This window comes from Phycicoccus ginsengisoli (assembly GCF_054779295.1).
Genome location: NZ_BAAGYN010000013.1, coordinates 1 through 57,160, shown reverse-complemented (window position 1 = coordinate 57,160; position 57,160 = coordinate 1). Strand labels below are relative to the sequence as shown.

General features: G+C 74.1%; 51 protein-coding genes (1 of these 51 cut by a window edge). 33 read left to right on the top strand and 18 right to left on the bottom strand.

Annotated features, from left to right (window positions below):
• Positions 1–230 carry the 3' end of an aggregation-promoting factor C-terminal-like domain-containing protein gene (locus ACYVDO_RS18265; RefSeq protein ID WP_460938551.1) on the top strand. The gene continues 520 nt to the left of window position 1, outside the view, so 230 of the gene's 750 nt are visible here — the last part of the coding sequence; its start codon lies off the left edge, out of view; its stop codon occupies positions 228–230.
• Positions 231–254: 24 nt separating this feature from the next.
• On the opposite strand, the gene ACYVDO_RS18260 is transcribed toward ACYVDO_RS18265, so the two are convergent.
• The 3 genes from ACYVDO_RS18260 to coaA form a co-directional block, all read right to left on the bottom strand.
• Positions 255–1,703 (bottom strand): class II fumarate hydratase, encoded by a 1,449-nt coding sequence (locus ACYVDO_RS18260; protein ID WP_460938549.1) that lies wholly within the window; start codon positions 1,701–1,703, stop codon positions 255–257.
• A gap of 44 nt (positions 1,704–1,747) precedes the next feature.
• Complete coding sequence (locus ACYVDO_RS18255) at positions 1,748–3,448, bottom strand: APC family permease (protein WP_460938546.1); 1,701 nt, start codon at positions 3,446–3,448, stop codon at positions 1,748–1,750.
• A gap of 87 nt (positions 3,449–3,535) precedes the next feature.
• A complete protein-coding gene (gene coaA / locus ACYVDO_RS18250) occupies positions 3,536–4,507 on the bottom strand; it encodes a type I pantothenate kinase (protein ID WP_460938544.1) in 972 nt (323 codons plus the stop codon).
• 57 nt (positions 4,508–4,564) lie between these two features.
• On the opposite strand from coaA, the gene glmS reads away from it, so the two are divergent.
• The 3 genes from glmS to ACYVDO_RS18235 all read left to right on the top strand — a co-directional run bounded on the left by glmS (position 4,565) and on the right by ACYVDO_RS18235 (position 8,296).
• Complete coding sequence (gene glmS, locus ACYVDO_RS18245) at positions 4,565–6,424, top strand: glutamine--fructose-6-phosphate transaminase (isomerizing) (protein ID WP_460938542.1); 1,860 nt, start codon at positions 4,565–4,567, stop codon at positions 6,422–6,424.
• 61 nt (positions 6,425–6,485) lie between these two features.
• Positions 6,486–6,836 (top strand): holo-ACP synthase, encoded by a 351-nt coding sequence (locus tag ACYVDO_RS18240; RefSeq protein ID WP_460938540.1) that lies wholly within the window; start codon positions 6,486–6,488, stop codon positions 6,834–6,836.
• A gap of 2 nt (positions 6,837–6,838) precedes the next feature.
• Positions 6,839–8,296, top strand: a complete 1,458-nt coding sequence (locus ACYVDO_RS18235) for a bifunctional ADP-dependent NAD(P)H-hydrate dehydratase/NAD(P)H-hydrate epimerase (protein WP_460938538.1) — start codon at positions 6,839–6,841, stop codon at positions 8,294–8,296.
• A 56-nt stretch (positions 8,297–8,352) separates the two neighbouring features.
• Here the strand turns inward: ACYVDO_RS18235 and ACYVDO_RS18230 are convergent, their stop codons facing one another.
• Positions 8,353–9,567 (bottom strand): MFS transporter, encoded by a 1,215-nt coding sequence (locus tag ACYVDO_RS18230; protein WP_460938536.1) that lies wholly within the window; start codon positions 9,565–9,567, stop codon positions 8,353–8,355.
• Between the two features lie 59 nt (positions 9,568–9,626).
• Here ACYVDO_RS18230 and alr point away from each other — a divergent pair, with 59 nt between their 5' ends.
• Genes alr through tsaD form a run of 6 tightly spaced genes read left to right on the top strand, consistent with a single transcriptional unit; the run spans position 9,627 to position 14,663 of the window.
• Positions 9,627–10,808 carry an alanine racemase gene (gene alr / locus ACYVDO_RS18225; RefSeq protein WP_460938534.1) on the top strand — a complete coding sequence of 394 codons (1,182 nt, stop codon included), beginning with the start codon at positions 9,627–9,629 and terminating at the stop codon, positions 10,806–10,808.
• Positions 10,805–11,995, top strand: a complete 1,191-nt coding sequence (locus ACYVDO_RS18220; protein ID WP_460938532.1) for an alpha/beta fold hydrolase — start codon at positions 10,805–10,807, stop codon at positions 11,993–11,995. The genes alr and ACYVDO_RS18220 overlap by 4 nt, the downstream gene beginning before the upstream one ends.
• Before the next feature lie 40 nt (positions 11,996–12,035).
• Entirely contained in the window at positions 12,036–12,500 is a 465-nt protein-coding gene (gene tsaE, locus ACYVDO_RS18215; protein WP_460938617.1) for a tRNA (adenosine(37)-N6)-threonylcarbamoyltransferase complex ATPase subunit type 1 TsaE, read from the top strand.
• Positions 12,500–13,159 carry a tRNA (adenosine(37)-N6)-threonylcarbamoyltransferase complex dimerization subunit type 1 TsaB gene (tsaB, locus tag ACYVDO_RS18210; RefSeq protein WP_460938530.1) on the top strand — a complete coding sequence of 220 codons (660 nt, stop codon included), beginning with the start codon at positions 12,500–12,502 and terminating at the stop codon, positions 13,157–13,159. The genes tsaE and tsaB overlap by 1 nt, the downstream gene beginning before the upstream one ends.
• Positions 13,156–13,611: a ribosomal protein S18-alanine N-acetyltransferase gene (rimI, locus tag ACYVDO_RS18205; protein ID WP_460938528.1), complete on the top strand. Its 456-nt coding sequence runs from the start codon at positions 13,156–13,158 to the stop codon at positions 13,609–13,611. Before tsaB ends, rimI begins: the two co-directional genes overlap by 4 nt.
• Entirely contained in the window at positions 13,608–14,663 is a 1,056-nt protein-coding gene (gene tsaD / locus ACYVDO_RS18200) for a tRNA (adenosine(37)-N6)-threonylcarbamoyltransferase complex transferase subunit TsaD (protein ID WP_460938526.1), read from the top strand. Before rimI ends, tsaD begins: the two co-directional genes overlap by 4 nt.
• 6 nt (positions 14,664–14,669) lie before the next feature.
• Here tsaD and ACYVDO_RS18195 read toward each other — a convergent pair whose 3' ends face one another.
• From ACYVDO_RS18195 to ACYVDO_RS18175, 5 genes are read right to left on the bottom strand one after another with little or no spacing between them, the layout of a single operon-like run.
• Complete coding sequence (locus ACYVDO_RS18195) at positions 14,670–15,623, bottom strand: glycosyltransferase family 2 protein (protein ID WP_460938524.1); 954 nt, start codon at positions 15,621–15,623, stop codon at positions 14,670–14,672.
• Positions 15,620–17,221 (bottom strand): hypothetical protein, encoded by a 1,602-nt coding sequence (locus ACYVDO_RS18190; protein ID WP_460938522.1) that lies wholly within the window; start codon positions 17,219–17,221, stop codon positions 15,620–15,622. The genes ACYVDO_RS18195 and ACYVDO_RS18190 overlap by 4 nt, the downstream gene beginning before the upstream one ends.
• A gap of 56 nt (positions 17,222–17,277) precedes the next feature.
• Positions 17,278–18,540 (bottom strand): glycoside hydrolase family 3 N-terminal domain-containing protein, encoded by a 1,263-nt coding sequence (locus tag ACYVDO_RS18185; protein ID WP_460938520.1) that lies wholly within the window; start codon positions 18,538–18,540, stop codon positions 17,278–17,280.
• A gap of 43 nt (positions 18,541–18,583) precedes the next feature.
• Positions 18,584–18,961 (bottom strand): GntR family transcriptional regulator, encoded by a 378-nt coding sequence (locus tag ACYVDO_RS18180; RefSeq protein WP_460938518.1) that lies wholly within the window; start codon positions 18,959–18,961, stop codon positions 18,584–18,586.
• Positions 18,958–19,815 (bottom strand): hypothetical protein, encoded by an 858-nt coding sequence (locus ACYVDO_RS18175; protein ID WP_460938516.1) that lies wholly within the window; start codon positions 19,813–19,815, stop codon positions 18,958–18,960. Before ACYVDO_RS18175 ends, ACYVDO_RS18180 begins: the two co-directional genes overlap by 4 nt.
• A 65-nt stretch (positions 19,816–19,880) precedes the next feature.
• Between ACYVDO_RS18175 and ACYVDO_RS18170 the strand changes: the two genes are divergently transcribed.
• The 3 genes from ACYVDO_RS18170 to ACYVDO_RS18160 are packed head-to-tail and all read left to right on the top strand — an operon-like array spanning position 19,881 to position 22,280.
• A complete protein-coding gene (locus tag ACYVDO_RS18170; RefSeq protein ID WP_460938514.1) occupies positions 19,881–20,441 on the top strand; it encodes a hypothetical protein in 561 nt (186 codons plus the stop codon).
• Between the two features lie 31 nt (positions 20,442–20,472).
• Positions 20,473–21,456 carry a nucleoside hydrolase gene (locus ACYVDO_RS18165; protein WP_460938512.1) on the top strand — a complete coding sequence of 328 codons (984 nt, stop codon included), beginning with the start codon at positions 20,473–20,475 and terminating at the stop codon, positions 21,454–21,456.
• Positions 21,456–22,280, top strand: coding sequence for a PfkB family carbohydrate kinase (locus tag ACYVDO_RS18160; RefSeq protein ID WP_460938510.1), 825 nt, complete (start codon positions 21,456–21,458; stop codon positions 22,278–22,280). The genes ACYVDO_RS18165 and ACYVDO_RS18160 overlap by 1 nt, the downstream gene beginning before the upstream one ends.
• Before the next feature lie 8 nt (positions 22,281–22,288).
• On the opposite strand, the gene ACYVDO_RS18155 is transcribed toward ACYVDO_RS18160, so the two are convergent.
• The 3 genes from ACYVDO_RS18155 to ACYVDO_RS18145 form a co-directional block, all read right to left on the bottom strand.
• Complete coding sequence (locus tag ACYVDO_RS18155) at positions 22,289–22,999, bottom strand: hypothetical protein (RefSeq protein ID WP_460938507.1); 711 nt, start codon at positions 22,997–22,999, stop codon at positions 22,289–22,291.
• A gap of 192 nt (positions 23,000–23,191) precedes the next feature.
• Complete coding sequence (locus ACYVDO_RS18150; RefSeq protein ID WP_460938505.1) at positions 23,192–24,421, bottom strand: class I SAM-dependent methyltransferase; 1,230 nt, start codon at positions 24,419–24,421, stop codon at positions 23,192–23,194.
• A 37-nt stretch (positions 24,422–24,458) separates the two neighbouring features.
• Positions 24,459–25,304 (bottom strand): GNAT family N-acetyltransferase, encoded by an 846-nt coding sequence (locus ACYVDO_RS18145; RefSeq protein WP_460938503.1) that lies wholly within the window; start codon positions 25,302–25,304, stop codon positions 24,459–24,461.
• Between the two features lie 259 nt (positions 25,305–25,563).
• Here ACYVDO_RS18145 and groES point away from each other — a divergent pair, with 259 nt between their 5' ends.
• From groES to ACYVDO_RS18115, 6 genes are all read left to right on the top strand, one after another.
• A complete protein-coding gene (groES, locus tag ACYVDO_RS18140) occupies positions 25,564–25,857 on the top strand; it encodes a co-chaperone GroES (RefSeq protein WP_316006241.1) in 294 nt (97 codons plus the stop codon).
• 140 nt (positions 25,858–25,997) lie between these two features.
• On the top strand, positions 25,998–27,614 hold the full coding sequence (groL, locus tag ACYVDO_RS18135) for a chaperonin GroEL (protein ID WP_460938500.1): 1,617 nt from the start codon (positions 25,998–26,000) through the stop codon (positions 27,612–27,614).
• A 133-nt stretch (positions 27,615–27,747) separates the two neighbouring features.
• A complete protein-coding gene (locus ACYVDO_RS18130) occupies positions 27,748–28,281 on the top strand; it encodes a PadR family transcriptional regulator (protein WP_460938498.1) in 534 nt (177 codons plus the stop codon).
• Positions 28,278–29,102, top strand: a complete 825-nt coding sequence (locus ACYVDO_RS18125) for an ABC transporter ATP-binding protein (RefSeq protein ID WP_460938496.1) — start codon at positions 28,278–28,280, stop codon at positions 29,100–29,102. The genes ACYVDO_RS18130 and ACYVDO_RS18125 overlap by 4 nt, the downstream gene beginning before the upstream one ends.
• On the top strand, positions 29,099–30,544 hold the full coding sequence (locus ACYVDO_RS18120) for an FtsX-like permease family protein (protein WP_460938494.1): 1,446 nt from the start codon (positions 29,099–29,101) through the stop codon (positions 30,542–30,544). The genes ACYVDO_RS18125 and ACYVDO_RS18120 overlap by 4 nt, the downstream gene beginning before the upstream one ends.
• 88 nt (positions 30,545–30,632) lie before the next feature.
• The gene (locus tag ACYVDO_RS18115; RefSeq protein WP_460938492.1) at positions 30,633–32,276 is read left to right on the top strand and encodes a SigE family RNA polymerase sigma factor; all 1,644 of its coding nucleotides are present in this window, start codon (positions 30,633–30,635) and stop codon (positions 32,274–32,276) included.
• On the opposite strand, the gene ACYVDO_RS18110 is transcribed toward ACYVDO_RS18115, so the two are convergent.
• The gene (locus ACYVDO_RS18110; RefSeq protein ID WP_460938490.1) at positions 32,273–32,494 is read right to left on the bottom strand and encodes an RNA-binding S4 domain-containing protein; all 222 of its coding nucleotides are present in this window, start codon (positions 32,492–32,494) and stop codon (positions 32,273–32,275) included. The genes ACYVDO_RS18115 and ACYVDO_RS18110 overlap by 4 nt on opposite strands.
• Before the next feature lie 19 nt (positions 32,495–32,513).
• Complete coding sequence (locus tag ACYVDO_RS18105; protein ID WP_460938488.1) at positions 32,514–32,807, bottom strand: WhiB family transcriptional regulator; 294 nt, start codon at positions 32,805–32,807, stop codon at positions 32,514–32,516.
• A 181-nt stretch (positions 32,808–32,988) separates the two neighbouring features.
• Here ACYVDO_RS18105 and guaB point away from each other — a divergent pair, with 181 nt between their 5' ends.
• The 5 genes from guaB (at position 32,989) to ACYVDO_RS18080 (ending at position 42,512) form a co-directional block, all read left to right on the top strand.
• Entirely contained in the window at positions 32,989–34,569 is a 1,581-nt protein-coding gene (gene guaB / locus ACYVDO_RS18100; protein WP_460938486.1) for an IMP dehydrogenase, read from the top strand.
• A gap of 329 nt (positions 34,570–34,898) precedes the next feature.
• Complete coding sequence (locus tag ACYVDO_RS18095) at positions 34,899–36,020, top strand: GuaB3 family IMP dehydrogenase-related protein (protein ID WP_460938484.1); 1,122 nt, start codon at positions 34,899–34,901, stop codon at positions 36,018–36,020.
• A 294-nt stretch (positions 36,021–36,314) separates the two neighbouring features.
• A complete protein-coding gene (locus tag ACYVDO_RS18090) occupies positions 36,315–39,035 on the top strand; it encodes a penicillin acylase family protein (RefSeq protein ID WP_460938482.1) in 2,721 nt (906 codons plus the stop codon).
• An 88-nt stretch (positions 39,036–39,123) separates the two neighbouring features.
• Positions 39,124–40,716 (top strand): succinic semialdehyde dehydrogenase, encoded by a 1,593-nt coding sequence (locus tag ACYVDO_RS18085; RefSeq protein WP_460938480.1) that lies wholly within the window; start codon positions 39,124–39,126, stop codon positions 40,714–40,716.
• Between the two features lie 77 nt (positions 40,717–40,793).
• Positions 40,794–42,512: a GMC oxidoreductase gene (locus ACYVDO_RS18080; protein WP_460938615.1), complete on the top strand. Its 1,719-nt coding sequence runs from the start codon at positions 40,794–40,796 to the stop codon at positions 42,510–42,512.
• 378 nt (positions 42,513–42,890) lie between these two features.
• Here ACYVDO_RS18080 and ACYVDO_RS18075 read toward each other — a convergent pair whose 3' ends face one another.
• From ACYVDO_RS18075 to ACYVDO_RS18065, 3 genes are all read right to left on the bottom strand, one after another.
• Positions 42,891–43,481 (bottom strand): hypothetical protein, encoded by a 591-nt coding sequence (locus ACYVDO_RS18075; protein ID WP_460938478.1) that lies wholly within the window; start codon positions 43,479–43,481, stop codon positions 42,891–42,893.
• A 521-nt stretch (positions 43,482–44,002) separates the two neighbouring features.
• On the bottom strand, positions 44,003–45,787 hold the full coding sequence (locus tag ACYVDO_RS18070; protein WP_460938476.1) for an ABC transporter ATP-binding protein: 1,785 nt from the start codon (positions 45,785–45,787) through the stop codon (positions 44,003–44,005).
• Positions 45,784–47,607: an ABC transporter transmembrane domain-containing protein gene (locus tag ACYVDO_RS18065; RefSeq protein WP_460938474.1), complete on the bottom strand. Its 1,824-nt coding sequence runs from the start codon at positions 47,605–47,607 to the stop codon at positions 45,784–45,786. Before ACYVDO_RS18065 ends, ACYVDO_RS18070 begins: the two co-directional genes overlap by 4 nt.
• 126 nt (positions 47,608–47,733) lie before the next feature.
• Here ACYVDO_RS18065 and ACYVDO_RS18060 point away from each other — a divergent pair, with 126 nt between their 5' ends.
• The 5 genes from ACYVDO_RS18060 to ACYVDO_RS18040 all read left to right on the top strand — a co-directional run bounded on the left by ACYVDO_RS18060 (position 47,734) and on the right by ACYVDO_RS18040 (position 51,684).
• The gene (locus ACYVDO_RS18060) at positions 47,734–48,483 is read left to right on the top strand and encodes an SURF1 family protein (protein WP_460938472.1); all 750 of its coding nucleotides are present in this window, start codon (positions 47,734–47,736) and stop codon (positions 48,481–48,483) included.
• Positions 48,470–48,814 (top strand): DUF3817 domain-containing protein, encoded by a 345-nt coding sequence (locus tag ACYVDO_RS18055; protein ID WP_460938470.1) that lies wholly within the window; start codon positions 48,470–48,472, stop codon positions 48,812–48,814. Before ACYVDO_RS18060 ends, ACYVDO_RS18055 begins: the two co-directional genes overlap by 14 nt.
• 71 nt (positions 48,815–48,885) lie before the next feature.
• Entirely contained in the window at positions 48,886–50,472 is a 1,587-nt protein-coding gene (guaA, locus tag ACYVDO_RS18050; RefSeq protein ID WP_460938613.1) for a glutamine-hydrolyzing GMP synthase, read from the top strand.
• Positions 50,473–50,477: 5 nt separating this feature from the next.
• Positions 50,478–51,203 carry a lysophospholipid acyltransferase family protein gene (locus ACYVDO_RS18045; RefSeq protein WP_460938468.1) on the top strand — a complete coding sequence of 242 codons (726 nt, stop codon included), beginning with the start codon at positions 50,478–50,480 and terminating at the stop codon, positions 51,201–51,203.
• A 112-nt stretch (positions 51,204–51,315) separates the two neighbouring features.
• A complete protein-coding gene (locus ACYVDO_RS18040) occupies positions 51,316–51,684 on the top strand; it encodes a hypothetical protein (RefSeq protein WP_460938466.1) in 369 nt (122 codons plus the stop codon).
• A 145-nt stretch (positions 51,685–51,829) separates the two neighbouring features.
• Here ACYVDO_RS18040 and ACYVDO_RS18035 read toward each other — a convergent pair whose 3' ends face one another.
• On the bottom strand, positions 51,830–53,059 hold the full coding sequence (locus ACYVDO_RS18035; RefSeq protein ID WP_460938464.1) for an AGE family epimerase/isomerase: 1,230 nt from the start codon (positions 53,057–53,059) through the stop codon (positions 51,830–51,832).
• A gap of 94 nt (positions 53,060–53,153) precedes the next feature.
• Here ACYVDO_RS18035 and ACYVDO_RS18030 point away from each other — a divergent pair, with 94 nt between their 5' ends.
• The 4 genes from ACYVDO_RS18030 to ACYVDO_RS18015 form a co-directional block, all read left to right on the top strand.
• On the top strand, positions 53,154–54,464 hold the full coding sequence (locus ACYVDO_RS18030) for a MurT ligase domain-containing protein (RefSeq protein WP_460938462.1): 1,311 nt from the start codon (positions 53,154–53,156) through the stop codon (positions 54,462–54,464).
• On the top strand, positions 54,461–55,336 hold the full coding sequence (locus ACYVDO_RS18025) for a type 1 glutamine amidotransferase (RefSeq protein ID WP_460938460.1): 876 nt from the start codon (positions 54,461–54,463) through the stop codon (positions 55,334–55,336). The genes ACYVDO_RS18030 and ACYVDO_RS18025 overlap by 4 nt, the downstream gene beginning before the upstream one ends.
• Positions 55,333–56,295: an aminoglycoside phosphotransferase gene (locus tag ACYVDO_RS18020; RefSeq protein ID WP_460938458.1), complete on the top strand. Its 963-nt coding sequence runs from the start codon at positions 55,333–55,335 to the stop codon at positions 56,293–56,295. The genes ACYVDO_RS18025 and ACYVDO_RS18020 overlap by 4 nt, the downstream gene beginning before the upstream one ends.
• A 109-nt stretch (positions 56,296–56,404) precedes the next feature.
• On the top strand, positions 56,405–57,160 hold a 756-nt coding region (locus ACYVDO_RS18015), incomplete at its 3' end, for a DUF222 domain-containing protein (RefSeq protein ID WP_460938456.1).

The following is a 57,160-nucleotide window of genomic DNA, read 5'->3' as shown; positions in this document are numbered from 1 at the left end:
ACCTGTGGATGGGCGAGTCGGGGTGGCGCTGGACCGCGGAGAACTCGTCCTCGGGCGCCTACGGCATCCCGCAGTCGCTGCCGGGCTCGAAGATGGCCACGGTCGCCGACGACTGGCGAACCAACCCGGTCACCCAGATCAAGTGGGGGCTGCAGTACATCAGGTCGTCGTACGGCACCCCGTGCGGCGCGTGGGGCGCGTGGCAGAGCCGCAGCCCGCACTGGTACTGAGGCGCGACCCGCAGGAGCGGGTGACTACCCCCGCGGCCCACCGTCGTGCGGCCGCGCCATCCTGAGCACGTCCAGCGCCTCGTCGAGCTGCGCCTCGGTGAGCTCGCCCCGCTCGACGTGGCCCCGCTCGAGGACGACGTCCCGGATCGGCCGGCGCTCGGCGATCGACTGCTTGGCCACGGCGGCGGCGGCCTCGTAGCCGATCCACCGGTTCAGCGGGGTGACGATCGACGGGGAGCCCTCGGCCAGCTCGCGCGCGCGCTCGCGGTCGGCGGTGATGCCGTCGACGCAGCGGTCCGCGAGCAGCCTCGTGCTCGCCGTGAGCAGGGTCGCCGACTCCAGCACGGTGCGGGCGAGGAGCGGCAGCATGACGTTGAGCTCGAAGGCGCCGGACGCCCCGGCGATCGTGGCTGTCGTGTCGTGGCCGATCACCTGGGCGCACACCATGAGCGTCGCCTCCGGGATCACCGGGTTGACCTTGCCGGGCATGATGCTCGAGCCAGGCTGGAGGTCCGGCAGGTGGATCTCGCCGAGGCCGCTGCGCGGACCCGAGGACATCCACCGCAGGTCGTTGCAGATCTTGGTCAGGCTGACCGCGACCACCCGCATGGCCCCGCTGAGCTCCACCACGGCGTCCTGGGCCGACTGGGCCTCGAAGTGGTCGGCCGCCTCGCGGAACGCCACGCCGGTCTCCGCCGTGAGGCGTCCGATCACCGCCGCGGCGAAGCCCGGCTCAGCGTTGAGGCCCGTGCCCGCGGCCGTGCCGCCCAGGGGGAGCTCCGCGGTCGCCTGCGCGCCGACCAGCACGCGCTCCGCGCCCAGCTCGACCTGGCGCGCATAGCCCCCGAACTCCTGGCCGAGGGTGACGGGCACGGCGTCCATGAGGTGGGTGCGTCCCGCCTTGACGACGTCGGCGAACTCCGCCTCCTTGCGCCGCAGGGCCGCCGCGAGGTGGAGCAGCGCGGGCGCGAGGTCCCGGGTGGCGGCCAGGGTCGCGGCCACCCGCAGCGCGCTGGGGAAGGTGTCGTTGCTGGACTGGCCGGCGTTGACGTGGTCGTTGGGGTGGACCTCCAGGCCGCTGGCCTGGTGGGCGAGCCGCGCCACGACCTCGTTGACGTTCATGTTGGTGGAGGTGCCCGAACCGGTCTGGAACACGTCGACGGGGAACTGGTCGTCGTGCTCGCCGGCCGCCACCTCCCGTGCGGCGGCGGCGATGGCCCCGGCGCGGGTCTCGTCGAGGACACCGAGGTCGGCGTTCACCTCTGCGGCTGCCGCCTTGATCCGGGCCAGGGCGTGCACGACCCCGGCCGGGACCGGTTGCCCGGAGATGGGGAAGTTGTCCACCGCACGGGCCGTCTGCGCGCCCCACAGGGCGTCCGCGGGGACCTCGACCTCCCCCATGGAGTCGTGCTCGGTGCGGGTGCGGGGCGGGTCGGCAGGGGTGGACCGGTCGCGGTCGGGAGCAGGCGGCATACCCCCATCATCGGCGCCCGTCGGACCCGGCGCACGGGCGCCGCTCAGGCGGTGCGGGCCTCTGCCCGGTCGGTCTCGCCCTCGACCTCGGCCTCGGCCCGGTTCGCCTCCACGTGCTCGGAGGCGTGTTCGGGGCTGAGCCGGTTGGCGTAGGCGATGACGTACACGCCCACGGACAGGGCGAGGACGAGGACGATCGAGAGGCCGAAGCCGATGAGGCCGAGGTTGCCGGCACCCTTGTCCTTCTCCGGGAAGTCGCCCAGGTAGGACAGGAGGGCGAGCCCGACGAGCCAGGGCAGGAGCCAGGCCGCGCCCGCCCGCAGGTCCAGCCGGGGCGCGCGGACCTGGCCGGTCACGGTGAAGACCGCCAGCAGGACGAACCCGATGAGCACCGACACGAAGAGCTTCCAGTTCACCAGCCAGCCGGACCAGTAGATGATGAGGTTCGAGGCGAAGAAGGCCAGCAGGGGGATGGTGTGCGAGCCGGGCAGCCGGAACGGCCGCGGCGCGTCGGGGAGCTGCTTGCGCAGGGCCGCGAGCACGAGCGGCCCGGAGCCGAAGGACAGCACCGTCGCAGAGGTGATGAAGCCGACGAGCTGCTGCCAGCTGGGGAACGGCAGGAACACGATGAGGCCCACCACGAACGTCACGACGAGGCTGACGAGCGGCACGCCGCGCGGGGTGGTCCGCGCGAGGGCGGCGGGCGCGTTGCCGTTGCGGGCCATGGCGTAGGAGATCCGCGACGTGATGGTCGTGTAGATCAGACCGGTGTCGCCGGGGGAGGCGACGGCGTCGATGTAGAGCAGGACCGCGAGCCAGCCCAGGCCCAGCAGGCTCGCCAGCGAGGCCAGCGGACCGAAGTCGCCGCCGTACGACAGCTTCGCCCAGCTCCCCGAGTGGGCCAGGGTGCCCGGGTCCAGGCTGCCGATGAACGCCACCTGCAGGGCGATGTAGATGACCGCGGTGAGCAGGACCGAGCCGATGACCGCGATGGGGACGTTGCGCTTCGGGTTGTCGGTCTCGCCGGCGAGCTCGATCCCCTGGCGGAAACCCAGGTAGGAGAACACGATCCCCGACGTGGCGATGGCGGTGAAGATGCCGTGCTGGCCCTGGGGGGCGAAGCCGTAGTCCGTGAAGTTGCCGCCGTGGAACGCGGTGAGGAGGAACGCCACGATGACCAGGACGATGATCCCCAGCTTCCACCAGACCAGGACGTTGTTGACGCGGGCGAACCACCGGATGCCGAAGTAGTTGATGACGACGAAGACCGCCATGAGGACGACGGCGGTGCCGTAGCCGAGGGCGGTCAGCGTGTGGACGGTCTCCCCGTGGACCGTGTTCTCCCGGGTGAACGCCGCGTACTTGGTGCCGTACTGCAGCGCCGCCTCCACCTCGATCGGCGCGGTGGTGGCCACGGCGACCCACATGATCCAGCCCGTCGTGTAGCTGGCGAACGACCCGAAGGACAGGTGCGGGTAGCGCACGACGCCGCCGGAGAGGGGGAACATGGTGCCGAGCTCGGCGTACACGAGGGCGATGAGCAGGATCATCAGGCCGCCGAGCGCCCACGAGATCACCGCGGCCGGCCCGGCCTGCTGTGCGGCGTTCAGGGCGCCGAAGAGCCAGCCCGAGCCGATGATCGAGCCGACGCTCGCGAAGAGCAGACCCACGATGCCGATGTGCCGGCGCAGCCGCGGTTCCTCGGAGGTCGTCGTCGCCGCTGCCGAACCGGTGTCCGTCGCCATGGTGTGCCCCTGCCTCGCCTCGCCGAGTCCTGAATGTTCCGGTCTGTGACGGTACGACCGGATCGGCTGCTCGGCGAGTCGGGGAGCTCAGAGCTTGCGCAGGCGGACCCGGCGCACGCCGTGGTCGCGGCCCTTGGCCAGCACCAGGGTTGCGCGGCTGCGGGTGGGCAGCACGTTCTCGCGCAGGTTGACCTCGTTGATGTCGGTCCAGATGCGCAGGGCCGTGGTGCGCGCCTGCGCGTCGGACAGCGCGGCATACCGGTGGAAGTAGGAGTCCGGGTCCGCGAAGGCGGTCTCGCGCAGCCGCAGGAACCGCTCGACGTACCACTCCCGGATGTCCTCGAGCCGGGCGTCGACGTAGACCGAGAAGTCGAAGAAGTCGCTCACGGCCAGCCCCGTGCGGCCGTCCTCGTGCACCCGTGGCGCCTGGAGCACGTTGAGCCCCTCCACGATGAGGACGTCGGGCTGGCGGACGACGATCTCCTCGTCCGGGACGATGTCGTACGTCAGGTGCGAGTAGACGGGGGCGGTGACCTCGGCGCGCCCCGACTTCACCTCGGCGACGAAGCGCAGCAGCGCCCGGCGGTCGTAGGACTCGGGGAAACCCTTGCGCTGCAGCAGGTTGCGGCGTTCGAGCTCGGCGTTGGGGTAGAGGAACCCGTCCGTGGTGACCAGCTCCACCTCCGGGGTGCCGGGCCACCGCGAGAGCAGCTCCTTGAGCAGGCGGGCCGTCGTGGACTTCCCCACGGCCACCGAGCCGGCCACCCCGATGACGAACGGGGTCTTGGCCGGCTGCTCGCCCAGGAAGTCCGACGTGATCCGGTGCAGCCCCGCCGTCGCGCCGACGTAGAAGTTGAGCAGCCGCGACAGGGGCAGGTAGACCTCCTCGACCTCGACCAGGTCGATCCGGTCGCCGAGCCCCCGCACGCGGGCGACGTCGGCCGCCGCCAGGCTGAGCGGCTGGTTCTCGCGCAGCCGCGCCCACGCCTGGCGGTCGAGCTCCACGTAGGGGGAGGGGAGGGTGCCGGCGCCGCCGGAGGGGTGGGTCACGCGCGCCATTGTGGCCCACGACAGGCGTTGCGTGCGGCAGCCCGGTCGGCCGTTACGCTGCTTCCCATGTGCGGAATCGTGGGATACGTCGGGCCGAACGCCGACGGCAAGGCGCTCGACGTCGTCATGGAGGGGCTCGCCCGGCTGGAGTACCGCGGCTACGACTCGGCGGGTGTCGCGCTCGTGACCGAAGGGGGCGTCGCCACCGAGAAGCGGGCCGGCAAGCTCGTGAACCTCCGGGGTGCCCTCGACGCCGACGCACTGCCCGGCGCGACCACCGGCATCGGCCACACCCGGTGGGCCACGCACGGCGGCCCGACCGACCAGAACGCCCACCCGCACCGCGGCGGCGCCGACGGCAAGCTCGCCCTCATCCACAACGGCATCATCGAGAACTTCCACTCCCTCAAGGGCGAGCTGCAGCGCGACGGGGTCCTGTTCGACAGCGAGACCGACACCGAGGTGGCGGCCCACCTCGTCGCGCGCGAGTACGCGCAGACCGGCAACCTCACCGAGGCGATGCGCGGGGTCGTCAACCGGCTCGAGGGGGCTTTCACCCTGCTCGCCGTGCATGCCGACAGCCCCGGCGTCGTCGTCGGCGCGCGCCGCAACAGCCCGCTCGTCGTGGGCCTCGGCGAGGGCGAGAACTTCCTCGGCTCGGACGTCGCCGCGTTCATCGGTCACACCCGCAACGCCCTCGAGCTCGGCCAGGACCAGATCGTCACGATCACCCCGGACTCCTACGAGGTGACCGGCTTCGACGGCACCCCGGCCGACGGCAAGCACTACGAGGTCACCTGGGACGCCGCGGCCGCCGAGAAGGGCGGCTTCGCGACGTTCATGGAGAAGGAGATCAACGATCAGCCGCACGCCGTGGGCGACACCCTGCTGGGGCGCACCGACTCCGACGGCCGGCTCGTGCTCGACGACATGTCCATCACCGAGCAGCAGCTCAGCGAGGTCGACCGGATCATCATCGTCGCCTGCGGCACCGCCGCCTACGCCGGCATGGTGGCCAAGTACGCGATCGAGCACTGGACCCGCATCCCCGTCGAGGTCTCGCTGGCGCACGAGTTCCGCTACAGCGACCCGATCGCCAGCGAGCGCACGCTCGTCGTCTCGATCAGCCAGTCCGGCGAGACGATGGACACCCTCATGGCGGTCAAGCACGCCCGCGAGCTGGGGGCGCTCACCCTGAGCATCTGCAACACCCACGGCTCGACCATCCCGCGCGAGTCCGACGCCGTCCTCTACACCCACGCCGGCCCGGAGATCGCCGTCGCGTCGACCAAGGCGTTCCTCGCCCAGATCACCGCCTGCTACATCCTCGGGCTCTACCTCGCCCAGCTGCGTGGCGGCACCTTCGCCGACGACGCGCAGGCGGTGATGAAGGAGCTGCACGAGGTCCCCGCCAAGCTCGAGGAGCTGCTCGGCCGGATGGACCGGGTCAAGGAGATCGCCCGGTTCATGGCCGACACCCGCTCGGTCCTGTTCCTCGGCCGCAACGTCGGCTACCCCGTGGCGATGGAGGGCGCGCTCAAGCTCAAGGAGCTCGCCTACATCCACGCCGAGGGCTTCGCGGCCGGCGAGCTCAAGCACGGCCCCATCGCGCTCATCGAGGCCGGCCAGCCGGTCTTCATCGTCGTCCCCGGCCCCGGAACGCCGCACGACCTGCACAAGAAGGTCGTCTCGAACATCCAGGAGATCCGGGCCCGGGGCGCGCGCACCCTGGTGATCGCCGAGGAGGGCGACGAGGACGTGGTGCCGTTCGCCGACGAGGTGATCCGGGTGCCCCAGACCTCCCCGCTGCTCGCTCCGCTGCTGACCGTGGTGCCGCTGCAGGTCTTCGCGCTGCACCTGTCGACCGCCAAGGGCCTCGACGTCGACCAGCCCCGCAACCTCGCCAAGAGCGTCACCGTCGAGTGAGCGCCGTGGGCGGCGTGTCGACGCACAGGGCGGCAGGGACTCGCGTGGGGCGGTCCCCCCGGTGATCGTCGGGGTCGGGATCGACGTCGTCGACGTGGAGCGCTTCGGGGCGACCCTGGAACGCACGCCGGCCCTGCGGGACCGCCTCTTCACCGACGAGGAGTGCGCGCTGCCGCTCAACTCCCTCGCCGCCCGGTTCGCCGCCAAGGAGGCCCTCGCCAAGGCGCTCGGCGCCCCCGTCGGCCTGGAGTGGCACGACGCCACCGTGCGCCGCGGCGACGACGGCCGCCCCCACCTCGTGGTGAGCGGCACCGTGGAGGCGCGCGCCGACGCCCTGGGGGTGCACGCGCTGCACGTCTCGCTGTCGCACGACGCGGGGATCGCGTCGGCCGTCGTGGTCGCGGAGGGCTGAGCATGCTGGGGGCGTATGCCGCGGACCGGGTCCGCGCGGCGGAGGAGTCGCTCATGGCGACGCTCGAGGACGGCGAGCTCATGGCGCGGGCTGCGCGCGGCCTGGCGCAGGTGTGCCTGGCCCGGGTGCGCGAGCGCGGCGGCCGCCGGGTGGTCGGGCTCGTCGGGCCGGGGAACAACGGCGGCGACACCCTGTACGCGCTGGCGCACCTCGCGGCCGACGGCCTGGACTGCGCGGCGCTCGTGGGGGACTGGCCGGTCCACGAGGCCGGGCGCGACGCCGCCACCCGGGCGGGCGTCCGGGTGCTGGGTCCGCGGGACGAGCAGCTCGCGGCGCTCGAGGACGCCGACCTCGTCGTGGACGGCGTGCTCGGCATCGGCGGCCGACCGGGGCTGCCGCAGGCCGCGGCCGCCTGGGTCGACGCGGTGCCCGACACGGCGCACGTCCTCGCGGTCGACCTGCCCTCGGGGCACGACCCGGCGGGCCGCTCGGCCTCCGACACCGGGGTCTTCGCGGACGAGACCGTGACCTTCGGGGTCGCCAAGCCGGTGCACCTGCTGCCCGCCACCGAACCGGCCGTCGGCGCGTTGACGCTGGTCGACATCGGGCTGGCGGTGGAGGGCGCCGCCGACGTGGAGCGACTCGACTTCGACGACGTCGCCGACCTGTGGCCGGTGCCCGGGGCGTCCGCCGACAAGTACTCCCGCGGCGTGCTGGGCGTGGTGGCTGGTGGGGAGAGCTACCCGGGCGCGCCCGTGCTGTGCTGCACCGCGGCCGTGGAGGCCGGCGTGGGCATGGTCCGGTACGTCGGCACGCCGACCCCGGCGGCGCAGGTCCGGTCGGCCGTCCCCGAGGCGGTGCTCGGCGAAGGGCGGGTGCAGGCCTGGGTGGTCGGGCCAGGCCTGGACACGGCGTCGCGAGCCCAGGGGAGCAAGGCCCAGCTCGACACGGCGCGGGCCGCGCTCGCCTCCGACCTGCCGGTCCTCGTCGACGCCGGCGGGCTCGACCTCGTCACCGGGCGCCGGGACGCTCCCACCCTCCTCACCCCGCACGCCGGCGAGCTGGCGCGGCTGCTGTCCCGGCTCGAGGACGTCGAGGTGACCCGCGAGCAGGTGAGTGCAGACCCGCTCGGACACGCCCGCCGCGTCGCCGACGCGACCGGTGCGACCGTCCTGCTCAAGGGCTCCACCACGCTGGTCGTGCCCCCGACCGACTCGGGCCTGCCGGTGCGCTCGCAGCGCGACGCACCGCCGTGGCTCGCGACGGCCGGGGCGGGCGACGTCCTGGCCGGCATCGCGGGCACGCTCCTCGCGGCCGGCCTCGACCTGCTCGACGCGGGCAGCCTCGCGGCCCTGGTCCACGGGGTCGCCGCGGACCGGGCCAACCCCGGTGGTCCGGTGCGGGCGCTCGCCGTCGCGCACGCCGTGCCGGGCACGGTCGCCGCGCTCCTCGCCCGCTGAACCGAGGTGCCGGCACCAGCGCCGGCCGCCGCCAGGCCCGCCCACGGACTCCGTCCTCAGCCGTGTCGCCGGCGTCCCGGGAGGCTCGGCGAGAGCAGCAGCACCACGACGGCCGCGGCCGGCAGGATCCACAGCACCGCCCCCAGGCCGCGGGCCTGGGCCAGCGCACCCGCGCCGAGGGGTGACAGGAGCAGGGTCACCCGCAGGCCCATCCCGACCACCGCCAGCCCCGACCCCGGGCGCAACCCCGGCACCGCGTCCGCGGCCCGCAGCCCGGCCGGGATCAGCGTGCCGATCCCGAGCCCCGCGACGGCGAACGCGGCGATGACCGACGCGGGGCTCGGCACCAGGAGCGCGACGGTCATCGCCGTGCCGGCGAGGGCGACGCCGACCCGGGCGACCGAGCGGTCGCCGAAGGCGGTCACGAGCCGGTCGCCGACCAGGCGCCCGCCCGTCTGGGTCACCTGCAGCGCCACGAACCCCAGGCCGCCGACCGCGGCCGCCGCCCCGAGCGACTCCCGCAGGTACAGCGCGCTCCACGTGGCCGTGACGTCCTCGACGAGCTGGCCCATCGAGGCGACCGCGGCCAGCGCCAGGAGCAGCCCGCCGAGCCGGACGTGGTGGCGACGCCGACGCGGCCCCGTCCGGGCGGGTGCGACCGCCAGGGCCTCGTGGCCGGGGAGCAGGGCCCGGCCCGCGGCCAGCGCCACCGCCGCGGCGAGGACGCCGACGATGCCGAGGTGCAGCGCGACCGGGACCCCGAGCCCGGCCGCTGCGCTCCCGAGGGCGCCACCGGCGACGGCCCCGACGCTCCACATCGCGTGCATCGAGCCCAGGACCGAGCGGCGCAGTCCGCGCTCGACCCGCAACCCCTGGGCGTTCTCGGCGATGTCGGTCAGGGAGTCGAGGGCGCCGGCCAGGGCCAGGGCCAGCGCCAGCAGCGCCCACGCGGGCGCGGCCCCGATCAGCACGAGGTTGGCGGCCACCCCCAGGGTCGTCGCCACCGCGAAGCGCGCGGAGCCGAACCGGCGCACCAGCGGAGCGGCGAACGGTCCGGCGAGGACGGCCCCCACGCCGTACCCCGCCACCGCGGCGCCGAACGCGGCACTCGACAGGTGCAGCGCGGCCGTGATGTCCGGGTAGCGCGGCACCACGCCGGCGAACAGGGCGCCGTTCGTGGCGAACATCGCCGACACGGCCCACCGGGCACGCCGCACGGCCCGCTCGTCCTCGGGGGTTGCCACGCCGCCGGCGGGGGAGGGCAGGGTCACGGGCCCAGCATGCCCGGTCAGCGCGAGCGGCCGTGCGGGACATGGAAGACTGGACGCTGATGAGCGACCGCACCGTGCCCACCCCCCTCGCCCCGGCCCCGCCGGGGCTTCCCGCGTGCGCGCAGGTCGACCTCGGGGCCATCAGCGCCAACGTCCGCGCCCTGCGCGCACGTGCCGGGTCGGCCGAGGTCATGGCCGTGGTCAAGGCCGACGCGTACGGCCACGGGCTGGTGCCCGCCGCCCGCGCCGCCGTCCGCGGGGGCGCCAGCTGGCTCGGCGTCGCGCAGCTGCCCGAGGCGGTCGAGCTGCGCCGGGCCGGCGTCGAGGTGCCCGTGCTGTCGTGGCTGCACGTCCCGGGCCAGGACTTCACCGAGGCGGTCGGCCTGGGCATCGACCTCGGGGTCGCCGCGCGGTGGTCGCTCGAGCAGGCGCTCGCCGCCGCCACCGCCACCGGGCGCGCCGCCCGCATCCACGTCAAGGTGGACACCGGGCTGGGCCGCAACGGCGCCTGGGGCGCCGAGCTCGACGCCCTGGTGGCAGACGTCGCCCGGGCCCAGGCCGAGGGCGCGGTCGAGGTGGTGGGGGTCTTCTCCCACTTCGCCTACGCCGATGCTCCCCAGCACCCCACCGTGCGGGCCCAGCAGGAGCGCTTCGAGGGGCTGCTCGAGCAGTTCGAGCGGGCCGGCATACGCCCCCAGGTGCGCCACCTCGCCAACTCGGCCGCCACGCTCACCAACCCGTCCGCGCACTACGACCTCGTGCGGCCGGGCGTCTCGGTCTACGGGCTGTCCCCCGTGCCGGACCTCGGCGCCCCCGAGGACTTCGGCCTGCGGGAGGCCATGCGGCTCGTGGCCCGGCTCGCGCTGGTGAAGGACTGCCCCGAGGGCCAGGGCATCTCCTACGGCCACACGTACACGACGAGTGCGCCGACGCGCCTCGGCCTGGTGCCGCTGGGGTATGCCGACGGGATCCCGCGCCACGCGTCCGGCAGGGGGCCGGTGCAGGTCGGGCGGCTGCGGTGTGCCGTGGCCGGCCGGGTCTGCATGGACCAGTTCGTGCTCGACCTCGGGGCCGACAGCCCTGCCGCGGCGGGCGACGAGGTCGTGCTGTTCGGCGTCGGGGCCGAGGGGGAGCCCACGGCGCAGGACTGGGCCGTTGCTGCCGGCACCATCAACTACGAGGTCGTGACCCGGCTGGGTGCCCGCGTCCCCCGCGTCCTCCTCGGGGATGAGGACCTGTGAGCCCGCCCAACCGCGGGCTCGTCGGGCTGGGCGTGGGGCTGGCCGCCGCCGGCGTCGCGACGGCCGCGGGGGTGGCCGCCCGGCAGGTGCGCGGCGAGCGGCAGGCCCGGTATGCCGTGCTCTCGCCCCAGGGCACCTACACCCACACCGCGGACCGCGAGATGCAGATCCTCGCCGACGACGGGGTGGGCCTGCACGTCGAGGTCGACGACGGCAACCCGGCCGCCGCGACCCCCGACAAGCCGACCGTGGTCTTCTCCCACGGCTACACCCTCAGCCTGCGCAGCTGGGTCCTGCAGCGGCGAGCGCTCGTGAAGGCCGGGTACCGCGTCGTGCTGTGGGACCAGCGCAGCCACGGCCGCTCCGGGCTGGCCCCGGCCGAGTCGTGCACCATCGACCAGCTGGGCCGCGACCTGCACCGCGTCGTGGAGGAGACCGTCCCGGAGGGCCCGCTCGTGCTCATCGGCCACTCGATGGGCGGCATGACGGTCATGTCGATGGCCGAGCAGTTCCCCGAGGTGGTCCGCGAGCGCGTCGTCGCGGCTGCCTTCGTCGCGACGAGCGCGGGCGGCGAGAACATGCTCACCCTCGGGTTCGGCCAGTTCGTGGGGCGCGTGCTGGGCCGGCTCGGCCCGCGCCTGCTGGCCCGGCTCGGGACCCGGCAGGGACTGGTCGACACCGCCCGGCGGGTCGGCCGGGAGGTCGAGGACCTCGTCGTCGAGCGGTACAGCTTCGCCTCGCCCGTCTCCCCCGAGACGGTCCGCTACACGGCGGACATGATCATGGGGACGCCGCTGCAGGTGATGGCCGACTTCCTCCCCTCGATCGACGTCCACGACAAGCGCAAGGCGCTCGCGCAGTTCCACGGCATCGAGACGCTGGTGCTCAACGGCGCCGAGGACCTGCTCACGCCGCCGGCCCACTCCGAGGCGATCGTCCGGCTGGTCCCCGGCGCCGAGCACGTCGTCGTCGAGGAGGCCGGGCACATCATCATGCTCGAGCACCCCGAGGTCCTCAACGAGCAGCTGCTCGCCCTCATCGAGCGCGGGATGCGGGCCGCGCGGGAGGGCGTCCACGTCGAGCGCAAGCCGCGGGTGCGCCGCACCCTCACCGACCTCGCCAAGAAGCGCAAGGTCGCCGAGGCGCGCCGCTCGCCCGCCCCGCGAAGGAGGTCCCGCCGTGCCTGAGCCGTCGTCCACGGCCGAGTCCGACTCCCAGTCCTGGTCCGTGACGAGCCCGCCCCTGGCCGTCGCCGAGGACACCCGGACGTGGGGCGCCCGGCTGGGCCGCCTGCTGCGCGCCGGCGACCTCGTCGTCCTGACCGGCGAGCTCGGCGCCGGCAAGACCACGCTCACCCAGGGCCTGGCCGAGGGCCTGGGGGTGCGCGGCCCCATCACCTCCCCGACCTTCGTCATCGCCCGCGTCCACCCCTCGCTCGTGGGTGGCCCCGCCCTCGTGCACGTCGACGCGTACCGGCTGGGCGGGTTCGCCGAGCTCGACGACCTCGACCTCGACGCCTCGCTGGAGGACTCCGTGACGGTCGTCGAGTGGGGGCACGGCCTGGCCGAGGACCTCGCCGAGGACCGGCTCGAGCTGGTGCTGGCCGGCGAGGACACCCGGACCGTGCGGCTGGACGCCCACGGAGCCCACTGGGACACCGCGGCCCTCGCGGCCCTGGCACAGGAGGCCTGATGCTGCTGCTCGCGATCGACACGTCGACGTCGGCGATCACCGTCGCCCTGCGCGACGACGACGGGACCCGTGCTGCCGCAGCGGTCCTGGACGCCCGTGGTCACACCGAGTACGTCGCACCACTCGTCCAGCGCTGCCTGGCCGACGCCGGGTGCGCCCCCTCGGACGTCACCGACGTCGTCGTGGGCACCGGCCCGGGGCCCTTCACCGGCCTGCGGGTCGGCATCGTCACGGGCCTGGTGTTCGGCCACGCCCGCGGCATCCCGGTCCACGGCGTCTGCAGCCTCGACGTGCTGGCCGCGCAGGCACGCGGCCGCGTCGGCGGGGACGAGCTGCTCGTGGCGACCGACGCCCGGCGCAAGGAGGTCTACACCGCCCGGTATGCCGTGGAGCCGGCCGGCGTGCGACGGCTCACCGAGCCGGCGGTGGACCGGCCCGCCGACCTGCCGGAGGACGTGCGCGGCCTGCCCACTGCGGGCCGGGGACCCCTGCTCTACCCCGACCTGTTTCCCACGGCGGTGGACGTCCTCGACGTCGACGCCGCAGTGCTGGCCGAGCTGGCCGCCGCGCGCATCGTCGCCGGGGAGCCGATGCCGGTCGAGCCGCTCTACCTGCGGCGGCCGGACGCCCTGACGACGGCCGAGCGGGCGCACCGGTGAGGGACGTGCGCTGGACCGACATCCCGGCGCTCGACGCGCTCGAGCGACGGCTCTTCCCCGACGACGCGTGGTCGCAGGCGACGTGGTGGTCCGAGCTGGCCGGCCGCCCGCGTCGCTCCTACGTCGTCGAGCAGGACGCCGCTGGCGCGGTGGTCGCCTACGGCGGGCTCGCCCTCGGCGGCGACGTCGCCGATGTCATGACCGTGGCCGTCGCCCCCGAGGCGCAGGGCCGTGGGCTCGGGCGCGCGGTGCTGGAGGAGCTCGTCGCACGGGCCCGCTCCGACTCCGCCGAGCACCTCATGCTCGAGGTCAGGGCGGACAACGAGGCGGCCCGAAAGCTCTACGACAACAACGGATTCGAGGTGCTCACGGTGCGACGCCGCTACTACCAGCCGGGTGACGTGGACGCCCTCGTGATGCGGCGCTCCCTCACCGGGGAGGTGTCGGCATGAGCGCCGACCAGCCGCTGGTGCTCGGCATCGAGACGTCCTGCGACGAGACCGGCGTCGGCATCGTGCGCGGCGAGACGCTGCTCGTGGACGCGATCGCCAGCAGCGTCGACGAGCACGCGCGGTTCGGCGGCGTGGTGCCCGAGGTGGCCAGCCGCGCGCACCTCGAGGCGATGATCCCGACGATCGAGCGCGCCACCCGCGACGCCGGGGTGCGCCTCGCCGACCTCGACGCCGTGGCAGTCACCTCGGGTCCCGGCCTGGCCGGTGCGCTCATGGTGGGGGTCGCCGCCGCGAAGTCGCTCGCGGTCGCCCTGGGCAAGCCGCTCTACGGCGTCAACCACCTCGCCTCGCACGTCGCGGTCGACATCGTGGAGCACGGCCCGTTGCCGGAGCCGACGCTGGCGATGCTCGTGTCGGGCGGCCACTCCTCCCTCCTGCTCGTCCCCGACGTCACGTCCGAGATCACGTCACTGGGGTCGACGATCGACGACGCCGCGGGCGAGGCGTTCGACAAGGTGGCCCGGGTGCTCGGGCTGCCGTTCCCCGGCGGCCCGTACATCGACCGGGCGGCGCGCGAGGGCGACCGGGTCGCGATCGACTTCCCGCGCGGCCTGACGACCGGCCGCGACCTCGAGCGCCACCGGTTCGACTTCTCCTTCTCCGGCCTGAAGACCGCCGTCGCGCGCTGGGTGCAGGCCCGCGAGGCGAGCGGTGAGCCGGTGCCGGTGGCGGACGTGGCGGCGTCCTTCCAGGAGGCGGTCACGGACGTGCTCACCCGCAAGGCCGTCGCGGCCTGCCGCGAGCACGGGGTCCAGAACCTGCAGATCGGCGGCGGCGTGGCCGCGAACTCCCGACTGCGGGCCATGGCCCAGGAGCGCTGCGACGAGGCCGGGATCGCGTTGCGGGTGCCCCGGCCCGGCCTGTGCACCGACAACGGCGCCATGGTCGCCTCGCTCGGGGCGCAGATGGTGCTCAAGGGCCGGACGCCGTCCGACCTCGCCCTGCCCGCCGACTCCTCGATGCCGGTCACCGAGGTCCAGTCGCTGCCCTGAGGCGGCTCACCGACGAGCGACGGCAGACCGTTCGGGGTCCGGTGCGGGGTAGCGCAGGTAGGCCAGGCGCGCCTGCTCCTGGCGTTCGTGGGCCAGCCCGTCGAGCACATAACCGACCATGAGAACCAGGGCGGCGATGATCATGACGGCCGAGGCGAGGATCGCGGTCGGGAAGCGGGGGACCAGGCCGGTTCGCACGTAGTCGGCGACCACGGGCGCGCCGATGACGAGCCCGAGGAGTGCGAGCACGCCGGCCAGGCTCCCGTGGAAGAGCGAGGGCCGCTCGCGCCGGGCGAGGCTGAGGATGAGTCGGAGGATCCGCCAGCCGTCGCGGTAGGTCCGCAGCTTGGACTCGCTGCCGGCAGGCCGGTCCTTGAAGTCCGTGGGGACCTCGACCGTGGGCAGCCGCAGGCGCAGTCCGTGCACGGTCATCTCGGTCTCGGTCTCGAACTCGTGCGACAGGGCGGGGAAGGACTTGACGAAGCGGCGCGAGAACACGCGGTAGCCGCTGAGCATGTCGGTCACCTGCCGCCCGAAGAGGGCAGCGACCGCCCCCGTGAGCAGGCGGTTGCCGATCGCATGACCAGGTCGGTATGCCGAGTCCGAGACCTCCCGACGTGCTCCCAGGACCTGGTCGTACGGGCCTTCGAACAGCAGGTCGACGAGCTCACCGGCCCGGGAGGCGTCGTAGGTGTCGTCGCCGTCGATGATGAGGACCGCGTCGGCGTCCACGTCGGCGAAGGCCCGGCGCAGGACGTTGCCCTTGCCCTTGCGCGGCTCCTCCCGCACGATGGCGCCCGCGGCCCGGGCGACCTCGATCGTCCGGTCGGTGGAGGCGTTGTCATAGACGTAGATCTCGGCGTCGGGGAGGGCGGCGCGCAGGTCACGCACAACGTTCGCGACCGCAGTCTCCTCGTTGTGACACGGGACGATCGCGGCGATGGTGGGCTTGGTGGTCACGCGGCACCTTCCGGCGGGGTGTAGGTGGCGAGGCAGAGTGCCTTGCTCCCGAGGTTCGAGCGGATCGTGGTGCACGGCCCGACGACGGTCAAGCCGTACGAACGCTGGAGCGCCTGGCGGTTGCGGGTGCTCGTGGGCCAGTCCAGGGACAGCAACACGTGGATGCGGCGGGCCGTGGCGAGCTGGTCGCGCACCTTGGCATCGATCGGCTGGTCGTTGAACCAGGGGTGGACGACGTGGCGGACGACCCTCGGGTCGACCTCGGTGAGCATCCAGCTGGCCGGGCCGAACGCGTTGTCGGCGATGATCACGTCGCCCGGACCGAGCGCTTGGAAGGGCTCGGGAGTGAACAGCTGCAGCCGCTGGCTGGCGAACGGCAGGTGCCTGAACCTGCCCTCGTCGAAGGGCGCCATCCCGGCCGCGAGCAGCACCGCCACCGCGGCGGCGACGACGGGCTTGCGAAGGAGCAGGCGTAGGGCCAGGACGAAGGCGGTTCCCGTGAGCAGCTCGGTCGTGACGGCATACCTGGCGATCCCGAACTGGAACGTCCACAGGAGGCCGCCGACGAGGAAGAAGGTCCAGAAGACCAGCACCGCCGGGTGCGGCGGCACCAGCCGGCGCCGCGCGGCCGCGACGGCCACGGCCAGTCCCGCGAGCAGCAGGAGCACCGCCAGGACGACCCAGCGCACGTCCCGCACGGGTACGTCGAGCAGCCGGCTGGTGCCCTCGAACATGTACAGCGGGAACCGCAGGGCGTCGTCGATCCCTCGAGCGCCGAAACGGGTGTCGCGCAGGTTCGTCTGGTCCCACAGAGGCGACTTGAAGACGGCGTTGTAGTACGGGAAGACCGGGCTGCCGGTGGCCTGGTAGACGCTGGCGAACCACCAGCCCGCCGACACCGCTACTCCCGCGACGGCCCCCACAGCGTGCTGGACGACGGGCCAGGCACTGCGCCGGAACAGGCAGGCGACGACCACACCGAGGCCAAGGGCCACGGCGTACCCGGTCATCGTGAGCTTCGCCCCCACGGCGATCCCTGACAGCATGCCGGCCAGGGTGAACAGGATCGCGCGCTCTCTCCGGGACCCGGCATGTACCGCCGCGAGCACCGCCAACAGGGCGGCCAGCATGGGGATGCTCACCACGACGTCGGCCAGGCTCATCCCCAGCTCCATGCTGAAGATCGCGCCGGTCCCGGCCACGGCCATCGCGGCCAGGGAGAGGGCCGTGGCCCCCCACGGCGAGCGCAAGGTGACAGTCCGCAAGGTGATCCGGCGCACCAGCACGAGGTTCAGGCCCGCCACGGCGGCGATCGCGGCCGTGGCGGGGCGAGGCGGTAGCGCCTGGTCCAGCAGGAACCAGGGGAACTGCGCCAAGGGGTTGATGTACCGGTTGGCGAACGGTTCCGGGTCGACCTGGGCGACCCCTCCGTGGAAGAAGAGCCAGGAGTAGTAGTAGTGGTAGGACACCAGGTCGAACGAGACGTCCATGCCCCGGGCCGGCCGGGCGGCGAAGAGCGCGCATGACAGGACGGCCCCGAGGTCGGCCAACCAGCCCACGATGGCCTGGGCTCGCCCTGACCTGATGCGCCTCACCACGCCCGCGAGTGTAGAGGGGGTGCCGGTGTGCCCCGACCCCGACACGGCCGGCCGGGTCAGTCGCAGCTGACGAGCTTCAGGTCCGCCTTGAGGTCGAGCACGCGGGCCGCCGCCGCGTCGACCTGCGCGGCGAACGCCGGGCTCGCCTTCCGCTTCGCCGCGATGGCGGCCAGCATCGTGCCCGCCTGCCCGGCCTCGGCCGTCAGCACGATGTCCCCGCCGGCCGCGATGAACCGGGTGGCCCGCTCGCCCACGGGGACGGCCGACACGGCCTTGGCCGCGCCGACGTCGTCGGTGATGACCACGCCGTGGTACCCCAGCCGGTCGCGGAGCAGCCCGGTGACGATCGCCCTGGAGAACATCGCCCGGTTGTCGGCGTCGAGGCGGGGGTAGCGCGCCGAGGAGATCATCACCAGCGGTGCGCCGGCGGCGATCGAGGCGCGGAACGGGGCGAGGTAGGGGTCGTCACGGTCCGTGGTCGAGTCGGTGGTGCCCACGGTCGTGACGTCGGTGTTGCCCGTGATCCGCCCCAGCCCCGGGAAGTGCTTCGCCGTGGGAGCCACCCCCGCGGCGAGCGACCCGCGGACGAACGCGGCGGCATACGTCGCGTTGGTCGAGGGCGAGCCGGGGGCGAAGTCGCGGCGGTAGCGTCCGATCGGCTGGTTGGCCGCGCCGAGCGAGGTGGGCACGGTGTCGGCGACGGGTGCCAGGTTGAGGTTGACCCCGGCCTGCAGGAGCTCGCGCGACCACGCGGTGACGTTGCGCTGCTCGGTCGCCGGGGTGGTGGTCGCCTGGGTCCGCGCGGACGGGATGCGGGTGAAGCCGGGCCCGCGCAGCTGCTGGACCTGGCCGCCCTCCTGGTCGGCCGCGACGAGCAGGTCGCCGCCGGCGGCGGCCTGGAGCCGGGCCGAGACGGTGCGCACGCCGGCCGAGCCCGAGGTCCACCCGCCGAGGTAGATGACCCCACCCAGGCCCTGGCTGCGGACCTGTGCGGCCAGCGCACGGGAGCTGCCCGTCGGCTGCAGGCCCACCATGAGCAGCTGGCCGGCGCGCTGGGCCGGCGTGAGCCTGGCGGCGAGCTTGGCACCGCACGACGGTGCGCTGGTGGGGCTGCTGGAGGACGACGACGCCGTGGAGGACGTCGAGGGCGCCGAGGTGCCCGTGGTCGTGCCGGACGGGCGCGACGCCGCGGTGGTGGACGAGGAGGCCGAGGTGCTCGGGCCCCCTCCGGCGCCGCCGGTGCAGCCCGCTGCCAGGAGCAGGACGACGGCGGTCGCGCCTGCGCCCACGGCGGGTCGGGGCAGGCGCGGCGAGGTCATCGCACGAACCTATCCCGGGCCCGAGGTGGTCGCGAAAACCGTGTCAGCGGCCGAGGTCGTGCAGCTGCTCGCGCAGGGCCCTGACGGCGTCGTCCTCGGTGCCGCCGAGGCGCAGCACCGTGAGGGCGTAGCCGCGAGCGGCCTCCTCGAGCTGGGCGCGACCGGCGGCCTTGGTGGGCCTCGCCACGGGCCGGACGACCGTGCCGTGGCGGACCCGGCTGCTCACGAGACCGGCTGCCTCGAGCTCGCGGTACGCGCGCGCCACGGTCCCGGGGGCGAGGTCGAGGTCCGAGGCGAGCTGGCGGATGCTCGGCAACCGGGTGCCCTCCGGCAGGGACCCGGACACGACCATGGCGGCCAGCTGGGCCCTGACCTGCTCGTAGGTCGGCACCGCGCTCTGCGGGTCGACGTCGATGATCACCGTGGCGACACCGCGGGGTCCAGCGCCGGCCGGCGTGCGGGACTGGTGGTCGTCGCGACGAGGAAGCCCACCACCTGCTCCAGCACCATGATCGCGAGACCCAGGGACGCCAGGCCGCTCGTGTCGTGGGGCTGCAGGTCGCCGACGAGGGTGAACAGGTTCGCCGTGGGCACCCCGGCCGCCGCGATCGCCGACCCCGCGAGCACGTTGGCGGCCCGGGCACGCAGGGCGTCGTCCGCGGCCACGAGCTCGGCGGCCGCGGGCGGCTGGCGCCGGGTCACGACCCTGCGCAGGGTGAGGCCCACCACCGCCAGCCCGAGCACCGCCGCGGCCAGCCACGCGACGGCCTGCCCGGTCGCTGCCGCGGCGCCGGTGGCGTCGCGCGCCCGGACCAGGACGGCGACGAAGGCCCCGACCAGCACGAGCAGCGCCAGGGCGAGCAGGGCGCCGGACTCCCGGCGCAGGTATGCCGTGACGGTGCGCCGCTCGAGCGAGGCCGCCCGCGGTCCCTCGGCCGGCCGTGGCAGGCCGGCGATCCGCCACTCGGCCACCACGGCGCCCACGAACCAGCCGAGGAACGCCGTCGTGAAGTTCAGCGTCACCCGCCCGTCGCGCACGGCCCACAGGAAGCCGCAGGCGATGCCGGTCCACAGGCCGAGGGTGCGCCACCGCCGGGTCAGGGTCAGCGACTGCAGCAACAGCGCCCCGTTGTCGGCGGTCACCGTCAGCAGCCGGCGGCGGGCGAAGGTCTCCAGGGTGCGTCGCTGGACGGGGGAGCGTGCGGACTGCACGGCAGCCGCCATCAGGCCCAGCACCACCAGCGCCGCCACGGCGGCCACCCCCACCCGGAACATGGGACCAGCCTCGCAGCAGGATGATCGCTGTGTCAATGTGCCAATACAGTGATACATTCACCGGCATGACTGAGGCGGCGACCCGCGGGCGGGTCAGCGACGAGGTGTGGGAGCAGATCGCACAGCAGGGGCACCCGGGCGCGGCGGAGCGCAGGGTCTTCCGGCGCAGCGTGGCCGGCGTCCTCGCGGTGCTGCTGGGAGCGGTGCTCGTGTGGGGGAGCGGTCTGTTCGCGCCGGTCCTGGCGAGCGGCGACGGCTCTGCGGGCTCGTTCGACCCGGCGACGCACACGGCGACGTACGAGTTCGACCTCACCAACCGCGGCATCCTGCCCGCGACCGTCGTCGGCGCCGCGACCGACGTCCCCGGGGTGACGCTGACCTCGACCTCGCCGGCCAGGAGCCGGCTGTCCCCGGGAGCCTCGGTCCACGTACGGCTCGCGCTGGAGGTCCGGGACTGCGCGAGAGCCGTCGACGCCGTCACCGCCCGGGACTCCTTCGAGGGCCCGCCCATCGAGGTGCGGGTGGCGCGTCCTTGGGGGACCGTCGTGGGGCGTGTCCACTCACCGGGCGGCAGCCTGCTCGCCGACCTCGTGCCCGGCGCGTGCGGGGTCGACCCGACCGGGTAGCGGCGCCGGCGACCTCTGGCAGGATCGCGGCATGGCTCTCCCGGTGGTGCTGGACGTGGACACCGGCGTCGACGACGCGTGTGCCCTGCTGCTCGCAGCCCAGCACCCCGCGCTCGACCTCCGCGCGGTGACGTGCGTCGGGGGCAACGCGTCGCTCGAGGCCGTCGTCGCCAACACCCTGACCGTCCTCGACACCGTCGGCCGCACCGACGTGCCGGTGGCTGCCGGCGCGGCCGTGCCCCTGCTCGAGGCTCCCGTCGACGCCCGGCACGTCCACGGCGACGACGGGATGGGCGACCTCGACTGGCCCCGGTCGACCCGCCGCCCGGACCCCCGGCACGCCGTCGAGCTGCTGCGGGACGTCCTCCTCGACGCGGCCGCGACCCGTGACCCTGCCCGGCGCGTGACCCTCGTGCCGCTGGCGCCGCTGACCAACATCGCGCTCCTGCTGCGCACCTACCCCGCCGTCGCCGCCGGCATCCGCGAGATCGTCTTCATGGGCGGTGCGGCCTCGGAGGGCAACGCCACCGCGTCCGCGGAGTTCAACGTCTTCCACGACCCGGAGGCGGCGGCGATCGTGCTCGACGCCTGCGCCGACCTCGGCGTGGCCGTCACCATGTACGGTCTCGACGTCTTCTACGAGCCACGGATCTCCCGGTCTGCCGTGCAGCCGCTGCTCGACGCCGCGGGCGGGGACGGGGCCGACCTCGCCGCGCGGCTCGTCTCGTTCCAGTGCGACCGGTTCGGCTCCGACGCCGCGACGATCGGCGACGCGGGGGCGGTCTGCGCGGTCATCGAACCGGGCGGGGTCACCCGGGCCACGCTGCCCGTCCGGGTCGAGCTCGCGGGCACGTGGTCGCGGGGACGCACCATCGTCGACCGTCGCGACTGGAGCGGCGACCTGACCCACGACCCGCACGGCCGCGCCCGCGCGAGCATCGACGTGTGCCTCGAGGTCGACGCCCGGCGCTACGCCACCCTGTGGTTCGACACCGTCATGGGCGGGCTCTCCTGATGGGTCGCGTCCTCGTCCTGGGCTCGCTCAACGTCGACCTCGTCGCCGCCGTCGACCGGCACCCCCGGCCGGGCGAGACCGTCCTGGCGGACCCGGACGTGCGCCGGTTCGCCGGTGGCAAGGGCGGCAACCAGGCGGTGGCGGCCGCCGCGGCCGGCGCCCGCGTCACCATGGCGGGGGCGGTCGGCGACGACGCCGGCGGCGCGGCATACCTCGAGCGCCTGCGCGCCCACGGCGTCGACGTGACGCCCGTCGCGGTGGTGCCGGGAGTCGCGACCGGCCAGGCGTGGGTCGCCGTGGACCCGCAGGGGGAGAACGCGATCGTCGTCGTGCCGGGTGCCAACGCCCGCGCCGCGGCGCCGGACCTCGACGGCTGGGGTGCCGGTGACGTCCTGCTCGTGCAGCTCGAGGTGCCGCTCGACGTCGTCGCCGCCGCAGTGCGGACGGCGGCCGCCCGCGGGGTGCGCGTGGTCGTCAACGCGGCGCCGTATGCCGCCCTGCCGCACGACGTGGCCGCGCTGGCCGACCCGGTCGTCGTCAACGAACACGAGGCGATGCTGCTCGCGGACGGCGACGTGCTGCCGGGCTCGCTCCTGGTGACGTTCGGCGCGGCCGGGTGCTCGTGGGACGGCGTGCGGTTCGACGGGGTGGCGGTGCCGCCGGGCGAGGTGGTCGACACGACCGGCGCCGGTGACGCCTTCTGCGGTGCGCTGGCGGCGGCGCTCGCCGACGGTGCCGACCGCGCGGACGCCGTGGCGCGCGCCGCGGAAGCCGGGGCCGACGCCGTGCGGCGGCTCGGCGCGCAGCCCGACCCGGAGCTCTGAGGCGCGGGTCAGTTCACCGAGACGTGGACGTGGTCCATGTGGTTCGCGGTGGGGCTGCCCCGGTCGGACATCGCCTTCCAGGTGCCGCTGCTGGGGTACCAGATGCGCTGGTACCAGATGATGTACTTCACGTTCAGCTCCCCGGCGTGCTGCATGACGTACGCCGCGACCGCGTCGCCCTGGGCCCGCGAGCCGACCATCGCGTCGACCGCGTTGCCGGTGCCGTGGTCCATGTCGCCGGCGCGGAAGCCGCCGTAGGAGTGGATCTGGGGGAAGTTGTCGCGGATCGCGTTGAGCACGACGAGGCCGTCCTGCGTGAGGCCGAGCTCGCCGCGCAGTCCGGTCCGCCGGATGCCGCGGGAGGCGGCCTGGTCCGTTCGGTCGGCCCCCGCCGACGTCGACGGGCTCGCACCCCGGCGCGGCGTGGCGGTGAAGCCGATGACGCCGTAGGTCCGGCTCCCGGCCAGCGCGGTGTCGGGGGCGCGGACCGTGGTCGCCGCCACCGGGCGCGGTGAGTCGGCGAGGGAGAAGACCGGCGACGCGGTGATCGGGCCGGTCCAGGCGCTGAGGACGCCGGCCGCGGCGAGCAGGCCACCGGCCGTCTTGACGAGGCCGGCGCGGGTCGGCCGCAGCACCGCGAGGAGCAGCGGTCTCGGCAGCGGCCGCGGCGCCGCGGGAGCGCGGTGGCGGCCGGAGCGGCGGGTGTGCTCGAGGGGCATGAGGGAGGGGGTTCCTGGTTGGCGGGGGGACCAGCGGTCACCGTAGCGAAGCCTGCCTCAGGTCACAAAGAGGTCACGGCGAGTCGCTGTGGACACGCCCGGAACCGTGCCGCGCCTGTGGACGGAACGAGGACGGACGGGCGGACGGACGGGCGGACGGAGGTGCCGGCGGCCTCCTGAGTCCCGAGCGGCTCAGGCGGGTCGGACCACCAGCGCGACCTGGTTGCTGCGGACCCTCGTGAGCACGACCGTCGCCTCCGACGAGCCCTTGGCCGGCAGCCGGAGCTGGCGCCGCAGCAGGTCGGCGTCGACCGACACCCCTCGCTTCTTGACCGTGAGCCGGTCGTGGCCGTGGTCGCGCAGCCAGCCCCGCAGCGCCTTGACGTTGAACGGCATCGCCTCGACGACGACGAAGCGGCGGGCGAAGGGGACGTCCTCGGCGCGGTCGGCGCTGACGTAGCCCACCCCCTCGTCGAGCTCGCACCCGTCGACCGCCGCGGCCACGGCTCCCACCAGCCCGGCCCGGAGCACGGCCCGGTCCGGCTCGTAGAGCCACGAGCCCACCGCTCCCAGCGACGCGACCCGTTCGTGCTCGGGGGCGTCGGCCTCGGTCACGACGGCGGGCGCGGCCCCGGGGCGCAGCACGGCTGCGGTGCGACCGGCCGCCCGCACGAGCGGGCCGAACCAGACGGCGCACTCCAGGACCTCGCCGGACAGCGAGGTCCACTGCGCCTCCGCCCCGGACGGCAGGGCGTGGTGCGGGAAGGCCGGCGCCAGCTTCACGCCGGTGGCGGGCAGGGCCCGCGCGATCTCCAGCACCTGCTCCCAGCTCGGGGTCATCGAGTCCAGCCCGAACACCCGGCGGGTGCGCCCGCGCACGTCGGCGACCCCGGGCGTACGCCGGGCGGGGTCCAGCCAGGCGCCCACGCCGCGCGCACCCTCGCCCGCCGGCGGGACGAACTCCTCGACGCGGCCGTGGACCGCCGTGGACTCGGGCCAGTGCCGCAGGTTCACCGCCGCGATCGCCGCGGTGACCTCGTCGGCGTCGATGGCCCGGACCCGCAGGTCGAGCCCTGCGATCGCCATGGCGTCGGCGCCGATGCCGCAGCCGAGGTCGTGGACCGTGTGGATGCCGGCCTGCCGGAACCGATGGGCGTGCCGGGCCGCCACGGTCAGCCGGGTCGCCTGCTCCAGCCCGTCGGAGGTGAGGACCATCCCCTGGGCGAACTCGCCGAACTTGTCGACGGCGCGCGCCCGCAGACGGGACTGGTTGAGCGCGGCCGCGACGAGGTCGGCCTCGAACCCGACACCGCGCAGGCGGTCCTGCAGGGACAGGGCCTGTGTCTCGTCGTAGGGCGGGAGCGACTGCAGCAGGCCCCACCCCTCACCCGTGGTGAGCCGTCGCAGCAGGGCCAGGTCCATGCGGGGCATTGTCCCGTACGGCGCGGGGGGCGGTGGGTCAGCGGTCGCGGCGCCACTCGTACGGGGTCGTGGTGGTGACCTTGACCAGCCCGGACCGCTCGAGGATGGGACGGGAGAACTCGGTCGAGTCGCTGTTCACGTAGCGCTTGCCGTGGCGCAGGGCCGAGCGGGCGCGGGCCGAGGTCAGTGCCCGGTAGATGCCCCGACCGCGCCACTGCGGCCGGGTCGCCCCGCCCCAGATCCCCGCGAAGTCGGTGCCCTCGACCGGCTCGAGCCGACCGGCGCTCACGACCTCGCCGCCGGCCTCGGCGACCCACAGCTCCATGTCGTCGCGTGACCGGAGCCGGTGGAGCACCTGCTCCTCGATCTCGGCCGCGAACTCGGGGGAGTCGCCGAACACCTCGGCCTGCATGGCGAGCATCCGGCGGGCGTCGTCCTCGTCCGTGACCTGGCGGACCACGACTCCCTCGGGGAGGTCGACGTCGTACGCCAGCAGGCGGGCCTCGCCGACCATGACCGACTCGGGCTCGTCGGGGACGAAGCCCCGGGCCAGGAGCGCCTCGTGCAGGCCGGGCGCGTGGTCGTGGCCCCGCGTCTTCCACTCGACCCGGGCGATCGACGGGTCCGCCTCGTAGTGGGCGAGGGCCGCGTCCACGAGCTCTCGGACCCGCTGCTCGTCCGCGGGCATGCCGGCGGTGTCGAGGCTGCGGTACGTGATGAAGCCTCTGCCCCCGAGGTAGGTGGCGCAGGCGAGCGGGCCGATCCGCTCGACCGCTGTGGCCGAGGTGACCTCGACCCGGAGCTGCTCGTCGTAGGCGCGCAGCAGCGCGGCGGCGCGGGGGGCGGAGCTGCTCGGGGACGTCGTGCTCAGGGGGTCGGTCACGGCGACGACCCTGCTCGTCGGGGCCACCGCGCCGCAACCGGGTTTCGCCGCGCCCCTTGCGCCCACGGCGGACGCCGGGCCGGGTGTTGGCACTCGAGTTGACCGAGTGCTAACCGGGTGCCTAGATTTGCCGTTGGCACTCCGGTTCGCCGAGTGCTAACGCAGGAGCCCGGCCGATCCCCGCGACGGCGGCCTGACGACTGCGACCGCACAGCATCCACCCGTCCACTCCGACATTCCCGAAGGGGAGGTCACCATCGTGTCGGTTTCCATCAAGCCGCTCGAAGACCGCATCGTCGTCAAGAGCGTCGAGGCCGAGCAGACCACCGCGTCCGGCCTCGTCATCCCGGACACCGCGAAGGAGAAGCCCCAGGAGGGCGAGGTCCTCGCGATCGGTCCGGGTCGCATCGACGACCACGGCAACCGCGTCCCGCTCGACGTCAACGTCGGCGACCGCGTGATCTACAGCAAGTACGGCGGCACCGAGATCAAGCACGGCGGCGAGGAGTACCTCATCCTCTCCGCGCGCGACGTCCTCGCCGTCGTCGGCTGACGACGCACCACACACAGCACGCCCCGGCGGGCCCCGCTGGGGTCGCGCGCGGGGCGTGCTGCGTTGTGCGCAACGCACCCTTCCCCCGTATGCCGGCAGCCCGGCATACCGCCGAACTTCACTGAGAACGAAGGACTTTCATGGCAAAGACGCTGGAGTTCAACGACTCCGCTCGCAAGTCGCTCGAGCGCGGTGTCGACGCGCTCGCGAACGCCGTCAAGGTGACGCTCGGCCCCAAGGGCCGCAACGTCGTCATCGACAAGAAGTGGGGCGCCCCCACGATCACGAACGACGGTGTCACCATCGCCCGCGAGGTCGAGCTGGAGGACCCCTACGAGAACCTTGGCGCCCAGCTCGCCAAGGAGGTCGCCACCAAGACCAACGACGTCGCGGGTGACGGCACCACGACCGCCACCGTGCTCGCCCAGGCGATGGTCAAGGAGGGCCTGCGCAACGTCGCCGCGGGTGCCGCCCCGTCCGGCCTCAAGCGCGGGATCGACAAGGCCGTCGAGGCCGTGTCCGACCAGCTGCTCAAGGTCGCCCGCGAGATCGAGGGCAAGGACGAGATCGCCCAGGTCGCCGCGCTCTCCGCGCAGGACCAGACCATCGGCTCGACCATCGCCGACGCGTTCGACAAGGTCGGCAAGGACGGCGTCATCACCGTCGAGGAGTCCTCGACCGCGACGACCGAGCTCGAGTTCACCGAGGGCATGCAGTTCGACAAGGGCTACATCTCGCCCTACTTCATCTCCGACGCCGAGCGCATGGAGGCCGTGATCGAGGACGCCTACGTCCTCATCAACCAGGGCAAGATCTCCGCGATCGCCGACGTCCTGCCGGTGCTGGAGAAGGTCGTCAAGAGCGGCAAGCCGCTGCTGATCATCGCCGAGGACATCGACGGCGAGGCGCTGTCGACCCTGGTGGTCAACAAGATCCGCGGCACGTTCAACGTCGTCGCGGTCAAGGCGCCCGGCTTCGGCGACCGCCGCAAGGCGATGCTGCAGGACATGGCGGTCCTCACGGGCGGCCAGGTCATCTCCGAGGAGGTCGGCCTCAAGCTCGACCAGGCCGACCTCGACGTGCTGGGCCAGGCCCGCCGCGTCGTCGTCACCAAGGACAACACCACGATCATCGACGGCGCCGGCTCGAGCGACGACGTCACCGGCCGGGTCAACCAGATCAAGGCCGAGATCGAGCGCACCGACTCCGACTGGGACCGCGAGAAGCTCCAGGAGCGCCTCGCCAAGCTCGCCGGTGGCGTCTGCGTCATCAAGGTGGGTGCCCACACCGAGGTGGAGCTCAAGGAGAAGAAGCACCGCATCGAGGACGCCATCTCGGCGACCCGCGCGGCCATCGAGGAGGGCATCGTCGCCGGTGGCGGCTCCGCCCTCGTCCACGCCTCCTCGGTCATCGAGGGCCTCGGCCTCGAGGACGACGAGAAGGTCGGCGCCGCGATCGTGGCCAAGGCCGCGGCCGAGCCGCTGCGCTGGATCGCCGAGAACGCCGGCATGGAGGGCTACGTCGCCGTCTCCAAGGTGCGCGAGCTCGAGGTCGGCAACGGCCTCAACGCCGCGACCGGCGAGTACGTCGACCTGGTCAAGGCCGGCGTCATCGACCCGGTCAAGGTCACCCGCTCTGCCCTGCGCAACGCCGCCTCGATCGCGTCGATGGTCCTGACCACCGACACGCTCGTCGTGGAGAAGAAGGAGGAGGAGCCCGAGGCCGCAGGCGGTCACGGGCACGGTCACGGCCACTGAGCCAGCCGCCTCCGCGGTTCGCAAGGCCCGTCCCCACTCCGGTGGGGGCGGGCCTTCGCCGTGCCGTGGTGCGCCGTGCGAGGGCGCTGCGACGTGCTTGACGCGACTATTCATGTGGTGAATAGTGAGCGCGGTGTCGACGGGTCACGTGCTGTTGGGGCTGCTGAGCAGGGGGCAGCGGCACGGCTACGACCTGAAGCGGGACCACGACGAGCGGTTCCCGCAGGCCAGGCCGATCGCCTTCGGGGTGGTCTACTCGACGCTCGACCGGCTGCACCGTCGCGGGCTCGTCCGCTCGGCGGCGGTGCAGCGGGTCGACGGCCCCGACCGCACCGTGTACGAGATCACCGACGAGGGCCGGGCCGAGCTGCACGCGTGGCTGGCCGCGGCGGACGAGCCGGGGCCGGTCGCGAACCCGTTCGCCACCAAGGTGACCCTCGCGCTGCTGCTGGGGGACGAGGTGGGGGCCCGGGCCTTCCTGCGGGCGCAGCGCGCGGCCCACCTGGCCCGGATGCGCGAGCTCACGACGGTCAAGACGCGTGGCACCGGGGGCGTGCACGCGGTGCTGGCCGCCGACTACGCGCTGGCCCACCTCGACGCAGACCTGCGGTGGATGACCGCCGCGCAGGACCGCATGGGGACACTGACGAAGGAGCTGGGGGAATGACGGCTGTGCTGAGCGCCACCGGGGTGCGGCGCGACTACGGAAGGACGGCCGCCCTGCGCGGCGTCGACCTCACCGTCCGGCCGGGGGAGGTGCTCGCCGTGACCGGCCGGTCCGGCTCGGGCAAGTCGACCCTGCTGCTGTGCCTGTCGGGGGTGCTGACCCCCGACGAGGGTGAGGTGCGGTGGGGCGACCGGGTCGTCAGCGCGGCCAGCGAGCGGGAGCGGTCCGCACTGCGCCGGCAGGAGTTCGGGGTGCTGTTCCAGTACGGGCAGCTCGTCGGCGAGCTCACGGGCCTCGACAACGTCGCCCTGCCCCTGCTCCTCGGCGGGACACCGCGCGCGTCGGCCGAGTCCGTCGCGCGCTCGTGGTTGGAGCGGTTCGGCGTGGGTGAGCTCGCCGGGGCGCGGCCGCGCCACATGTCCGGCGGCCAGACCCAGCTCGTGGCGGTCGCCCGGGCCCTGGTGGCCGAGCCGGCCGTCGTCTTCGCGGACGAGCCGACCGGGGCGCTGGACTCGCTGACCGGTGAGGCGGTGATGACAGCCCTCGTCGAGACCGCCCGGGACCAGGGCACGACCGTGGTGCTCGTGACCCACGACCACACGGTGGCGGCGTACGGCGACCGCGAGGTCGAGATGCGCGACGGTGTGCTGGTCGGCGACGGGGACGGGTCGGCCGACCTCCACGCCGGGCCCGTCGAGGTCGGCGTCGCGTCCGCGTCCCCATCTGCGGCCGAGGCCGCGGCGTCCTCCCCGCCAGCGGGGCCCGGCGCGCCCCGGCGCCCCGGCACCAGCGGCCACGGGTCCTCGGCAGGCCGTCCGTGACCGGCCGCGAGCGGCTGCGGTTCGCCGCCGTGGGCGGCCGCTCGGACCGGCTGCGCATCGTCTGCACCGCCCTGGGCGCGGCCGCGACGGCGGTCCTGCTCCTGCTCGTGGTGACCGTGCTGGCCATCCGCGGGGACGGCACGGCCTTCTACCGGGTGCGGGTGCTCAACGAGTCCGGGCTCCGCGGGGGCGTGGTCACGGCCCTGCTGCTGCTCGTCCTGCCCGTCATGGTCTTCACCGGCGTGAGCTCGCGCCTGGGCTCGCCGGAGCGGGACCGCCGGCTCGCGGCCCTGCGCCTCGCCGGTGCCTCGCCCGCCGACGTGCGGTGGGTCGTCGCCCTCGAGACCGGCCTCGCCGCCGCGGCAGGCTCCGTGCTGGGCGGGGGCGTCTTCCTGCTCCTGAGGGTGGTCCTGGACCGGTCCCGGTACGACTGGGGCGCGCCGGGTCAGGGAGGTGGCGCAGGGCCCCGGGTGTGGCCGACGGACGTGGCCCTGCACCCGCTCGCCGTCCTCCTCGCGCTCGCCGTGGTGCCCGTGGCCGGCACCCTGCTGTCCGTCCTCGCGCTGCGCCGGGTGGCGCTCACCCCGTTCGGGGTGGTGGTGGCGCAGAAGACGCGGGTCCCGGCGGTCCTCCCCGCCGTCTCGCTGGTGGTGGGGTGCGCAGGAGTCGTGCTGTCCTCGTTCCTCTACGGTCCCCTGCGCAGCCTCGGGCCGCTCCCGGCGTCCCTGGCGCTCTGGTGCTCCATCGCGCTGGCCCTGGTCGGGCTCCTCTGGGGCTCGGCCTCGATGGCCCTGATGGCCGGGCGCCTGCTGACCGCCCGGGCGCGGGGGGTGGCCGGCCTGGTGGCCGGCCGCCGGCTCCTCGCCCACCCCTACGCCGCGAGCAAGGTCACCGCCTCCGTCATCCTCGCGGTGGTGGCGGGCGGGGCGGCGGCGGTCCTGCGCTCCGCCACGCTCGTGGCCGTGACCGAGCAGAACGCGGAGAACGCGGGGAACGGCGTGATCGACAACGACCAGCTGTCCTTCTTCACCCAGTCCTACGACCTCGTGTACGGCGTGGTGGGGGTCGGGCTGGTGCTCTCGTGCGCCGGCCTGCTCGTCCTGCAGGCCGAGGCCCTCGTCTCGCGGCGCCGGGCCCTGGCGGGTCTCGTGGCCGCCGGCACCCCGCGGTCGGTGCTGGTGCGGGCGACCCTGGTCGAGGTCCTCGCCCCGCTCGTCCCCATGGTGCTCGTGGCGACCGCGGTCTCGGTGGCCGTGGCGACGTGGTGGTTCGCCGGCCTGCGGTCCTCCGGCGGGGACGACCTGCCGGGGGCGCCGATGCCATGGCTGGCCCTCGGGGTGCTGGTCGTGGGCTCGGTGGGGCTCGTGACCCTGACCACCCTGCTCTCCCTCGTCACCCTGCGCGCCGCGACCCGGCCCGAGGAGCTGCGCCTGGCCACCTGACCCGTGGGGAGCGGTGTGCCACGCTGGAGGAGGTGCCGCAGCCGGCCCGTGCCCAGGGCCGGGCGGTGCCACCGGCGAGGTGGTCGGCATGGAGCGGTACGCGTCGGCGCCGGGTTTCGTGGAGTACCTCGAGGCCCGCGGCGTGGACCTGCTGCGCACCGGCTGGCTCCTCACGGGCAGCGAGGACGGCGCGCGCCGGCTGGTGGCCGCGACCCTGGCGCGGGCGTGGCCGCGGTGGCGGCACCTCGCCGAGGTCGGTGCGGGGTCCTACGACGCCGAGCTGCGGCGCGAGCTCGTCGGGCTGTACCTCCAGCGGCGCGGGGAGGCGCGGCCGCGCCGTGACGCCGGTGGCGGGGGCCGCGAGGCGGCGGGGAGGAGCCCGAGCCTCGACGCGGATGCCCGCCGGGACGCCGGCGCTCGGGCGCCCCAGGGCCACCGGGCGCCCCAGGGCCCCCGGGCGCCCGAGGGCGCACGGAGCACCCCGAGCCTCCACGGTGACCGGCAGGTGCTCGACGCCCTGCTCCGCCTCTCCCGGGCCGACCGCGCCAGGGTGGTCCTCTCGCTGTTCGACGGGCTCGGCGACGGCCGGCTCGCTGCCGCCTTCGACGAACCCGTGCCGACCGCGCGCCGCAGGCGCGACGCCGCGGTGCGCTCCCTCGTCGTGGCGACGGGGCGTGACGAGCAGGCCCTCGTCGCCGCCCTGGACCGGTTGGCCCCCGCTGCCCCGGCGCTCGACGGGCTCGCCCGGGCACCCGTGGCCCGGGGGCCCTCGCGGGCGCGCCGGCTCACGGGGTGGGCCGGTGCGGCCGTGGTCCTGGTGGGGGCCGCCGCCCTGGCTGTCTCCGTGGCCGTGCCGCACCTCGGGCCGCCCGCCCCGTCGGTCCCCAGACCCCCCGCTCCCTCGGTCCCCAGGCCCTCAACCACGGCACTGGGCTCGTCCGACTGCGTGCGCCGCCAGGACGCGCCTGCCGTGCCGCCGGTGTCGGGCCTCGGGACGCCGGGCAACCCGGTGGTCGGGATCGTGGTGTGTGCCCGGACCGACGAGGACTCGGTCTGGACCGGCTACCTGCCACCGTCGCAGCCGGTGACCGACGCCCGCGCCCTCGCGATGGTGGTGCTGGCCCGACGGGACGCCGGCTCGGGCTGCGGGCAGGTCCCCCAGGGTCCTGCCTTCCGGGTCCTCGTCGAGTCGTCCGACGGGCACGTGGCGACCTACGCGAACGAGGGCCTGCGCTGCAACGGCTGGCCGGCGCTCGACAGCTTCTACCGCGCCGAGGCGGAGCAGGACACCGTCCGCGCGCAGCCGCGCTGGGACGACGGCTTCCTCACCTGCCCGCCGGTCTTCGACCCGCAGCCCGTCGTGGGGGCGGCCACCCCGGTGCAGCGCGGTACGCGCTTCGACCTCGCGACCCTGTGCCTGCACCCGCTGCCGGTCGGCGGCCGGGTCCCGAGGATGCGCCCAGTCACGCGACTGGTGCTGGCGCAGTCGCAGGTGGCGCAGCTCGACGCCGAGCTCGCGACGCACGGTTCCACCCGCGCACCCCGACCCCCGTGTCGCGGGACGAACGGGCTGTTCGTCCTCCGGGCGCGGACCACGACCGGCCGGGTCCTCGACCTCGCCGGCGCGTGCCCCGACCAGCTCGGCGTCGACTTCGACCGCCGCGAGTGGCTCCGGCTCGGCCCCGCGTCGGCCGCGATGGTCAGCACGGGGCTGGACGTGTCCTACCGCTAGGCGGGCCGGACCACCTGGATGGCCTCACCGGCATACTCCACGGTCTGGCCGGGGCGCACCTGGGTGCCGCGGCGCAGGCACACGGCCCCGTCGAGGAGCACCTCGCCGTTCTCGACCACCGCGCGGGCCATGGCGCCGTCCTCGACCACGCCGGCGAGCTTGAGCAGCTGGCCGAGCCGGATGGACTCGTCACGGATCGGGATCTCGAGCAGGCTCACGACCCCGAGTCTAGGAGGGTCAGCTGGCCGCGGGGGCCGCGTGCCCGGCGTAGTGCGCCTCGCGCTCGTCCTCGGTCATCGCGCCCCACACGCCGTACGGCTCCCGGACGCGCAGCGCGTGCTCGCGGCACTGGGCCAGGACCGGGCAGCCGAGGCAGACCTGTTTGGCCTCGGAGTCCCGGGACCGGCGGGCGGGGCCACGCTCGCCCTCGGGGTGGAAGAAGACGTCGGGGTTGCTCTGGCGGCAGGAGCCCTCCAGCTGCCACTCCCACAGGTCGGCTACGGGTCCAGGTAGCCGTGACAACTCAGCCATGTCGTCCTGCTCTCCCGCGGCACGCTGCCGCACGTCTCGGACGCTACCGCCCGGGGAGGGGGCCCGACAGGTCGCGAAGGGTATGGACTTGTTCAAGCCGTGCGGGGGACGGCGGTGGGGTCCCGCATGCTGGACAGGACGCCGCGCACGGGGGCCCGCAGGGCCGGTTTACGATTGGGCAATGAGCCTTGGTGTCGACGACCGCCTGCCCGACCTGACCGCTCACGAGGCCGCTGCGGCCGCCGAGCCGGGCGCCGTCGACGAGGGCCACGACCCGTTCGCCAAGCTGGGACTCACCTACGACGACGTCCTGCTGCTGCCCAACGAGACCGACGTCGTCCCGTCGGACGTGGACACCACCGCGCGGCTGACCCGGGAGATCTCACTGCGGATCCCGTTGGTGTCGGCCGCGATGGACACCGTGACCGAGTCACGGATGGCGATCGCGATGGCCCGCCAGGGCGGCATCGGCATCCTGCACCGCAACCTCTCGATCGAGGACCAGGCCTACCAGGTCGACCTCGTGAAGCGGACCCAGACGGGCATGATCAGCAACCCCGTCACCATCGGCCCCGACGCGACCCTCGAGGACCTCGACCGCCGCTGCGGTGAGTACCGCGTCTCGGGCCTGCCCGTCGTCGACGAGGGCAACCACCTGCTCGGCATGATCACCAACCGCGACCTGCGGTTCACCCCGGTGGCCGAGTGGCAGACCACGCTGGTGCGCGACGTCATGACGCCGATGCCCCTGGTCACGGGCCGGGTCGGCATCTCCCGCGAGGACGCCACCGCCCTGCTGCGCCAGCACAAGCGTGAGCGGCTGCCGCTGGTCGACGACGAGGGCCGTCTCGCCGGGCTCATCACCGTCAAGGACTTCGTGAAGTCCGAGCAGTTCCCGGACGCCAGCAAGGACGACCACGGCCGGCTGCTGGTCGGCGCCGCGATCGGCTTCTTCGGCGACGCGTGGGAGCGGGCGACCCGACTCGTCGAGGCCGGGGTCGACGTGCTCGTGGCCGACACCGCCAACGGCCACGCCCGGCTGATGCTCGAGATGGTCCGGCGGCTCAAGGCCGACCCGGCGATGCGGCACGTGCAGGTGATCGGCGGCAACGTCGCGACCCGCGCCGGTGCGCAGGCGCTGGTGGACGCCGGCGTGGACGCGGTCAAGGTCGGCGTCGGTCCGGGCTCGATCTGCACGACCCGCGTCGTCGCGGGCGTCGGTGTCCCGCAGGTCACGGCGATCTACGACGCGTCGCTGGCCTGCCGGGCGGCCGGCGTGCCGGTCATCGGCGACGGCGGCCTGCAGTACTCCGGCGACATCGCCAAGGCCATCGTCGCCGGGGCGGACACGGTCATGCTCGGCTCGCTGCTGGCGGGCTGCGAGGAGTCGCCCGGCGACCTGATCTTCGTCAACGGCAAGCAGTTCAAGTCCTACCGCGGGATGGGCTCGCTCGGCGCGATGGCCTCGCGCGGCAAGAAGTCCTACTCCAAGGACCGCTACTTCCAGGCCGACGTCAGCAGCGACGACAAGATCATCGCCGAGGGCATCGAGGGCCAGGTCGCCTACCGCGGGCCGCTCGGCAACGTCGTGCACCAGCTCATCGGCGGCCTGGGGCAGTCGATGTTCTACGTGGGCGCACGCACCATCCCCGAGCTCAAGGCCCGCGGCCAGTTCGTGCGCATCACCTCCGCCGGGCTCAAGGAGTCGCACCCCCACGACATCCAGATGACGGTCGAGGCGCCCAACTACGGCGGCCGCTGACCCGCTGACCCGCGGCCTGCTGGGCAACCGGCCGGTCGGCGGGCCCGCTGACCGGCCGGCGCCACGAGCGCCGGCCTGTCGCGTCCAGACGGGGTGCCGGAGACGCGTACGCCTTTGGGGTGATCCGGGCCGGCGCGGCGCGCGCCTACCCTCGCAGTACGGCCCGTCCCCCTCGGGTCGAGCAGGGGAGCACCATGGTTTCGCCGCACCGTGCGGTTGCGCGGTACGGCGTCCCCAGGCGCCCCGTCGTCGGCACCCCTCACCCGGCGACGGGGTGCCGTGCGTCCCGCGCGTTCGGCCGTGCCCCGTCCGGCCGATAGCCTTGCGCGGTGACTGAGATCGAGATCGGACGCGGCAAGCGCGGCCGCCGGGCCTACTCCTTCGACGACATCGCCGTGGTGCCCTCGCGCCGCACGCGCGACCCCGAGGAGGTCTCGGTCGGCTGGCAGATCGACGCCTACCACTTCGACATCCCCGTCATGGGCGCCCCGATGGACTCGGTGATGTCGCCCGAGTCTGCGATCGCGCTCGGCCGCCTGGGTGGGCTGCCCGTCCTCGACCTCGAGGGCCTGTGGACGCGTTACGAGGACCCGGCTCCGGTGCTCGCCGAGATCGCCACGCTCGACCCGGCGTCGGCCACGGCCCGGATGCAGGAGCTGTACGCACCGGAGATCCAGCCGGAGCTCATCGCCCACCGACTGCGCGAGGTCCGCGAGGCGGGCGTCACCGTCGCCGGCGCGCTCAGCCCGCAGCGGACCCAGCAGTTCTGGAAGACGGTCGTCGACGCCGGGGTCGACCTGTTCGTCATCCGCGGCACGACCGTGAGCGCCGAGCACGTCTCCGGCCGCGCCGAGCCGCTCAACCTCAAGCGGTTCATCTACGAGCTCGACGTGCCCGTCATCGTCGGCGGCGCGGCGTCGTACACGGCCGCACTGCACCTCATGCGCACCGGTGCGGCCGGCGTCCTCGTCGGCTTCGGCGGCGGTGCCGCGCACACGACCCGCCGCACCCTCGGCATCCACGCCCCGATGGCCAGCGCCATCGCCGACGTCGCCGCGGCCCGCCGTGACTACCTCGACGAGTCCGGCGGCCGGTACGTCCACGTCATCGCGGACGGCGGCGTCGGCACGAGTGGCGACATCGTCAAGGCGATCGCCTGCGGCGCCGACGCGGTCATGCTCGGTGCGGCGCTGGCCCGGGCCACCGACGCCCCCGGCCGCGGCCTGCACTGGGGTCCCGAGGCGCACCACCAGGAGCTGCCGCGCGGGTCGCGGGTCGAGGTCGGGGCGGTCGCCTCGCTCGAGCAGATCCTCTTCGGCCCCGGCCGGGTCGCCGACGGCACGACCAACCTCGTGGGTGCGCTGCGGCGGGCCATGGCCACGACCGGGTACTCCGACGTCAAGGAGTTCCAGCGCGTCGAGGTCGTCGTCGCCCCGTACCAGCAGAGCTGACCCGGCAGCGCTGACCCGGCAGCGCTGAGCCGGCAGGGCCGAGCCCTCAGGGCTGAACCGGCAGGGCCGAGCCCTCAGGGCTGAACCGGCCGGCGCGTCCTGCTCGTCGACCCCCTTCCTTACTCCGCGTAACCTCCGCGGCGCGTCGTCGTTGTCAGGCCGCACACCAGCGGCGGTGACGGAGGTCCGGGCATGCGCGTCAGGTTCAGCACGGCGAGGTTCGTGGACCCGGTGCGGGAGAGGTGGATCCCGCTCCGGGGGAGGTGGGTCCCGCTCCGGGGGGCCGTGGCGGCCGTGGGTGCCGGTACCGCAGCCCTCGTGGTGGTGGCGCTGGGGACGCCCGCCCAGGCTGCCGGCCCCGACGGCTACGGGTCGCTCTGGAACATCCTGCCGCCCGGCCAGTCCGGCACGGTGACCGCCGCCGACCTGGTGAAGGTCACCGCGGGCGACCCCGACCGGGTGGCCGTCGACGGTCGGAACGCGCCCCCCGGCTTCGCCGACCAGCTCGAGATGTACGACGCCCTCAACCGGCGCGACCCGGCCTCGATCACCACGGCCGACATCGGCAGCTACTACAAGCGCGAGTCCTTCACCCCCGACACGGTCGTGCGCAGCGCCACCCCCAAGCCGGGCGTCTCCATCCGCTGGGACTCGCACGGGGTGCCGTACATCAAGGGCGCGACCCGCGACGACACGATGTGGGGCGCCGGGTATGCCGGCACCAAGGACCGGATGTTCCTCATGGACGTACTGCGGCACGCCGGCCGGGCCCGGCTCGCCGAGTTCGCGGGCGCGACGCCGGGCAACCTGGAGATGGACCGGGAGCAGCTGCGCTCGGCGTTCTACACCGAGCAGGAGGCCGCCGCCCAGGTCGCGAACCTGCCCCAGCGCTACGGCGCGGAGGGCCGCCGGCTGGCGGCCGGCGCCGACGCGTTCATCGCCGGCATCAACGCCGCCCAGGACCAGCTGTGCCCGGGAGGGCTCCCGACCGGTCCGTCCTGCCCGGCGGAGTACGCGGCCCTCGGCAAGACGCCGCAGCCGTGGACCCGGGCCGACGTCACCTACGTCGCCTCCCTCGTCGGCGGCATCTTCGGCAAGGGCGGCGGCAGCGAGTACCAGAACGCGATCTGGCTCCAGCAGCTGCAGTCCCGGTTCGGGGCCGACGAGGGGCGCCGGATCTACACCGACCTGCGCGAGAAGGACAACGCCGGGGCGCCCACGACCGCGGAGACGACCTTCCCCTACGGCGGGGGAGCCGTCGACGAGAGCCGGCCCGGCGTGGCACTCCCCGACGTGCACGGGGCTCAGGCCCCGGGGACGGGTGCGCCCCTGGACGGCACCACGCTCCCCGGCGGGACGACCCCCCTCCTGCCCGGCGGCCCCGCGCACGACCTCGGCATGGACACCCCGCTCGGGCGGATCGACGTCCCGATCGTCAGCCACGGCATGTCCAACGCCCTCGTCGTGGGGGCCCAGCACTCGACGACCGGCCACCCGGTCACGGTCTTCGGTCCGCAGACGGGTTACTACACGCCGCAGCTGCTGACCGAGGAGGTGCTCGACGGGCCGGGCCTGCACGCCCGCGGCGTCTCGTTCGCCGCGACCAACCTCGTGGTCCAGCTCGGTCGGGGCGTCGACTACGCCTGGTCGGCCACGAGTGCCTCGAACGACCTCGTCGACACCGTGGCCGAGCGGCTGTGCAACACCGACGGCTCGCCCGCGACGGTGGGCTCCACGGCATACGTCCGGGACGGGCGGTGCGTCCCCCTGGAGCGGTACGACCACTCCTACCTGGGGCTGCCGAGCGCGGGGTCGACCACCGCGCCGAAGCGCTACTCCTACCTCGTCCTGCGCAGCGACCACGGCATCGTGCAGCTCCGGACGACCGTGCGCGGGGTGCCCGTCGCGATCGTGACCCAGCGCAGCACCTACCACCACGAGGTCGACTCGCTCGCGGGCTTCGCGCGCTTCAACGACCCCGGCGTCGTCCACGACGCCGCGAGCTTCACGGCGGCGGCCGGCGCGATCGACTACACCTTCAACTGGTTCTACACCGACGACCGGGACATCGCGTACTTCTCCTCGGGGCGGCTCCCGGTCCGGGCGGCAGGGACGGACTTCGACCTGCCGCGGTGGGGCGACGCGCGGTACGACTGGTCCGGCTGGCTGCCTGCCGCCGCCCACCCGCAGCAGGTGGACCCCGCGCGCGGCTACTTCGTGTCGTGGAACAACAAGCCGGCCCCGGGGTGGTCCGCCGCGGACAACGTGTGGGGCTACGGCACGGTGTACCGCAGCCTGGCGCTCGAGGACCGGGTCAGGGCCGCCGTCGCCGGCGGCCGGAAGGTCGACATCGGGCGGCTCACCGGCATCGTGGCGGACGCCGCCACCGTCGACAGCCGCGCCGCGTACACCCTGCCGTACCTCCTGCGGACCATCGGCGACGACCCGGCCACCGCCCGCGCCCGGCAGCTGCTCCAGGCCTGGCTCGACGACGGCGCGCACCGCGTCGACCGGGCCCGCACCGGCCACTACGCGCACGAGCAGGCCATCCGGATCTTCGACGAGTGGTGGGAGAGCGGTGGCAACGCCGTCGCCAAGGACGTGCTCGGCGGCCGGCTCGGCCAGACCCTGACCGACGAGCTGCCCCAGCCCGTCGACGACCACCCGCGACAGGGACTGGGGTCGAGCTGGAACGGGATCGCCTGGTACGGCTACGTCAACCAGGACCTGCGCCAGCTCGCGGGCGAGTCGCTGCCGACGCCGCACCACGTCGTCTACTGCGGCGACGGCGTGCTCGAGGCGTGCCGCGCGACGCTGCGCACCTCGCTGGCGGACGCCGTCGACCGCGCCCTCGCCGCCGAGAAGGTGGCGACGGTCGACGAGCTGACCTACGACAAGACGCAGGACGACATCCGCTCGACGACGGCCGGCGTGGTGGGGGTGCGCCCGATCGACTGGCAGAACCGCCCGACGTTCCAGCAGGTGGTGGCGTTCACCGGTCACCGCCCGCGGTGAGGGGGTGGCGTGCGGTTCCCGGGCCTGTGGTCCAGGTCGCGTAACTGACCGCTGGTAAGTTGCCGGTCGCGGACCTAGGCTGGGCGCCATGGCTCCGGACCTCATCGCCGATCCCGAGACCGACCCGACCGCGACGTATGCCGTGGACCCGGCGCTGGTGCGCCGGCTCGCGCGGCGCGTGGTCTCGGCACCGCGGGCGGCCGAGCACCGCAGCCGGACGCCGCTGACCGGGGCGCCGCTCGCGACCCTCCCGCTGTCGACCCGCGAGGACGTCGCCGTGGCCGTCGACCACGCGCGGGCCGCGCAGCGGGCGTGGCAGCGGACGCCGATGGAGGTGCGGCAGCGGATCTTCCTGCGCTACCACGACCTCGTGCTCGAGCGGCAGGTCGAGCTGCTCGACATCGTCCAGCTCGAGTCCGGCAAGACCCGCACCCAGGCGTTCGAGGAGGTCGCCGACGTCGCGATCGTCGCGCGGCACTACGCCCGGTCGGCCGCCGCCTACCTGCGCCCACGCCGGCGCCCCGGGCTGTTCCCGGTCCTCACCCAGAGCACCGTGCACCACCACCCGCGCGGGGTGGTGGGCGTCGTCAGCCCGTGGAACTACCCGCTCAGCCTGGCCATCACCGACGCCATCCCGGCGCTCATGGCCGGCAACGCCGTGGTGCTGCGCCCGGACCTGCAGGCGTCGCTCACCGCGCTGCAGGCGGTGCAGCTGCTCACCGAGGCCGGGCTGCCCGAGTCGGTGCTCCAGGTCGTCCTCGGCGACGGGCCCACGGTGGGGCAGGCGGTCGTCGACCTCACCGACTACGTCTGCTACACCGGCTCGACCTCGACCGGCCGGGCCGTCGCGGAGTCGGTCGCGGCGCGACTGGTGGGCTACTCCCTCGAGCTCGGCGGCAAGAACACGATGTACGTCGCGGAGGACGCCGACCTCGACCGCGCGGTCGACGGCGCCGTGCGGGCGTGCTTCTCCTCGGGCGGCCAGCTGTGCATCTCGGTGGAGCGGCTGGCGGTCCACGACGCGGTGGCCGACGAGTTCACCCGCCGGTTCGTGGCCAAGGTCAAGGGGATGCGGCTCGGCGCCGACCTCGCGTACGGCCCCGACATGGGCTCACTGGTCTCGCAGGCGCAGATCGAGCGGGTCACCGCACACGTCGACGACGCCAGGGCCAAGGGCGCGCGGGTGCTCGCCGGTGGCCGGCCCCGGCCGGACCTGGGGCCCTACTTCTACGAGCCCACCGTCCTCGAGGGCGTGACCAGCGCGATGGACCTGCGCGACGACGAGACCTTCGGGCCGGTCGTGTCGCTCTACCGCGTCGGCAGCGACGAGGAGGCGATCCGGCTCGCGAACGACACCGACTACGGCCTCAACGCCTCGGTGTGGAGCCGCGACGTCGCGCGGGCCAAGCGCGTCGCGACCGCGATCCACGCCGGCACGGTCAACGTCAACGAGGGGTATGCCGCGGCCTGGGGCAGCGTCGCCAGCCCGATGGGCGGGATGAAGGAGTCCGGCGTCGGGCGGCGGCACGGGGCCGAGGGCATCCTCAAGTACACCGAGTCCCAGAACGTCACCGTCCAGTACGGCCTGCCGATCGCGCCGGCGTTCGGGATGTCGCAGGAGACCTACGTGCGCGTCATGACGTCGGCGCTGCGCACCCTCAAGGCGGTCGGTCGCCGGTGAGCGCGAACGGCTCGGCCCGCGACACGGCGGGCAGGCGGCACGACGGGGCCGGTGGCGACGCCACCTTCGACCACGACGTGGTCGTCGTCGGGTCCGGCTTCGGCGGGTCCGTGACCGCGCTGCGGCTGGCCGAGAAGGGCTACCGGGTGCACGTCCTGGAGTCCGGGCGCCGCTTCGCCGACGAGGACTTCGCGAAGACCTCGTGGGACCTGCGCCGCTACCTGTGGGCGCCGCGGCTCGGCTGCTTCGGCGTGCAGCGCGTCCACCGGCTGCCCGACGTGATGATCCTCGCGGGGGCCGGGGTGGGCGGCGGGTCGCTCAACTACGCCAACACCCTCTACGTCCCGCCGGCCGAGTTCTTCGCCGACCGGCAGTGGGCCGACGTCACCGACTGGCAGGCCGAGCTGGCACCGCACTACGAGACCGCGAGCCGGATGCTCGGCGTGGTCGAGAACCCGTGCGACGGCGTCGTCGAGCAGGTCATGCGGCTCACCGCGCGCGACCTCGGCGTCGAGGACACCTTCCGCAAGACGCCGACCGGTGTCTTCTACGGCATGCCGGGGCGCCGGGTGCCGGACCCCTACTTCGGCGGGGCCGGGCCCGAGCGGACGGGCTGCACCCAGTGCGGCAACTGCATGGTCGGCTGCCGGGTCGGGGCGAAGAACACCCTGGTCAAGAACTACCTCGCGCTCGCCGAGGGGCTCGGGGTCACCGTCGAGCCGCTGCGCACCGTCGTCCGCGTCGAGCCGCTGCCGGACGGCGGGTATGCCGTGACGCACGAGGCGACGGGCGCGTGGTCGCGGCGCACGCGGCATACCGTCACGGCGGAGCAGGTCGTGCTCGCGGCCGGCACGTGGGGCACCCAGAAGCTGCTGCACCGGATGCGGCGCGAGCAGGTGCTGCCGCGGCTGTCGGAGCGGTTGGGGCACCTGACCCGGACGAACTCCGAGGCGCTCAACGGCGCCATGACCGAGCGGGTCCCGGACGGCGCGAACCTCTCGCGCGGGGTGGCCATCACGTCCTCGTTCCACCCGACCGCCGACACCCACGTCGAGAACTGCCGTTACGGGCCGGGCTCGAACGCGATGGGGCTGCTGGCGACGATCCTCGTGCCGGGTGGCCGGCTGCCCAGACCCGTGCAGTTCCTCGTCGAGGCGGCGAAGCACCCGGTCGTGTTCGTGCGGTCGTTCTCGGTGCGCCGCTGGAGCGAGCGCACGGTCATCGGCCTTGTGATGCAGTCGAAGGACAACTCGCTGCAGGTCAGCGGCCGGCGCGGGCTGCTCGGCGGGTGGGGGCTGACGTCCCGGCAGGGGCACGGCGAGCCGAACCCGACCTTCATCCCCGAGGGCCAGGAGGCGATGCAGGTCCTCGCGCGGCGGCTCGGCGAGGCGACCGGGCTGCGGACGTTCGCCGGCAGCAGCCTCGGCGAGGTGGCGGACATCCCGCTGACCGCGCACTTCCTCGGTGGGGTGACGATCGGGTCGAGCCCGCAGCGGGGGGTGCTCGACGGGTACCAGCGCGTGTGGGGCTACCCGGACCTGCACGTCGTCGACGGGTCGGCCGTGTCGGCGAACCTCGGGGTCAACCCGTCGCTGACGATCACCGCGCAGGCGGAGCGGGCGATGTCGTTCTGGCCGGTGAAGGGTGGGGCCGACCCGCGACCGCCGCAGGACGAGGGGTACCGGCGGGTGGAGCCGGTGCCGGCTGCGCGTCCCGCGGTCGCCCGGTACGGCCCGGCTGCGCAGGAGGCCGCCGCCGTGCCGGCGACCGACACCGCGCCCACCTTCGGCGGCTGACCCGGCGTCGCCCGGGCCTGGGCTGTTGGCTACGGGCTACGGGCTACAACTGCTGAACTGCTGACCTGACCCCGGCTTCCAACGCGGGACCCGTGATGATGGGGGCCGTGTCCCCGCGGACACAAGAACGGTTGACGGGGCCCCCTGCCCCCCGCCAACCGAGTTCGGGCGGTGTGGCTGGAGACGAGCCGGGGGTGGGTCTCCAGCCACACCACCCAGACAACGACGGCCCGGACGGGGGGTTACGCGCCGTCTGGGAATTTCCTCAAGACCGCCCGTCGAGCGACCCCACGGCTATGTCGAGAGGACGCGACACGCTGACGGCGCCGCCCTTCGCTCAGCATGTCGCGTCCTCTCGACCCCCGTGTCGGACAGCCATCAGGCGATGGCCAGGCCGTCGAGGTCCAGACCGAGGGCCCGGGCGAACCGCTGGAGGCAGGCGACCCGACGGGGAGGGCGGAACACGTCGTCCGCGTAGATCTCGAGAACCCGCCAGTCGTGGTCCGCGGCGAGGGCGGTCCGGGTCGAGTCGTAGCTGCGGCGTCGGATCGACGCATGGTCACGCCCTTGGTACTCGCCGACCACGCGCTGCTCCCGCCACACGAGGTCGCCCTCGAGCATCCAGAAGCCGTCGCCGTCGAGCACGACCCCGTTGACCTCGGGCTCGGGGAACCCGGCGCGCAGGAACATGAGGCGTGCCCGGGTCTCCATGGGCGAGCGGACCGGTGCCCGCGCGAGATCGAGGGCTTCGGTCAGCAGGCGCTTGCCGCGAGGACGCGTGCGGGACGCCAGGACCCGCTCCAGCTCGGCGCGGCCACGGCCTCGAAGGTCGTCATCGGCCTCACCCGGGCCGGGGGGCCCGGCCAGCCGGGTGGCCACGGCGTCAGCGACGATGACCAGGTCGTCCAAGGACATCCCGGGCTCGGCGAGCTCTCCGAGATCCACCCAGGTGTCGGGCAAGGACGTCACGGGCAGTCCTTGGATCCGGGCTGTCCGTCGACGCTCCAGCCCGCGGTGCCCCTGGCATCCTGAGCGTCGCACGCGACCCCTCGCGGAGTCGCGCATGACATGGAGGGACCCGTGTCCGGTGACGGAATCGGGCAGGGGCAGCTGCCACAGCAGTGCCGCGGTCGCGTGGCTGAAGACGCAGTCGTCCGGGAGCGCCAGGCGAAAGTGGCGCGCCACGGCGGCGGTCGTCTCCGGGGCGAGGGTGGAACGGACGGACCTCGTCGGCCGGTACAGGTGGGGCGCCCGAAGGCGAGACCCGGGGACGCCGGCCCGACGGGCGGCGGCCACCGTGAACGGTCCGACGCCGAGCTCGTCCGGCAGCCAGAGCGGTGTCTCCATGCGCCCCACGGTGGCCCGGAACCGCGAACGGCGTTGCGAGCTGTCCACAGGGCCACCGTCGAGAGGACGCGACACGCTGATGGCCGGCGGCGATCATCAGCGCGTCGCGTTCTCTCGACCTCGGTGAGGGTTCGCTGCCCGGGTCAGGAGCGGGAGGTGGTGCCGCGGGTGGCGGGCTCGTCGCGCCACGAGGCCCACAGGGCGGCGTACGCACCCTCGGCGGCGACCAGCTCGTCGTGGGTGCCGATCTCGCTCACCAGCCCGTCCTCGACCACGGCCACCCGGTCGGCGTCGTGGGCGGTGTGCAGCCGGTGGGCGATCGCGACGACCGTGCGCCCCTCGACCACGGCCGCCAGCGACCGCTCGAGGTGCCGGGCCGCCCGCGGGTCGAGCAGCGAGGTCGCCTCGTCGAGCACCAGCGTGTGGGGGTCGGCGAGCACGAGCCGCGCGAGCGCCACCTGCTGCGACTGGGCCTCGGTCAGCAGGTGGCCGCCGCTGCCCACCACGGTCTCCAGCCCCTCGGGCAGCCCGAGCGCCCACTCGTGGGCGTCGACGGCGCGCAGTGCCTCCTCGAGCTCGTCGGTGCTCGCGCCGGGCCGCGCCAGCAGCAGGTTGTCGGCCAGCGACCCCACGAACACGTGGTGCTCCTGGGTCACCAGCGCCACCTCGCCGCGCAGGTCGCCGAGGTCGAGGTCGACGAGCGGCACCCCGCCGACGTCGATCCGCCCCTGGCGGGGCCCGTCGATCCCGGCCATGAGCCGGCCGAGCGTCGACTTGCCCGCGCCCGACGGTCCCACGATCGCCAGCCGCTCGCCGGGCCGCAGGTCGAGCGAGACGCCGTGCAGGACGTCGTGGCCGGTGCGGTAGGCGTACCGGACCTCGTCGACCTCGATCCGCGGTCCTGTCGGCCGCTCGCCCGTGGCGACCCGGTCGGGCGGCACCTCGCCGACGCCGATGACGCGGGCGAGCGAGGTCGCCCCCACCTGGATCTCGTCGAGCCAGCCGAGCAGCTCGTCGAGCGGCCCGACCATCTGCTGGATGTAGAGGGTCACTGCCGTGGCCACGCCCGCCGTGATGTGCCCGTTGATGGCCAGCCAGCCGCCCCACACGATCGCGCCGGCGGTCGGGACGTAGTAGCCGAACACCACAGCGGGGAACCACCGCAGCCGCAGGCCGAGGGTGTACCGCTCCGCCCGGTAGCACTCGCGCAGCGCGGCGTGGAACCGGCTGCGGCGGACGCCCGCGAGCGACAGCGCGTCGATCGTGCGCGCGCCGTCGACGGTCTCGGCGACGACGCCGTTGAGCGCGGCATACGTCGCCCGCTCCCAGAGGTAGCCGTCACCGGCCTTGCGCAGGTACCGACGGGTCGAGACCCAGTAGAACGGCACCCCGAGCAGGATCGGCAGCGTCGCGAGCGGTGAGGTGAGCAGCGCCGCCACCACCGTCATGACGACGGTCATCGAGGCCACGAACAGCGACGGGATCCCGAACCGCACCACGTGCGACAGCGCCTCGACGTCGTTGGTCGTGCGCGCCACGAGGTCACCGGTGCCGGCGCGCTCGACGGTCGACAGCGGCAGGTTCACGGCGCGCGCCACGAACTGCTCGCGCAGCTGGGCGAACACCGTCTCGCCGAGGATGAACGCCGCGCGCCGGGCGGCCCACGTCAGCCCCGTCTGGACGACGACCGCGACGGCCAGCAGCACACCGATCCGGTCGACGTCGCCGCCGTGCCCGTGCCCGCTGACGACGTCCACGAGCCGGCCGACGAGGAACGGCCCGGCCAGGGCCGCCAGCGCAGCCAGGGCGTGCAGCCCCAGCACCTGCGCGACGAGCCGCCGGTGCTCGGAGACGAGCCCGCGGGTGTGCCGCCAGACCGCCGCGGTGTCGGCGACAGGCAGGGTGCGCCGGGCGTGGTCGGTCATCATGACGGGTCCTCCTCCCTGATGACGATGTGCCGGTATGCCGGGTGCTCGGGGTCCGCGAGCAGCTCGCGGTGGGTGCCGCGGGCGGTGACGAGGCCGTCCTCGAGCAGGACCACCTCGTCGGCCTGGCCGAGCACCAGCGGGCTGACCGACGTCACGACGGTGGTCCGGCCGCGCCGGTGCTCCGCCAGCCGCTCGGCGACCCGGGCCTCGGTGTGGGCGTCGACCGCGCTCGTCGGCTCGACCAGCACGAGCACGTCGGCGTCGGTGAGCAGGGCGCGGGCCAGGGCCAGCCGTTGCCGCTGGCCGCCGGAGTACGAGCGGCCGCGCTCCTCGACGAGGCCGTCGAGCCCGTCCGGGACGGCGTCGAGGATGTCGAGCGCGCTCGCGGTCTCGAGCGCCCTGCGCACGAGGGTGTCGCCGTCGCCGTGGCCGTGGCCGTGGCCGTCGCCGTGGCCGGCTGCGTGGGCGGTGGCGCGGAGGTCGGCGACGCCCGCACCCTCGGCACCGACGTGCGCCGTCGACGGCCGCGCGGCGAGCAGCTCCTCGCGCAGCACCCCGGTGAACAGGCGCGGGTCGGGCTCGCTGACCACGACGGACCGGCGCACCTGCTCGATGGGCAGGTCGTCGAGCCGGGTGCCGCCCCAGGTGGTCTGGTGCGGGCCGGGGCCGTGCCGCCCGAGCCGCTCGGCGACCGCGGCCGACTCCTCGGGCCGCGCCGAGACGATCGCGGTGAGCACCCCGCCGCGGACGACGGTGCCCGACAGGGGGTCGACGAGGTCGGCACCGGGGTCCGGGGTGGCGCCCTTGGCCGGCCGTCCGGGCGCGTGGTCCGGCTCGACCGTCATCACCCGGAGCATCTTCCCGGCGGCGATGTGGGCCCGGATGCCGCGGTCGATCACCTCGATGGCGGTCTGCAGCGGCATCGTGAGGAACGCGGTGTAGCCGTAGAACGCGACGAGCTGCCCGGCCGTGATGCGGCCCTCGACCGCCTGGCGCGCACCGAGCCAGGTGACCAGCACGACGAACACCCCCGGCAGCAGCACCTGCGCGGAGTCGAGCGCCGCCTGCAGCCCGGCCACCCGGAACCCGGTGCTGCGCACGCGAGCCGACTGCGCCTCGTACCGCCGCAGGAACGTCTGCTCGCCACCGATGCCGCGCAGCACGCGCAGGCCGGCCACGGTGTCGGCACCGAGCGTGGTGAGCCGCCCGGCCTCCTCGCGCTGGCGGGCCTGTCGCCGCTGCAGGGGACGGACGATGAGGGTCAGGCTCGCGAGCATCACCGGGCCGCCGAGCAGCACGAGCCAGCCGAGCGGCGGTGACGCGGCGAGCAGGATCGCCCCGACGACGACGTAGCTCACGATCGCCCCGGAGAACCGGCCCATGACGTCGTAGAGCCCACCCAGCCGCATGACGTCGTTGGCGAAGACGGCGACGACCTCGCCCGACGGCAGCGTGCGGGTCAGCGCCGGCCCGGCCCGCTCGGCCCCGAGGGCGGTGAGCTGGGCGCCGCGGTAGGAGGCATACAGCCAGTTCTGCACCGCGTAGTAGTGCCGAGCCGCCGCCATCGAGGCCGCGACCGCCCCGAGGCCCAGCAGGGCGAGCGCCCACCGGAGGAGGCCGCCGGGGTCGCGCGCCACGATGCCCTCGTCGACGCCCTTGCCGAGCGCCGCCGGGATCAGGGCGATGGCGAGCATCCACACCGCCCCGCTCGCCATCCCGACCACCTGCGTGCGCCACTGCCGGGCGGCGATCCAGAGGAGGAACCGGGCGGTGCTCCGGGTGTCGGGCCGCCCGGGGTCGGGGAAGGGGATCTCGCGCATCAGGAGCACCACGGTAGGCGTCGGCACCGACGCGACGACACCGGTTTTCGGACCCCCGACCGGGCCGCGCGACCGCGCCCCGAGGGCTCTGTCGGCCGCCCCAGCGGCGTCACGTAGCCTCGACGCGTGCTGCGAACCGCCCTGAAGCCGCGCTGGCTCGGCCTGTTCGCCGTCGTGCTCGTCGTCGTGGCGGGGTGCATCCAGCTCGGCCTCTGGCAGCTGCACGTCGCCCAGGACAAGGGCCTCGCCGACGCGCTGCGCAAGGCGCACGAGGCGCGCCCGACCCTGCTCGACACCGTCATCCGGCCGCACCAGCCGTTCCCGAACCCCCAGTCCGGTCGGGCGGTGACCGCGATCGGGACGTATGCCGCGGACGGCCAGTTCCTCGTCGGGCCGCGGCGGCTCGACGGCCGGACCGGCTACTGGGTCGTGACCCCGCTCGACGTCACCGAGACCAGGGCCCGGATCGCCGTGGTCCGGGGCTTCGTCACCGACGCCACCCGACCTGTCGAGCCGCCCACGGGGACGGTCTCGGTGGACGGCTCGCTGGCGCCCGGCGAGTCGCCGGCGGACCCGCCCCCGGGGCTGCCGGCGTGGCCGCAGCAGGCCCGTGGCTCCGTCGACCTCGCCGTCCTCGTCAACGAGTGGCCGGGCGAGGTCTACAACGCGTTCGTGTTCGCCCAGACCGAGCGGTCGGCGACGGGCGCGGGCATCCCGGCCCCCACGGGGGTCGAACGGGTCCCCCCGCCGGAGGTGGAGGGCGGCCTGAAGTGGCGCAACGCGGCATACGCCGTGCAGTGGTGGGTGTTCGCGGCGTTCGCCGTGTTCATGTGGTTCAGGATGGTGCGAGAGGATGCCGGACGTGACGGTGACTGAGATCAGGGATGTCCAGGGTGCCCGGCGGGCGCTCGGCTGGTTCAAGGTGATGGCGATCGTGGCCGGCCTGGCGATGTTCGTGCTGATCGCCGAGATGGTGCTCAAGTACGGCTTCGACAACGCGGTGCTGTCCTGGTGGAGCCCGGTGCACGGCCTGATCTTCATGGTCTTCGTGTTCACCGTCGCGAACCTCGGCTTCAAGGTCGGCTGGTCGTTCGGGCGGATGGTGGCCATCGTCGTCGGGGCCTGCGTCCCGCTGGTGGCGTTCTGGATCGAGCGACGGGTGGCCGAGCAGGTCGAGCCGCGGCTGGCCGGTAGCCTTTCCCCGTGACCGACGCCGCAGCCAGTGACGTGACCCAGGCCCAGGACGACGACCGCGTCGAGGCGCCCGAGGGCGACCGCGTGGAGGTCCCGGCGACCCCGCTGCAGTCCCGGCCCGTGCTGGTCGTGGACTTCGGGGCGCAGTACGCCCAGCTGATCGCGCGACGGGTCCGCGAGGCCGACATCTACAGCGAGGTCGTGCCGCACACCGCGTCCGTCGAGGAGCTGCTCGCCAAGGACCCCGCCGCCATCATCCTGTCCGGTGGCCCGTCGTCGGTGTATGCCGAGGGCGCGCCCGGTCTCGACCGTGCGGTCCTCGAGGCGGGCGTCCCCGTGTTCGGCATGTGCTACGGCTTCCAGGCCATGGTGCAGGCGCTCGGCGGCACCGTCGCCCACACGGGTCTCGGCGAGTACGGCGCCACCCCGGCGCAGGTCTCCGACCCGTCCTCGACCCTCTTCAACGGCCAGCCGACCGACCAGTCGGTGTGGATGAGCCACGGCGACTCGGTGACCGAGGCGCCGGACGGCATGCGGGTGACCGCCTCCACCGCGGGCGCGCCCGTCGCGGCGTTCGAGGACGACGAGCGCCGGCTCTACGGCGTGCAGTGGCACCCCGAGGTCATGCACTCGACCTTCGGCCAGCGGGTGCTCGAGAACTTCCTCCACAAGGGCGCGGGTCTCTCCGGCGACTGGACCGCGGCCCACGTCGTCGGCGAGCTCGTCGGTGCCATCCGCGAGAAGGTCGGCTCGTCCCGCGTGCTGTGCGCGCTCTCCGGCGGGGTCGACTCCTCGGTGGCGGCCGCGCTGGTGCAGAAGGCCGTCGGCGACCAGCTCACCTGCGTCTTCGTCGACCACGGGCTGCTGCGCTCCGGCGAGGCCGAGCAGGTCGAGAAGGACTTCGTCGCCGCGACCGGGGTCGACCTGGTCGTCGTCGACGCCAAGGAGCGCTTCCTCGACGCGCTCGCCGGGGTGTCCGACCCCGAGGAGAAGCGCAAGATCATCGGCCGCGAGTTCATCCGCGTCTTCGAGCAGGCCGCGCGCGACGTCGTCGGCAGCCGGGGTGACGACGAGCACCCGGTCGAGTTCCTCGTCCAGGGCACGCTCTACCCCGACGTCGTCGAGTCCGGCGGCGGCACGGGTGCGGCCAACATCAAGAGCCACCACAACGTCGGCGGACTGCCGGACGACCTGCAGTTCAAGCTGGTCGAGCCGCTGCGCTCACTCTTCAAGGACGAGGTGCGCCAGGTCGGGCTCGAGCTCGGCGTGCCCGAGGCGATCGTCTGGCGCCAGCCGTTCCCGGGGCCCGGCCTCGGCATCCGCATCGTCGGCGAGGTGACGGCCGAGCGCCTCGAGGTGCTGCGCGCGGCCGACGCGATCGGCCGGCACGAGCTGTCGGCCGCCGGCCTCGACCGAGACATCTGGCAGTGCCCGGTCGTCCTGCTGGCCGACGTCCGGTCGGTCGGGGTCCAGGGCGACGGGCGCACCTACGGCCACCCGGTGGTCCTGCGCCCGGTCTCGTCCGAGGACGCCATGACCGCGGACTGGACCCGCGTGCCGTACGACGTGCTGGCCAAGATCTCCACCCGCATCACCAACGAGGTGCGTGAGGTCAACCGCGTGGTCCTCGACGTGACGAGCAAGCCGCCGGGCACCATCGAGTGGGAGTGACGCGGGTGGGTCGGCCCGTCTCGCTGGCGACGCTGGAGGACTCCGCCAGCCGCTGGGTGATGCGGCACGTCCTCATCGGCCCGCCGCTGTCGCTGGCCACCCGGATGAGCGTCGAGGGCCGTCGCAACGTGCCGCGGACGGGTGCGCTCATCGTGGCGTCGAACCACCTGTCCTTCATCGACTCGATCGTCATCCCGCTCGCGTCGGGTCGCCAGGTGCACTTCCTGGGCAAGGCGGAGTACTTCCGGGGCCGGGGGCTGCGCGGTGGGCTGGTGCGCTGGTTCCACGCGACGGCAGGCACCATCCCGGTCGACCGGTCGGACCCGCGGGCGGCGATGCGGTCGCTCGAGCTCGGCGAGGAGGTCCTGCGCCGCGGTGACGCCTTCGGCGTCTACCCCGAGGGCACCCGGTCACCGGACGGGCGGCTGCACAAGGGTCGCACCGGAGTGGCACGGATGGCGCTCGCGACCGGGGCCACCCTGCTGCCGTGCGCCGTCATCGGCACCGACAAGGTCCAGCCCGCCGGCACCAACGGCTTCCACCCGGCCAAGGTGACCGTGCGGTTCGGCCCGCCCGTCGACGTGGCGGGCCTGTCGAGGCAGTACTCCAAGGGCGCGCTGCTGCGGGCCGTCACCGACGCCACCATGGACGCGATCGCCGCGCTGTCCGGCCAGGAGCGGTCCGACCAGTACGCCTCCGACGTCAAGGCCGCCCTGACCTCGGACTCCTGACTCCTCGACCGCGTTTCCGAGGCCCCGGTGCGGGGACCTTGGCCCCTGTACCGGAGGTCGAGGCCGGCCCCACGATGGGAGCGTGGAAGGAGGTGTAGTGATGAGACTGACGATGCGAGACCTTGTGGCGACGGTGCTCGTCGCGGCGATCGGGATCCCCTACGTGGGCTACCTGGTCAACGGCGAGATGCCCTTCATCAAGGACCCCCGAGGGATGTCCGCACTAGGCCTGGTTCTGGGTGCTGCGGCATTCCTCACGTTCAGGGGTGCCAACGAGCACGACCGCGTCGGGACGACGCAGGCCGTGGTGGCCGGGCTGGCCGCGGTGCTGGGGCTCGTGACCCTGGTGCTGGCCGAGACGGCTGCTGCTGACGTCCTGCTGGCCGTGTTCATGGGATCGATCCTGGTCGTGTGGGCGTTCGAGGTGGCCGACCACGCCGGTTGGGTCCACGCGCACGCGGGACCCGCGGCACACAGCTGACCGACCACACCGCGGGTGGGGTGACGGAGTCGTCGCCCCACCCGTCCGCGTGTGCCAGGCCCCGGGTTCACGGGTATGCCGCGCCGGCCCCGTCGCGCTGGCTCCGGCGCGCCGGCCCCGGCGCGGCGCCCCCGGCGCGGCGCCCTCAGCGGCGGAGCGCGCCGGCGAAGGAGGCAGCGGGACGCAGCGACGGCAGCAGGGCGGCCTGGTAGGCGTGGTAGACGTCCGGCTTGCCCTTCCACACGGTCGACGCGGGCCGGTTGCGCTCGTCGAGCTCGTGCCGCCACGACCCGCTCTCACGGTCGATGAAGCAGGCCTGCGCGTGCGCCCACCACGCCGCATACCAGGCGGCGTAGTCGTCCTCCCCGGTCTCGCGGGCGAGGACCCATGCGGCCCCGATCCCCTCGGCGACCACCCAGTGCAGCCGCTGGCGCACGACCGGCACCCCGTCGAAGTCGGTCGTGTAGACGAACCCGTCGCAGTCGTCGGCGTGCCAGCCGTCGGCCACCGCCCGGTCGAACAGCGCCGCGGCGTCCTCCAGCAGCCACGCGGGCGCGTCGTCCGCGAGGGCGGTGCGCAGGTGGAGCGTCAGCCGGGACCACTCGAGGAGGTGGCCGATGGTGACGCCGTAGGGGCGGAACGGGTCGGCCGGCTGGTCGCGGTTGTAGTCGGGGCGGGGGCTCCAGTCCGGCGTGAAGTGCTCGGGCAGCCGCCAGCCGTTGTCACGGGCGAAGTGGTGGACCACCCGCTCGACGACCCGCGCGGCGTCCGTCAACGGCTGGGGGTCGCCGGTGACCTCGTGCACGGCGAGCAGGGCCTCGACCGTGTGCATGTTGGCGTTGACGCCGCGGTAGTCCTCCAGGGTGGTCCACCCGCGGTCCCAGGCCTCGACGGCCATGCCCGCCTCGTCGTCCCAGAAGTGGTCTGCGAAGACCGCGCGGGCGTCCGCGAGCAGGGCGGGCCCGTCGGGGTGGCCGGCGGCCACCGCGCTCGAGGAGGCGAGGAGCACGAAGGCGTGGTCGTAGGCGGCCTTGCCCGTCGAGAGGGGTTCGCCGGTGGCCGGGTCGACCGCGGAGAACCAGCCGCCGTGCTCGCCGTCGCGCAGCACCTCGCGCAGCGCCCGGACGCCGTGGTCGAGCACCCGCGTGGCCTCGTCGTTGCCGGCGAGCACCTCGAGGGCGGCGACGTGGGTCATCCGGCAGGTGATCCAGGCCTCGACCGGGCGGTCGAGCTCGGGGCGCCCGTCGTCGTCGAGCCAGGCGAAGCCGCCGGCCGGGTGCACGGCGCCACGGGCGAAGTCCCACAGCCGCGCGCGCTCGGCCTCGAGCCAGCCCGGGTCGGGGGAGGGGGCCTGGGTGGTCGGCTCGGAGGACATGGCCCGCATCGTATGCCGCGGTGTCGACCCGGTCGCGTGGGCGTCCGGGGGCGCCGCGTCGCCGGGCCCGGGTCGCGCTGGCTAGGGTTGTCCCGTGCTGAGGACGACGGCGGCAGTGGTCGCGGGCAAGGCCGCGCGGGCGGCATCGCGGCTGCGCGGCGGCGGCTCGGCGCTGCCGGGCCTCGTGGCGGAGCGGGTCGACCCCGGGTTCCTCGCCACCGCGCTCGCCGGTGTCCGCGACGGGATCGTCGTGGTGAGCGGCACCAACGGCAAGACCACGACCACCAAGATGCTGGTGGCCGTCCTGCGGGCCCACGGGCGCACCGTCTTCACCAACCCCACCGGCTCGAACTTCACCCGCGGCGTCATCTCCTCGATGCTCGGCGAGCTGCCCCTCAGCGGTCGCCTGGCCGCAGACATGGCGGTGCTCGAGCTCGACGAGGCACACGCCCTGCGGTTCGCGGCGTCCGTCAAGCCCACCCACGCCCTGCTGCTCAACGTCGCCCGCGACCAGCTCGACCGCTTCGCCGAGATCGACCACACCGCCCAGCTGCTCGCCTCGCTGGCCGAGCAGACGACGACCGGGGTGGTCCTCAACCTCGACGACTCGTTCATCGCCCGGATCCGTGACCGGGTGGCCCAGGGGGTCTCGGTGACCTGGTTCGGGGTCGACGCCTCGATCGCCGACCGGCTGCCCGAGCTGCAGGAGCAGGACGTGCGCTTCGAGGACGACTTCACCCCACCGGTGGCCGGCCCCGACGACGGGATGCTCAAGCCGGCGGACGAGCGGACCTTCTCGATCCTGTTCGGGGAGAACGGTTCCGGCGCCGTCGGCCCCCTCGAGCTCCAGCAGCGCGGTCTCGCGGCGATGATCAACGCGACTGCAGCCACGACCGCGGCGCGCTCACTGCTGGGGGCGGCCTTCGACCCCGCCGTCGCGGCCGACGCCCTGCGCGCGGTGACCCCACCGTTCGGGCGCGGCGAGGTCGTCATGGTCGACGGCCAGCCGCTCGAGCTCGTGCTCGTCAAGAACCCGGCCGGGTTCACGGTGGCGCTCGGCACCTACGGCTCGACGCCGGTCGCCACGATGGTCGCGATCAACGACAACTACGCCGACGGCCGCGACGTGTCCTGGCTGTACGACGTCAGCTTCGAGAGCCTGCGCGAGCGCGGGGTGGCGATCACCTCGGGGGTGCGTGGGTACGACATGGCGCTGCGGCTGGAGTACGACGACGTGCCCGTCGGGGCGGTCGAGACCGACCTCGACAGCGCCCTCGACGCGTTCCTCGCCGGCCACCGCGACGAGCCCAAGCGGATCTTCTGCACCTACACCGCGATGATGGCGCTGCGCCGCACGCTGGCCGCGCGCTACGACCTGCCCGACATCGGCGAGGAGGCCTCATGACCGACAACGGCGCGGGCCCGGACGGATTGGGGCCGATCCCCACCGGCGACGGCACGGCATACGCCGGTGCCCACCCGGCCCCCGTCGACGTCGCGATCCCCGGCGAGCCCGCCGGCTCCGCGCTGGTCCCGGGCGAGGGGCGTGAGGGCAAGGGCGTGATCCACGTCGTGCACCTGTACCCGCGCGAGATGAGCATCTACGGCGACCTCGGGAACACCCGCTGCATCGCCGCGCGGATCCGCCGGCACGGCTACGTCCCGGTCGTCCACCAGCACCACCCCGGCGCCGAGCTCCCCGAGCAGGCCGACCTGCTGCTCGGCGGGGGAGGCCAGGACTCCGGCCAGGTGCGGGTCGAGGACGACCTGGAGCGGATCGGCGACCGGCTGCGCTCGCTGGCCGCCGACGGGGTGCCGATGCTCATGATCTGCGGCATGTACCAGCTGTTCGGCAACGCCTTCATCACCGTCGAGGGCAAGCGCCTGCCGGGCCTGGGGATCCTCGACGTGACCACCCAGGGGAACGCCAAGCGGATGATCGGCCCGGTCGTGCTCGACACCGAGTTCGGCCCGGTCGTCGGCTACGAGAACCACTCCGGCTCGACCACGCTCGGTGCCGGCCAGGCGGCGTTCGGGCGGGTGCGTGCGGGCCTGGGCAACAACGGCACCGACGGCACCGAGGGAGCCCGCACCGGCAATGTCGTCGGCTCCTACCTGCACGGGCCGATCCTGCCGGCCAACCCCGCGCTCGCCGACGCCCTCATCGGGATCGCCGCCGAGCGTGCCACCGGCCGGCCGTTCGAGCCGGCTCCGCAGGACGACGCGTATGCCGACGAGGCGCGGACCCGGCAGGTGCGTCGCCTCGTGCGCCGGTGACCGGTCACACCGGGGGGATCAGCGGCACGGGGGGCGAGGGTTCGGGAGGAGGCTCGCGCGCCGAGGAGCGAGGGGGAGGCTCGCGGGTCGAGGGGTCGGTCGCGACCGCGGTGGCCGTCCCCGACCGGGTCCTGGACCTGTTCGCCGTGCCGGGTGACGTCCGCCCGGTGCCGGGAGGCCAGGGGCGCAGCCTGGTGGCGGGTGACCTCGTGCTGTCGCCGGGACGCGACGCGCAGACGGCGGGGTGGCTCAACCCGGTGCTCGCGCCCCTGGCGGTGCGGCTGGACCTCGAGCGCGTCTCCGGCCGGGCAGCGGTGCGGGTCGCCATGCCGATCCCGGCGCGCGACGGCTCGTGGGTCGTCGACGGCTGGGGTGCCAGCCGGTACGAGCCGGACACGAGCGCGTGCCACGACCCTGCCCTGCTCGCGGCGACCGGCCGGCTGCTGCACGCCCGGCTCGACGAGTCGGTGCGGATCCGACCGACCCAGCTCGACACTCGAACGGACCGGTGGGCGGTGGCCGACCGGCTGGCGTGGGGACCTGCCGGCGAGCTCGACGCCGCCGCGCGTCGCACGGGGTCGCCCTTGGTGCGGTGGCTGGCCGCCGAGCGGGACACCGTCGACCTCGGGCCGGACCAGCTCGTCCACGGTGACCTTGCCGGGAACGTGCTGCTGGATGCCTCGGGGACACCCGTCGTCATCGACCTCGCCCCCTACTGGCGGCCGGCACGGTGGGCGGAGGCGCTGTGCCTGCTCGACGCCGTGGCCTGGCACGGCGCTGACGAGTCGCTCTTGGAGCCGTGGTCGTCCGGCCCGGCACGGCAGGCGCTGGTGCGGGCCGCCCTGTTCCGCCTCCTCGCGGACGGGTCGGACGAGGCCGCTTCCGGTGTGGGGGCGGGTCGCCGCGCATCCACCGCCGAGCAGGCCTACGGCCGCGTCCTGGGGGCGCTCCTCAGCTGACCCGCGGCCTCTGGCGGGGCGCTCGCGCTCGCGCATTCTATTGTGCCCCAACGGAATTCGTTGTGGACAAACCTGGCAATGCGGTTCGAACAGGTGTACGATGTGGGGTATGCCGGTGAGCGAGGTGGCGCAGGAGCGCCACAGGACCCAGCGGGTCCTGTGGGACCGCACCGCTGCCGTGGCGGGGGCGTTGAACGCGGCGCACGCCGAGCTGGTCGAGATCGCGGCGCAGCTGCTGGAGGGTCGGCACTGGGGTGATGGTGGGTTCCGGTCGGTGGAGCACTACCTGGTGGTGCGGGCGGGGTTGTCCCCGGCGCACGCGCGGGACGTGGCCGCGGTCGCCCGGCGGCGGGCCGAGCTGCCGGTGGTGGCGGGTGCGGTGGCCGCGGGGGAGCTGTCGCTGGACCAGGCCGCGGTCGTGGCGCACCACGTGCCGGCGTCCTACCAGCGCTCGGCCGGGCAGCTGGCCCGGCACCTGACGGTGCCGCAGCTGCGGCGGGCGGTGTCCCGGCACGCGTTCGCCGTCACCCCGGGCGACCCGCCCGAGGCGACGGCTGGGGCGGACCCGGTCGTCGCCGAGACTGAGTCAGGCGAGGCGCGCGACGGCCTGGACTCGGGCGGTGCGGTGGCCGCGCCACCGGTCAGCGAGGCGCAGCGGCGGGCGTGTGCCCGCCCCGAGTTGTCGATGGGGTACGACGCCGACGGGCGGTTCCAGCTGCGGTACTCCGCACCCGCCCTGGTCGGGGCGCTGGTCGAGCAGGCGGTCCGTGAGGCCAAGGACGCCCTGTTCCTGCGCACCCGCGCCACCACCGACCCCGACCCGAGCGCGACGACGACGGGTGGGCCGTCACCCACGCACGCCGAC

Bases quoted from the DNA above. Each gene is read 5' to 3' on its own strand.
- ACYVDO_RS18235 (WP_460938538.1), top strand. From the start codon at position 6,839: ATGCTGGGGGCGTATGCCGCGGACCGGGTCCGCGCGGCGGAGGAGTCG.
- guaB (WP_460938486.1), top strand. From the start codon at position 32,989: ATGAGCCTTGGTGTCGACGACCGCCTGCCCGACCTGACCGCTCACGAG.
- ACYVDO_RS18125 (WP_460938496.1), top strand. From the start codon at position 28,278: ATGACGGCTGTGCTGAGCGCCACCGGGGTGCGGCGCGACTACGGAAGG.
- ACYVDO_RS18170 (WP_460938514.1), top strand. From the start codon at position 19,881: ATGACTGAGGCGGCGACCCGCGGGCGGGTCAGCGACGAGGTGTGGGAG.
- ACYVDO_RS18165 (WP_460938512.1), top strand. From the start codon at position 20,473: ATGGCTCTCCCGGTGGTGCTGGACGTGGACACCGGCGTCGACGACGCG.
- tsaD (WP_460938526.1), top strand. From the start codon at position 13,608: ATGAGCGCCGACCAGCCGCTGGTGCTCGGCATCGAGACGTCCTGCGAC.
- ACYVDO_RS18115 (WP_460938492.1), top strand. From the start codon at position 30,633: ATGGAGCGGTACGCGTCGGCGCCGGGTTTCGTGGAGTACCTCGAGGCC.
- ACYVDO_RS18040 (WP_460938466.1), top strand. From the start codon at position 51,316: ATGCGAGACCTTGTGGCGACGGTGCTCGTCGCGGCGATCGGGATCCCC.
- ACYVDO_RS18035 (WP_460938464.1), bottom strand. From the start codon at position 53,059: ATGTCCTCCGAGCCGACCACCCAGGCCCCCTCCCCCGACCCGGGCTGG.
- ACYVDO_RS18105 (WP_460938488.1), bottom strand. From the start codon at position 32,807: ATGGCTGAGTTGTCACGGCTACCTGGACCCGTAGCCGACCTGTGGGAG.
- ACYVDO_RS18185 (WP_460938520.1), bottom strand. From the start codon at position 18,540: ATGACCTCGCCGCGCCTGCCCCGACCCGCCGTGGGCGCAGGCGCGACC.
- ACYVDO_RS18155 (WP_460938507.1), bottom strand. From the start codon at position 22,999: ATGCCCCTCGAGCACACCCGCCGCTCCGGCCGCCACCGCGCTCCCGCG.
- ACYVDO_RS18085 (WP_460938480.1), top strand. From the start codon at position 39,124: ATGGCTCCGGACCTCATCGCCGATCCCGAGACCGACCCGACCGCGACG.
- alr (WP_460938534.1), top strand. From the start codon at position 9,627: ATGAGCGACCGCACCGTGCCCACCCCCCTCGCCCCGGCCCCGCCGGGG.
- ACYVDO_RS18150 (WP_460938505.1), bottom strand. From the start codon at position 24,421: ATGGACCTGGCCCTGCTGCGACGGCTCACCACGGGTGAGGGGTGGGGC.
- coaA (WP_460938544.1), bottom strand. From the start codon at position 4,507: ATGGCGCGCGTGACCCACCCCTCCGGCGGCGCCGGCACCCTCCCCTCC.
- glmS (WP_460938542.1), top strand. From the start codon at position 4,565: ATGTGCGGAATCGTGGGATACGTCGGGCCGAACGCCGACGGCAAGGCG.
- tsaB (WP_460938530.1), top strand. From the start codon at position 12,500: ATGCTGCTGCTCGCGATCGACACGTCGACGTCGGCGATCACCGTCGCC.
- ACYVDO_RS18260 (WP_460938549.1), bottom strand. From the start codon at position 1,703: ATGCCGCCTGCTCCCGACCGCGACCGGTCCACCCCTGCCGACCCGCCC.
- ACYVDO_RS18175 (WP_460938516.1), bottom strand. From the start codon at position 19,815: ATGTTCCGGGTGGGGGTGGCCGCCGTGGCGGCGCTGGTGGTGCTGGGC.
- ACYVDO_RS18070 (WP_460938476.1), bottom strand. From the start codon at position 45,787: ATGATGACCGACCACGCCCGGCGCACCCTGCCTGTCGCCGACACCGCG.
- ACYVDO_RS18025 (WP_460938460.1), top strand. From the start codon at position 54,461: ATGACCGACAACGGCGCGGGCCCGGACGGATTGGGGCCGATCCCCACC.
- ACYVDO_RS18160 (WP_460938510.1), top strand. From the start codon at position 21,456: ATGGGTCGCGTCCTCGTCCTGGGCTCGCTCAACGTCGACCTCGTCGCC.
- groL (WP_460938500.1), top strand. From the start codon at position 25,998: ATGGCAAAGACGCTGGAGTTCAACGACTCCGCTCGCAAGTCGCTCGAG.
- ACYVDO_RS18255 (WP_460938546.1), bottom strand. From the start codon at position 3,448: ATGGCGACGGACACCGGTTCGGCAGCGGCGACGACGACCTCCGAGGAA.
- ACYVDO_RS18065 (WP_460938474.1), bottom strand. From the start codon at position 47,607: ATGCGCGAGATCCCCTTCCCCGACCCCGGGCGGCCCGACACCCGGAGC.